This window comes from Paenibacillus arenosi (genome assembly GCF_014841135.1).
Taxonomy (GTDB): Bacteria; Bacillota; Bacilli; order Paenibacillales; family Paenibacillaceae; genus Paenibacillus_B; species Paenibacillus_B arenosi.
Map to the genome: position 1 here is coordinate 115,343 of NZ_JACYTN010000007.1, position 57,338 is coordinate 172,680.

55 protein-coding genes, 1 pseudogene and 1 other annotated feature are annotated in these 57,338 nt (G+C 43.7%); of the genes and pseudogenes, 50 read left to right on the top strand and 6 right to left on the bottom strand.

Annotation, left to right across the window (positions count from 1 at the left end; translation table 11 throughout):
- Positions 1-297: 297 nt before the first annotated feature.
- The 13 genes from IFO66_RS11950 (at position 298) to IFO66_RS12010 (ending at position 9,789) form a co-directional block, all read left to right on the top strand.
- Complete coding sequence (locus IFO66_RS11950; protein WP_192025366.1) at positions 298-540, top strand: exonuclease domain-containing protein; 243 nt, start codon at positions 298-300, stop codon at positions 538-540.
- 44 nt (positions 541-584) lie between these two features.
- Positions 585-1,109: a GNAT family N-acetyltransferase gene (locus IFO66_RS11955; RefSeq protein ID WP_192025367.1), complete on the top strand. Its 525-nt coding sequence runs from the start codon at positions 585-587 to the stop codon at positions 1,107-1,109.
- A 103-nt stretch (positions 1,110-1,212) separates the two neighbouring features.
- A complete protein-coding gene (locus IFO66_RS11960) occupies positions 1,213-1,764 on the top strand; it encodes a nucleotidyltransferase family protein (RefSeq protein ID WP_192025368.1) in 552 nt (183 codons plus the stop codon).
- A 49-nt stretch (positions 1,765-1,813) separates the two neighbouring features.
- A complete protein-coding gene (locus IFO66_RS11965) occupies positions 1,814-2,581 on the top strand; it encodes a CPBP family intramembrane glutamic endopeptidase (protein WP_337912947.1) in 768 nt (255 codons plus the stop codon).
- 121 nt (positions 2,582-2,702) lie between these two features.
- Positions 2,703-3,233 (top strand): AAA family ATPase, encoded by a 531-nt coding sequence (locus IFO66_RS11970; RefSeq protein ID WP_192025369.1) that lies wholly within the window; start codon positions 2,703-2,705, stop codon positions 3,231-3,233.
- Between the two features lie 82 nt (positions 3,234-3,315).
- A complete protein-coding gene (locus IFO66_RS11975) occupies positions 3,316-3,843 on the top strand; it encodes a GNAT family N-acetyltransferase (RefSeq protein ID WP_192025370.1) in 528 nt (175 codons plus the stop codon).
- Positions 3,844-3,970: 127 nt separating this feature from the next.
- The gene (locus IFO66_RS11980; protein WP_337912948.1) at positions 3,971-4,561 is read left to right on the top strand and encodes a DUF4269 domain-containing protein; all 591 of its coding nucleotides are present in this window, start codon (positions 3,971-3,973) and stop codon (positions 4,559-4,561) included.
- 28 nt (positions 4,562-4,589) lie between these two features.
- Complete coding sequence (locus tag IFO66_RS11985) at positions 4,590-4,898, top strand: class I SAM-dependent methyltransferase (protein WP_192025371.1); 309 nt, start codon at positions 4,590-4,592, stop codon at positions 4,896-4,898.
- On the top strand, positions 4,895-5,422 hold the full coding sequence (locus IFO66_RS11990) for a GNAT family N-acetyltransferase (RefSeq protein WP_225445696.1): 528 nt from the start codon (positions 4,895-4,897) through the stop codon (positions 5,420-5,422). Before IFO66_RS11985 ends, IFO66_RS11990 begins: the two co-directional genes overlap by 4 nt.
- 74 nt (positions 5,423-5,496) lie before the next feature.
- Complete coding sequence (locus IFO66_RS11995) at positions 5,497-5,856, top strand: VOC family protein (RefSeq protein ID WP_192025373.1); 360 nt, start codon at positions 5,497-5,499, stop codon at positions 5,854-5,856.
- A 182-nt stretch (positions 5,857-6,038) separates the two neighbouring features.
- Positions 6,039-7,733 (top strand): M3 family oligoendopeptidase, encoded by a 1,695-nt coding sequence (locus tag IFO66_RS12000; protein WP_192025374.1) that lies wholly within the window; start codon positions 6,039-6,041, stop codon positions 7,731-7,733.
- A gap of 227 nt (positions 7,734-7,960) precedes the next feature.
- Positions 7,961-8,317 (top strand): cupin domain-containing protein, encoded by a 357-nt coding sequence (locus IFO66_RS12005; RefSeq protein ID WP_192025375.1) that lies wholly within the window; start codon positions 7,961-7,963, stop codon positions 8,315-8,317.
- A 26-nt stretch (positions 8,318-8,343) separates the two neighbouring features.
- Positions 8,344-9,789, top strand: a complete 1,446-nt coding sequence (locus IFO66_RS12010) for a serine hydrolase (RefSeq protein WP_225445697.1) — start codon at positions 8,344-8,346, stop codon at positions 9,787-9,789.
- A gap of 679 nt (positions 9,790-10,468) precedes the next feature.
- Here the strand turns inward: IFO66_RS12010 and IFO66_RS12015 are convergent.
- The gene (locus tag IFO66_RS12015) at positions 10,469-11,203 is read right to left on the bottom strand and encodes an MBL fold metallo-hydrolase (RefSeq protein WP_192025423.1); all 735 of its coding nucleotides are present in this window, start codon (positions 11,201-11,203) and stop codon (positions 10,469-10,471) included.
- A 472-nt stretch (positions 11,204-11,675) separates the two neighbouring features.
- Between IFO66_RS12015 and IFO66_RS12020 the strand changes: the two genes are divergently transcribed.
- Complete coding sequence (locus tag IFO66_RS12020; RefSeq protein WP_192025376.1) at positions 11,676-14,144, top strand: EAL domain-containing protein; 2,469 nt, start codon at positions 11,676-11,678, stop codon at positions 14,142-14,144.
- 204 nt (positions 14,145-14,348) lie between these two features.
- Positions 14,349-15,395 carry a beta-propeller fold lactonase family protein gene (locus IFO66_RS12025; protein ID WP_192025377.1) on the top strand — a complete coding sequence of 349 codons (1,047 nt, stop codon included), beginning with the start codon at positions 14,349-14,351 and terminating at the stop codon, positions 15,393-15,395.
- 206 nt (positions 15,396-15,601) lie between these two features.
- Here IFO66_RS12025 and IFO66_RS12030 read toward each other — a convergent pair whose 3' ends face one another.
- On the bottom strand, positions 15,602-16,846 hold the full coding sequence (locus IFO66_RS12030; protein ID WP_337912952.1) for a chitinase: 1,245 nt from the start codon (positions 16,844-16,846) through the stop codon (positions 15,602-15,604).
- A 65-nt stretch (positions 16,847-16,911) separates the two neighbouring features.
- Here IFO66_RS12030 and IFO66_RS24095 point away from each other — a divergent pair, with 65 nt between their 5' ends.
- The 21 genes and pseudogenes from IFO66_RS24095 (at position 16,912) to leuS (ending at position 38,064) form a co-directional block, all read left to right on the top strand.
- Positions 16,912-17,046, top strand: coding sequence for a hypothetical protein (locus IFO66_RS24095; protein WP_273015336.1), 135 nt, complete (start codon positions 16,912-16,914; stop codon positions 17,044-17,046).
- 47 nt (positions 17,047-17,093) lie between these two features.
- Positions 17,094-17,792 (top strand): RNA polymerase sporulation sigma factor SigK, encoded by a 699-nt coding sequence (gene sigK / locus IFO66_RS12035; RefSeq protein ID WP_028595930.1) that lies wholly within the window; start codon positions 17,094-17,096, stop codon positions 17,790-17,792.
- A 769-nt stretch (positions 17,793-18,561) separates the two neighbouring features.
- Positions 18,562-19,287 carry a carbohydrate-binding family 9-like protein gene (locus IFO66_RS12040; protein ID WP_192025378.1) on the top strand — a complete coding sequence of 242 codons (726 nt, stop codon included), beginning with the start codon at positions 18,562-18,564 and terminating at the stop codon, positions 19,285-19,287.
- A gap of 141 nt (positions 19,288-19,428) precedes the next feature.
- Positions 19,429-19,566 (top strand): hypothetical protein, encoded by a 138-nt coding sequence (locus tag IFO66_RS12045; RefSeq protein WP_192025379.1) that lies wholly within the window; start codon positions 19,429-19,431, stop codon positions 19,564-19,566.
- Positions 19,567-19,739: 173 nt separating this feature from the next.
- Positions 19,740-20,237, top strand: coding sequence for a stage V sporulation protein AC (gene spoVAC, locus IFO66_RS12050; protein ID WP_028595928.1), 498 nt, complete (start codon positions 19,740-19,742; stop codon positions 20,235-20,237).
- 76 nt (positions 20,238-20,313) lie between these two features.
- The gene (spoVAD, locus tag IFO66_RS12055; protein ID WP_192025380.1) at positions 20,314-21,330 is read left to right on the top strand and encodes a stage V sporulation protein AD; all 1,017 of its coding nucleotides are present in this window, start codon (positions 20,314-20,316) and stop codon (positions 21,328-21,330) included.
- Positions 21,327-21,677: a stage V sporulation protein AE gene (gene spoVAE / locus IFO66_RS12060; protein WP_028595926.1), complete on the top strand. Its 351-nt coding sequence runs from the start codon at positions 21,327-21,329 to the stop codon at positions 21,675-21,677. The genes spoVAD and spoVAE overlap by 4 nt, the downstream gene beginning before the upstream one ends.
- Positions 21,678-22,043: 366 nt before the next feature.
- Positions 22,044-22,997: an AAA family ATPase gene (locus IFO66_RS12065; protein ID WP_192025381.1), complete on the top strand. Its 954-nt coding sequence runs from the start codon at positions 22,044-22,046 to the stop codon at positions 22,995-22,997.
- A 4-nt stretch (positions 22,998-23,001) separates the two neighbouring features.
- Complete coding sequence (locus IFO66_RS12070) at positions 23,002-24,282, top strand: DUF58 domain-containing protein (protein WP_192025382.1); 1,281 nt, start codon at positions 23,002-23,004, stop codon at positions 24,280-24,282.
- Positions 24,282-26,573, top strand: a complete 2,292-nt coding sequence (locus IFO66_RS12075; protein ID WP_192025383.1) for a transglutaminase TgpA family protein — start codon at positions 24,282-24,284, stop codon at positions 26,571-26,573. Before IFO66_RS12070 ends, IFO66_RS12075 begins: the two co-directional genes overlap by 1 nt.
- Before the next feature lie 117 nt (positions 26,574-26,690).
- The gene (locus IFO66_RS12080; protein ID WP_192025384.1) at positions 26,691-27,209 is read left to right on the top strand and encodes a YqeG family HAD IIIA-type phosphatase; all 519 of its coding nucleotides are present in this window, start codon (positions 26,691-26,693) and stop codon (positions 27,207-27,209) included.
- A 5-nt stretch (positions 27,210-27,214) separates the two neighbouring features.
- Complete coding sequence (gene yqeH / locus IFO66_RS12085) at positions 27,215-28,330, top strand: ribosome biogenesis GTPase YqeH (protein ID WP_192025385.1); 1,116 nt, start codon at positions 27,215-27,217, stop codon at positions 28,328-28,330.
- Positions 28,331-28,395: 65 nt separating this feature from the next.
- Positions 28,396-29,286 (top strand): shikimate dehydrogenase, encoded by an 891-nt coding sequence (gene aroE / locus IFO66_RS12090; RefSeq protein WP_192025386.1) that lies wholly within the window; start codon positions 28,396-28,398, stop codon positions 29,284-29,286.
- Between the two features lie 210 nt (positions 29,287-29,496).
- Positions 29,497-29,796, top strand: coding sequence for a ribosome assembly RNA-binding protein YhbY (yhbY, locus tag IFO66_RS12095; protein WP_028595919.1), 300 nt, complete (start codon positions 29,497-29,499; stop codon positions 29,794-29,796).
- 56 nt (positions 29,797-29,852) lie between these two features.
- Positions 29,853-30,464 carry a nicotinate-nucleotide adenylyltransferase gene (locus IFO66_RS12100; RefSeq protein ID WP_192025387.1) on the top strand — a complete coding sequence of 204 codons (612 nt, stop codon included), beginning with the start codon at positions 29,853-29,855 and terminating at the stop codon, positions 30,462-30,464.
- Positions 30,445-31,032, top strand: coding sequence for a bis(5'-nucleosyl)-tetraphosphatase (symmetrical) YqeK (yqeK, locus tag IFO66_RS12105; RefSeq protein ID WP_192025388.1), 588 nt, complete (start codon positions 30,445-30,447; stop codon positions 31,030-31,032). Before IFO66_RS12100 ends, yqeK begins: the two co-directional genes overlap by 20 nt.
- A gap of 101 nt (positions 31,033-31,133) precedes the next feature.
- Positions 31,134-31,481, top strand: a complete 348-nt coding sequence (rsfS, locus tag IFO66_RS12110; protein ID WP_192025389.1) for a ribosome silencing factor — start codon at positions 31,134-31,136, stop codon at positions 31,479-31,481.
- A pseudogene (locus IFO66_RS12115) lies at positions 31,478-32,347 on the top strand (CvfB family protein); the annotation flags it as partial. The gene rsfS and the pseudogene IFO66_RS12115, both read left to right, overlap by 4 nt.
- Before the next feature lie 379 nt (positions 32,348-32,726).
- Positions 32,727-33,485 (top strand): class I SAM-dependent DNA methyltransferase, encoded by a 759-nt coding sequence (locus IFO66_RS12120; protein WP_192025391.1) that lies wholly within the window; start codon positions 32,727-32,729, stop codon positions 33,483-33,485.
- Between the two features lie 398 nt (positions 33,486-33,883).
- Positions 33,884-35,155: a hypothetical protein gene (locus tag IFO66_RS12125; RefSeq protein WP_192025392.1), complete on the top strand. Its 1,272-nt coding sequence runs from the start codon at positions 33,884-33,886 to the stop codon at positions 35,153-35,155.
- 107 nt (positions 35,156-35,262) lie between these two features.
- Positions 35,263-35,519 (top strand) — a binding site (T-box leader).
- Positions 35,520-35,622: 103 nt separating this feature from the next.
- On the top strand, positions 35,623-38,064 hold the full coding sequence (gene leuS, locus IFO66_RS12130) for a leucine--tRNA ligase (RefSeq protein WP_192025393.1): 2,442 nt from the start codon (positions 35,623-35,625) through the stop codon (positions 38,062-38,064).
- 9 nt (positions 38,065-38,073) lie between these two features.
- Here the strand turns inward: leuS and comER are convergent, their stop codons facing one another.
- The gene (comER, locus tag IFO66_RS12135) at positions 38,074-38,898 is read right to left on the bottom strand and encodes a late competence protein ComER (RefSeq protein WP_192025394.1); all 825 of its coding nucleotides are present in this window, start codon (positions 38,896-38,898) and stop codon (positions 38,074-38,076) included.
- A gap of 113 nt (positions 38,899-39,011) precedes the next feature.
- On the opposite strand from comER, the gene IFO66_RS12140 reads away from it, so the two are divergent.
- From IFO66_RS12140 to holA, 8 genes are all read left to right on the top strand, one after another.
- On the top strand, positions 39,012-39,704 hold the full coding sequence (locus IFO66_RS12140) for a ComEA family DNA-binding protein (RefSeq protein WP_192025395.1): 693 nt from the start codon (positions 39,012-39,014) through the stop codon (positions 39,702-39,704).
- A gap of 145 nt (positions 39,705-39,849) precedes the next feature.
- Entirely contained in the window at positions 39,850-40,380 is a 531-nt protein-coding gene (locus tag IFO66_RS12145; protein WP_192025396.1) for a deoxycytidylate deaminase, read from the top strand.
- Between the two features lie 129 nt (positions 40,381-40,509).
- Positions 40,510-43,152 (top strand): DNA internalization-related competence protein ComEC/Rec2, encoded by a 2,643-nt coding sequence (locus IFO66_RS12150; protein WP_192025397.1) that lies wholly within the window; start codon positions 40,510-40,512, stop codon positions 43,150-43,152.
- Positions 43,153-43,327: 175 nt separating this feature from the next.
- Positions 43,328-43,879: an RNA polymerase sigma factor gene (locus IFO66_RS12155; RefSeq protein ID WP_028595909.1), complete on the top strand. Its 552-nt coding sequence runs from the start codon at positions 43,328-43,330 to the stop codon at positions 43,877-43,879.
- On the top strand, positions 43,876-45,294 hold the full coding sequence (locus IFO66_RS12160) for a hypothetical protein (RefSeq protein WP_192025398.1): 1,419 nt from the start codon (positions 43,876-43,878) through the stop codon (positions 45,292-45,294). The genes IFO66_RS12155 and IFO66_RS12160 overlap by 4 nt, the downstream gene beginning before the upstream one ends.
- A 179-nt stretch (positions 45,295-45,473) precedes the next feature.
- The gene (locus IFO66_RS12165; protein WP_192025399.1) at positions 45,474-45,800 is read left to right on the top strand and encodes a YbjQ family protein; all 327 of its coding nucleotides are present in this window, start codon (positions 45,474-45,476) and stop codon (positions 45,798-45,800) included.
- Positions 45,800-46,027, top strand: a complete 228-nt coding sequence (locus IFO66_RS12170) for a hypothetical protein (protein WP_192025400.1) — start codon at positions 45,800-45,802, stop codon at positions 46,025-46,027. The genes IFO66_RS12165 and IFO66_RS12170 overlap by 1 nt, the downstream gene beginning before the upstream one ends.
- 274 nt (positions 46,028-46,301) lie before the next feature.
- The gene (gene holA, locus IFO66_RS12175; RefSeq protein ID WP_192025401.1) at positions 46,302-47,342 is read left to right on the top strand and encodes a DNA polymerase III subunit delta; all 1,041 of its coding nucleotides are present in this window, start codon (positions 46,302-46,304) and stop codon (positions 47,340-47,342) included.
- Between the two features lie 206 nt (positions 47,343-47,548).
- On the opposite strand, the gene rpsT is transcribed toward holA, so the two are convergent.
- Entirely contained in the window at positions 47,549-47,821 is a 273-nt protein-coding gene (gene rpsT, locus IFO66_RS12180) for a 30S ribosomal protein S20 (RefSeq protein ID WP_192025402.1), read from the bottom strand.
- Positions 47,822-48,091: 270 nt separating this feature from the next.
- Between rpsT and gpr the strand changes: the two genes are divergently transcribed.
- Entirely contained in the window at positions 48,092-49,093 is a 1,002-nt protein-coding gene (gene gpr, locus IFO66_RS12185; RefSeq protein ID WP_192025403.1) for a GPR endopeptidase, read from the top strand.
- A 75-nt stretch (positions 49,094-49,168) separates the two neighbouring features.
- Here gpr and IFO66_RS12190 read toward each other — a convergent pair whose 3' ends face one another.
- Complete coding sequence (locus IFO66_RS12190; protein WP_192025404.1) at positions 49,169-50,263, bottom strand: M23 family metallopeptidase; 1,095 nt, start codon at positions 50,261-50,263, stop codon at positions 49,169-49,171.
- 347 nt (positions 50,264-50,610) lie between these two features.
- Here IFO66_RS12190 and IFO66_RS12195 point away from each other — a divergent pair, with 347 nt between their 5' ends.
- The 5 genes from IFO66_RS12195 to lepA all read left to right on the top strand — a co-directional run bounded on the left by IFO66_RS12195 (position 50,611) and on the right by lepA (position 57,144).
- Complete coding sequence (locus tag IFO66_RS12195) at positions 50,611-51,429, top strand: response regulator transcription factor (RefSeq protein ID WP_420488664.1); 819 nt, start codon at positions 50,611-50,613, stop codon at positions 51,427-51,429.
- A 2-nt stretch (positions 51,430-51,431) separates the two neighbouring features.
- On the top strand, positions 51,432-53,162 hold the full coding sequence (locus IFO66_RS24240; protein WP_192025405.1) for an ATP-binding protein: 1,731 nt from the start codon (positions 51,432-51,434) through the stop codon (positions 53,160-53,162).
- Positions 53,163-53,399: 237 nt separating this feature from the next.
- The gene (locus IFO66_RS12205) at positions 53,400-54,716 is read left to right on the top strand and encodes a stage II sporulation protein P (RefSeq protein ID WP_192025406.1); all 1,317 of its coding nucleotides are present in this window, start codon (positions 53,400-53,402) and stop codon (positions 54,714-54,716) included.
- Positions 54,717-54,787: 71 nt separating this feature from the next.
- Complete coding sequence (locus IFO66_RS12210; RefSeq protein ID WP_192025407.1) at positions 54,788-55,237, top strand: hypothetical protein; 450 nt, start codon at positions 54,788-54,790, stop codon at positions 55,235-55,237.
- A gap of 86 nt (positions 55,238-55,323) precedes the next feature.
- On the top strand, positions 55,324-57,144 hold the full coding sequence (gene lepA, locus IFO66_RS12215; RefSeq protein ID WP_192025408.1) for a translation elongation factor 4: 1,821 nt from the start codon (positions 55,324-55,326) through the stop codon (positions 57,142-57,144).
- On the opposite strand, the gene IFO66_RS23810 is transcribed toward lepA, so the two are convergent.
- On the bottom strand, positions 57,122-57,338 hold a 217-nt coding region (locus IFO66_RS23810), incomplete at its 5' end, for a hypothetical protein (RefSeq protein ID WP_225445700.1). The genes lepA and IFO66_RS23810 overlap by 23 nt on opposite strands.

Genomic DNA, 57,338 nt, shown 5'->3' on the forward strand with positions numbered 1-57,338 from the left:
CTGAATGATACTATGACAAGGAGGTGATATTATGATTATTACGCCATCTTATTGCAATTGTACTACGATTAAATGTATCGCAAAGGGATATAAAGTGTACAGAATTAGAGATTGCGGCACGTCGAGTACTTGCGACTGCTAGTGAATCTGAAACAGCTGGTTAGGAATGTTCCTAGCCAGCTGTTTTCCTGTTTACAGGTTATTTCTATGTAGCGGACTTTATTGAAGTGCTTGCTAGTTAAACTGTTGTAAAGATATGACAAAATTGATTTAATAAATAGTAGTGGAGGTGTGCATGTGGAAATCAACATGATCTCGGATACAGACTACACCGTGGCAGGTGTATCGATAATCAATTTCAGAGCACAGCGGTACTGTGTGTTTGATTTTGAAGCAACAGGTATTCATCATGAGACAGAATATATTACCCAAATTGGGGCTGTCATTATTGAAAATAATCAAATCTTACATAAAAAAACGTTCACCACATATGTGAAATCACCAAAGCCGATTTCAGATTATCCCTCTAGCATAGTTTAATTTGATTACAATCCATTCTAGCTTTATGAAAAGGAGTATTACATATGAATTCTTATAAAGAAAATGATAGAGTAATTGAGATTGTAGAAGTGCAGGAAGAGGAAAAATCAATTCTTAGACAATTGCTTGAGCTGTATGAGTATGATTTTAGTGAATTTAATGATCGGGATGTAAATAAGTTCGGTTTGTATGGATATACCTACTTCGACCATTATTGGACGGATGATGATCGAGATGCCTATTTCATTAAAGTCAACGGTAATTTAGCTGGTTTTATTATGATTAATGAGCATTGTTATCTATATCCAAATGAAACAGCCAAGTCGTTAGCGGAGTTTTTTGTTATGCGCAAATATCGAAAGTCGGGAGTTGGCATAGAGGCTGCAATGCATATTTTTGATAAGTATACAGGAAATTGGGAAGTACTGCAGCACGGAGAGAACGATGCATCCAAGTTATTTTGGGAAAAAGTTATTCATGCGTATACGGATGGAAAATTTGAGTTGAAAGATGTTGTTACGGAAAATTGGACGGGTCAAGGTATCGTATTTAATAATGCTGCTCGATAGTTATCGCGGCAGGGCAGGTAACCATAAGTAACAACATGCGTTGATCCAAGATGATGAACATTAACGTACCACTGTTTATCATTTTTTCCATTTTGATAAGGGGATGAGATTACTGCAAGAACAATTAATCACCATTATGCGAGCTAATAATTACTTGCTAAGAGACCTTAGCCTTATTAAACAGCTAAATTTACCCCATTGGTGCATTGCGGCAGGGTATGTCAGAAATGCGATATGGGATTACATGCATGGATACGCAGCTCCTACATTATTGAATGATGTGGATATTCTCTATTATGATCCAGATCATTTATGTGAGGATACAGAGAAGCAGTATGCGGCTGTATTAAGAGAACAGGTGGGGGACTATAATTGGTCGATCAAAAATCAAGCGAGAATGCATCTCAGAAATAACGCAATTCCTTATGTGTCCGTGGAGGACGCGATGAAAAGATGGCCCGAGACGGCAACAGCTACAGGCATCTACTTGGACGATGAGAATCAGATAAAGATTGTTGCGCCGCATGGTCTGGACGATTTGTTTGCCCTAGTAATTCGTCGGAGTCCTTATTTTCATGATAGAGACTATCTCCATACTAGAATAAATCAGAAAAAATGGCTTGGCACGTATCCGAAATTACGTGTTATAGAGTGAGGGGGAACGAGTCGTAGAGAAATTAAGAGAAAGGTTAGTACATAGCAAGGTGCTTATTGCGTTCGCATTTGTGCTGTCTGTTATTGTTGTACAGATTACTCCACTTTACGTAGGTGCATGCTTAGCATTACTGTTGCTTGTCGGTAGCATGCTCGCCACACATGATTATAAAATTATATGGTTAACATCGTTTGTGTATGTAGTGGGATATTGGCTATCTTTTTATTTAAAATACTATATTCTCGCTCTATTCGTTGGATCGAGTGAAGCCGAAATTGTATTGTCGCGACTAAGCCTATTAGGGTTTATTATTCCGTATTTTCTACTTTGGAAATGGTATAAGCCGCACACGAATTATTTATTTATCGGTAACTTTAGTAATACGATCCGTACTCCTTTCATTTGGCGTGGTATACAGGACCCGATTTGGAGATTTCTTTTGATTGCTACCACGATTATTTTGATTTCTTTTAGCTTTATTATCGATTATGGGCAGGAAGAGTTTTATCGAATACTTCTGTTTGGATGTTTGTTTGCCTTAGTTAATGCTGTGCTGGAAGAGATAGTGTGGCGTGGCTTGATTCTGCCTAGATTTGTTGATTTTGCAGGGGAAAAATTAGGGCTTGTCATTGCGAGTGTTGGATTTGGTTTTTATCATTATTCGATTGGTTTTCCTTGGGCAATTTGTGCTCTGTTTTCTTTGTTCGGCATGCTGATGGGAGGCGTTGCTATCCGTTCGCAAGGATTGCTTCCCGTCACCATTTTGCATTTTATTATGAACGTTTGTTTTGCCATGATCGGGGTTATTTTCAAGTGAGACACCTGTAATCTAAACAATGGAGGAACGCGGATTTTCCAGTAGGTAGTTAACCTTACTACTTAGAATATTAGAGTAAATCCAGTCAGCGGACACGGCAAATTGAAAGGGATGAACTAGCATGCAACGAACGGTGTATCTCGTTACAGGTCCCCCAGGAGTGGGCAAGACTACAACGTCGAAGAGACTTGTGGAGAGCTTGGAGCGAAGCGCTTATTTATCTGGAGATGCGATCAGCCATTATCCGTTAAACGGGCGTGGTAAGCCGTGGTTGTGTGAGGATACGTTGAACCTAACGTGGGACAATATCGTGTCATCCACTAAGAACTTGCTTCGATACGACTATGATGTCGTAGTAGACTATATTATACTGCCGGATCGGATGCAGTGGTTCGTAGAGCAGATGAAAGACGTTGATGTGAAAATGGTATATACAGCGCTTTTAGTAGATGAGATGACGATCGTTTATCGGGACCAACTGCGTGCTCCTGAATTTCAGATGGGAGAGCGAAGCCTGATTTTGCTGGAGGAATTTAAGTATTCTGGCGTAGATAGTCGCTATGTGATCGATACGAGCACTCACAAGTTAGACGAGCTGGATGCTGTAGTAGGTTGGATACGCACGAACTCTGATTTTATCGTGAAGCTATAATAAGTAACCCGAATGCCCACAACAGTATATTTCCACTTACTTGGATGGATCGTTCGGGTTCCAATGATTAAGGGGGAGAAAGATGTATACTTACCAACCGATGCAAGTGGAAGATGCACATCAGTTAGTACAGATTGATCGCTCAGAGCTAATTGATTATGTGTATGAAATGCAAAATGGCAAGTTGATCGAACGTAATGCGGGTCATGAATGTCCAAGCTGGGATGATACTTTGATAATTGAATTGCAGGAGCGATTCTTCTATGAGTTGAGTCATGGAGGAGCAGCTCTCGGGGCGTATGATGGAGACATACTTATCGGATTTGGTGTGCTTGGTCATCAATTTCGTGGTGAGCAGCAGGACCGACTCGTGATCGACTTGATGTATGTATCTAGAAATTATCGTAGGCAGGGAATAGGCACGAAGATTATGAATGAGCTTAGTGATGAGGCGCGCAAAAGAGGAGCGAAATATTTATATGTGTCATCGACGGAGACGCGGTCTGCCGTTTATTTTTATAAACATCAAGGCTGTGATCTAACGAATGACATTGATCAAGAGTTGTTCGCCAAAGAACCGCTCGACATCCATATGCTCAAACCATTATAATTGGCATAATATTGAAACGTAATGAATAGGAAGGGATGTTGCATTCCTTTCTATGATCTAGCCGAGTGTTTGCCGCACTCGGTTTCTTTAAGTAGTCTAAGGACAGAAGCAGGAGAGGCATGGGCTCGTGGCTTATTCAAATGAATGCGACTTTATACAAGTAGATTATTTACTGCAAGGTAATGAAACGCAGCGGGAGGTCTATTCCGTGTTGCGTCGTTTAAACATAATGGAACTACTTCGCTCCTATAATCCGATTCTGGTCGGCACGATTCCAATCGATATACATGTATCAAGCAGTGATCTGGATATTGTTTGTGAAGTATATGATTTTGACGCTTTCGTGGCGTATACGTCAGCTGCATTTCAATGCGAGGAACGATACCAGCACACGGTTCATTCCGATATGCTAAATCCTTATGCAGTAGTAAACTTTCGCTTTCAAGGTTGGGAGATTGAGATATTTGCTCAGCCAATACCAACAACACGGCAAAATGGGTACCGTCACATGATGGTGGAGCATCGAATTTTGCAGCTGTTGGGGAGCGATGGTTACGACGCAATTAGGCAGTTGAAGGAGAACGGATATAAGACGGAGCCGGCTTTCGCTGAGCTGCTGCAGCTTGAGGGAAATCCATATGAGGGACTGTTGGAGCTGGCAGACTGGGACGAGGAACAGTTGAGCCAATTCATTATACGGTTTCGGAGCTGCGACTGATCCTATGTAATTTGGGGTGATCATATGAGTGGTTTTAAGCAGGCGTGCAGCCGAAATCGAGTATCACGAACAGTTTTATAAACAGGCGGAATTGTTTGAGCCTGGCACTTGGCTGTCCAAGCCGGTACAAGTGGTGCTGGATTACTTGGATAAGCTGCTAAAAAATAATTCGCTAGAAGACCATTTGCAAAAGGGTGCTGCGTTTCGAGTATTGGATCTTGCTTGTGGGGTTGGCAGAAACAGTATTCCTATTGCCAAGCGAATTCGTGAGCAAGATGGCGTCGTAGTATGCGTGGTTGACGTTTGTTGCTTGGAAAAGGAAGACGAATTGAGATGAGTAACATCAGAAAAGTCATAGTAAACGATGCAGAGATGGAGAGGATACCTATGAGTACGATTCGATTGGAATATGTCACACCGCATCACCCTGATGTACAGCCTACTGTTGCTAGACTGGATGAAGATTTGCTGCGACGGTACCCGCCTGAAGATATTTTTGGGATGGACTTCAATGATCCGCATATTGATGAAGTTCAATTTGTATTAGCTTATGATGGTAGTGTTCCTGTTGGTTGCGGGGCCATTCGCCCATTAAATGAAGAAATGACGGAATTGAAACGGTTTTTCGTAGATGCGAACTATCGTCAGCAGGGAATCGCTGCAAAGATATTGATGAAGCTTGAGCTTCTGGCTAGAGATCAAAAGTATACAACGATTCGCTTGGAGACGGGAGACAAGCAGCCAGAATCTATTCATTTTTACAAAAAGTACGGTTTCTATGAAATTGAGCGATATGGTCCATATGCTGATAGTGACAGCAGCCTTTGTTTTGAAAAAATATTGTCAGACCAATTGTCATGATTGTCATGTTACATGTTCGTCCGGTATAATTGGCTTGAGTTAATTATTGTAAAAATATGCTGGGGGTCGATGATATGGGACGTGTTGTATTATTCGAGCTAAATAGTCAGCATCCAGAACAGGCAGCAGTATTTTATTCGAATGTGTTCGGTTGGAAAGTAACAGCCCAAGATTGGGGCTATCATTCCGTCGCGACAGGTGCGGATAATCATGTAGGGATAGATGGCGGCATCGTTGAAGGACCTGCCGATTATCCACACGGCACTCGGGTAACGATTGAAGTGGAATGTATTGATACGGCTATATCTCGCTCTGTGGAACAAGGTGCGAAAGTACTCCGGGATAAAATGGAGTTTGATGATTTTTATCTTTCTTATCTCGTTGATCCTACGGGAATAAGTTTTGGGCTTATCCAATATATGAGTAAAGGCTAAAATAAGTGATTGCATAATTGCATAGAAATATAACAAAATGGAGCAGCAGAACTGCTCTATTTTGTTATACCTATGCAAAAATAGAAGGATCATTTTTGACCTATATTCAAATTAGTATTGGAATAGAATAGCAATCGTTTAGTATAATAGTTGAGAGGATTGTAAAAGGGGAGGCTATGTCTATGAAATTCGCTGAGTTTCGCTATGAGCGACCGGATATGCAAGCTGTAGGAGAGCAATTTAAACAGTTGATTGGTGCTTTTCATGCCGCAAATAGTCTTGAAGAGCAAGAACAAGTAATTACAGAAATTAACAAACTTCGCAATGAAATTGGAACTCTTGGTCAATTGGCTGTCGTACGTCATTCGATTGATACAACAGATGAGTTTTATAAGGCAGAGCAAGACTTTGTTGATGAGGCGTTACCCATTTTTGAAGAATACATCAGTGAGTACTACAAGGCGCTTGTGCAATCCCCATTCCGTGCACAGTTAGAACAAAAGTGGGGGAGTCAGCTGTTTCAATTAGCTGAGTTGTCCGTGAAGACGTTCAGTCCAGAAATTATCGAAGATCTACAACTGGAGAACAAGCTGTCTACGGAATATGATCAGCTTATCGCATCCGCGAAAATACCGTTTGAAGGTGAAGAGCGTACGTTGGCACAGCTCGTCCCGTTTGAGATGTCCACAGATCGTGAACTTAGAAAGCGTGCTGCTGAAGCAAGATATCAATTTATGGCGGACAACGAAGCTGCGCTTGATCGTATTTATGATGACTTAGTCAAAGTACGTACGAAAATAGCGAAGAAGCTTGGTTTTGAGAATTTTGTCGAGCTAGGCTATGCACGCATGAGCCGTACTGACTATAATGCAGACATGGTTGCGAAATTCAGACAGCAGGTTGTAGATGGAATCGTTCCAGTAGCTTCTAAGCTTAAGGAGCGTCAGCGTAACCGCATTGGTGTAGAGCAGTTGAACTACTATGATGAAAACTTTACCTTTAAATCGGGTAATGCAACGCCGAAAGGAAATCCAGAGTGGATCGAGAACAACGGCGCGAAGATGTATGAGGAGCTTTCACCTGAAACGCATGAATTTTTCACATTTATGCAAGAGCACGACCTTATGGATCTCGTGAGCAAGAAAGGCAAACAAAGCGGCGGCTATTGTACATATTTTAACGATTACAAGGCTCCGTTTATTTTCTCCAACTTTAACGGTACATCGGATGATATCGATGTCCTTACGCATGAGGTTGGCCATGCTTTCCAAGTGTATGAAAGCCGACATTTTGAAGTGCCTGAATACATATGGCCAACGATGGAGTCTGCTGAGATCCACTCGATGAGCATGGAGTTCTTTGCATGGCCTTGGATGGACAAATTCTTTGAGGAAGATGCGGATAAGTATAAATTCAACCATCTTGCCTCCTCATTGAGCTTCATTCCATACGGCGTAGCTGTGGATGCCTTCCAACACTATGTATACAGCAAACCGGAAGCAACACCTGCTGAGCGTAAGCAAGCATGGCGCGACCTGGAGAAGAAGTACTTGCCGCATCGCAACTATGCAGGCAATGATTACTTAGAGCATGGTGGTTTCTGGCATAGACAGAGTCATATTTTCACGGCACCATTCTATTACATCGACTATACATTGGCTCAAATTTGCGCCTTCCAATTCTGGAAGCGTGCAAATGAAGATTGGAAGTCAGCTTGGGCTGACTACTTAAGCCTATGTAAAGAGGGTGGAAGCAAGTCCTTCACAGGCTTGGTGAAAGTTGCAGGACTGCTGTCTCCATTTGAAGATGGTTGTGTGGAGTCTGTAATTGGTAACATCGAAAGCTATTTGAATGGAATTGACGATACAGTATTGTAAAATGAACAAAAGTTATATAACTATGGAATAAAGGTAACGGAGCCATACGCTATGCGTGTGGCTCTTTTGTATGAAAATCTATTTTTTATGAGGAATAATATGGTATTATTAATATGGTTAACTTTTCCTAAATAAACCCCATGATTAGAAAAAGTGACTCGAAAATATGGTGATTTCTTGATAGAGGGAGGCACGCGACATGTGCAACTAAGAGGAGGTAACGACCAATGTGCAAGTATGAGCAGTTAGAAGTAATGAACTTGGATCAGATTAGCAACAGTATCCAAGATACGTACACAAACTTCGTGTTGAACAAAGTCAATGAAAGTTGTCTTCGAATCGCTGTCATTACAGGAGAATACCGATGGCACTATCATGAGACATGCGATGAAATGTTCATCGTGCTTGAAGGTGAGCTATTCATTGATTTTCAGGATAGACCAACCATTGCTTTGAAGCCGCATGATGTGATTACGATTCCTAAGGGAGTTGTTCATCGGACTCGTGCTTTACAGCGAGCCGTGAATCTATGTTTTGAACACTTGGACGGAGACACCGTATTCATAGACGAGTCAGCACTCTAATTCTTTGAATTCGTGGGGTGTTATAGATGAGCAATAAACAAACTAATATTCAAAAGCAAGGCATGATTAACAATTTAGATCTTATCATTAATGATTTTGTCATAAAAGAGTCGGTGCCAGGCTTAGCGATAGCCGTGGTCTACAATAAGGAAACCATTTATTCAAAAGGCTTTGGTGTTAAAAATGTGGATACGAAGGAGCCTGTGAATGAGCGCTCTTTATTCCATATGGCCTCGGTTTCGAAAACGTTTGTTTCGACTGGCATTATGCAGTTGGTAGAGCAAGGGAAGATAGTTCTGGATTCTAGTGTTATTGAATACCTTCCTTACTTTCAGCTGGAAGATGACCAATATAAGAGCATTACCATCAGGCAATTGTTAAGCCATGTATCAGGCATGCCGGATGAAGATGAGTTTAACTGGGATACGCCACTCTTCGATGAAGAAGCTCTAGAGCGTTATATTAAAAGCGTCGGTGATCGTTCATTGATGTGGGAACCTGGTTTGAAGTATGCTTACAGCAATATGGCGTATGAAGTTTTAGGAGATGTCATTCATAAAGTGTCCGGTAAGTCTTTCGAGCAGTATATGAAGGATCATATTCTTGATGTTCTTGGTATGGATGACAGTCATTTTTTAAAATCATCTGTATCGGAAGAGTTGCTTGTTACGCCGCATGTGCTAGGCATTGATGAAGGATACACATCCAAAGTCAGTGACGTATTCCCTTATAACCGTTCACATGGTCCAAGCTCTACCCTTATCTCTAATCCAATAGAGATGTGCCGATATGCATTGGCTCATCTGCATAATGGTAGTTGGAATGGAGCTCGTATTCTGGAAGCGGCAAGCTATGCTACGATGTGGCAGAGCCATGTTACGACAGGGATGGGTGGAATATTCAACGAGATGTGCCTAGGCTGGTATTTTGGAGAATATAAAGGTCATCGGGTGTTTACCCATAGCGGTCTGGATACAGGGTTTAGAAGCAACTTTATTGTAATGCCTGATCTTGGCGCTGCATTTGTTCTTATGATAAATTCGGATTATATTGGTACGCAAATTATGTGTACGAGTATTATGGATGTGCTAGTGGGTGAAGAAGTTCCATATACGAAGCAGTCCTTGGCTCGGTTGATCGCGAAGACGATTATCAACGATGGGATAGCAAAGGCGTGGGAGAGCTATCACGCGATCTGCTCGAAAGGGCTGGAGCCGTATTTGCTCATCGAAGGCGAATTCAACTATGTAGCGTATGAGCTTATGGAAGCAGGGCGGTTGAATGATGCGATCGATATGTTGAGCATCTCCCTTGCTCACTATCCAGCTTCCTCTAACTTGCATGACAGCATGGGAGAAATGCTCTTGATGCGAGGGAATAAGCAGCTTGCTTTAGAGCATTATAAGCACTCTGTTGAATTAGACCCTTCACATGAAGAAGGGGTTCGAATGATAGGAGAAGCTATTAAGTGAACGATAGTAAATAGTTATTATCTAATACCCTGTAAGGCGCGGGTGATGGGTATACCGTCATTGCTTGCCCCTTACAGGGCTTTGTTATATGGGGAAAAAGCAGCTGGATGAGTCTAGTATGCTTGAATGCTATCTGTTATCTATGAAAGGGGAGTGGTAGCATGTTTCATTCCATTTGTCTTGATTCCCATTGGGGGCAAGTAAAGCATACTCATTTACGGCAGGAAACAGGTTCTTCTACATTGGTCGTTCTATTTCCGGGCATGTAGTATTCCTGTGATCTTCCACTGCTGTATTATGCAGGGAAAACGGCTTTTTTTCATAACAATGATGTTCTTATGTTGGAGTATGGCTATCAGCGTGCGGCAGCACCATTTTCCAAGGAACAGCATCTAGATATCGTTATTGCGGAATGTGTGTGCCAGAGGCTCACATACCCTAGAAGTGGAGTCTGTCAGAGATTCATTGTTGCTTATGAATAATATTGTGGCTATATACGATAAATTCTTTCAAGAGTTTAAGCAGCATACGTAGCGTTCAAAGTACGATGTAAGAGTAGAAAGTGAAAGAAATCTGCTGCCCGATAGTTGGTTCGCATGCCAGCTATCGGGCAGTTGTGATTTTAGCAGCAGAATACTACTGAGATTAATATGATGATGAGGAGTTAATTGTAGGGCGTTTAAAGGGGCATTTCACGGGCAAGTTCTGCAATGCGTCGGTTTGCATCTCCTATATACTTGCCGCCATGATAACAGATAACAGTATCGATTTCATATTGCGCAAGTTGGTGTAGGGAATGGTAGGCTGTACGTAAATCTAGCGTATGCATCGCATCGGGACCTAATAATTGTCCCTCAGTTACAACCATTGCGTCACCTGCGATAAGTATTTTGCTAGGTTGGTGATATAAGCTAATATGTCCGGGTGTGTGTCCTGGGGTAGGTATAGCCGTAAGTCCTCCACAATAAGGCAATTGTTCACCAGCTTGCAAGGTGCGATGAACATGTGCGCGGGGAGGATTATTTAGCATGAATAGAAAGGCGGATCGCCATTGCTCAGGCAACTGCGGCGGGAGTGAGGCTTCGGCCTGTTTAATCGCTTCTGGTGTAAGTTTTAATAACGTCTTATCCCCTTGGATGTAAGGTTTCTCGAGGGGGCTCGATAGTATTTCTATGTCCTGATTGGACTCCCTAATGATATCTGGCAAACTGCCTACATGATCCAAGTCTTGGTGGGTAATGATGATATTTGTGATTTCCTTAGCAGACTTCCCTATTTTACGCAAAGCCTCTTCAAGTAGGGGGAATTGTCTAGGATATCCTGTATCCACGAGCAACAGATTCTTTTCATCCCACAGTAGTGTAGGGTAGATAGTTTCTACTTTACCCATCATAGAAGTGGAAAGAGTGAGCATTTCAATTTCAATGTTCTTTGCTAACTTCACGTTTATTCTATCCCCTTTCAAACATAGCTCTATGCAAGATGCTATTATACAAAAGAGGGGGGTTGTATGTAAACAAAAATAATTATTATAACATATAAACATTAAAAAGTCAATATGTATTTATTCTTATCTATTATTGATGATGAATATGCTGCTCATGTTCTGTATTGTAGTAAAGGATTGTGGTAATAAAGTATTTATTAAATTTTTGAAATATGTATATGTTCCTATTTTATATAGGACTTTAGGTTCTGTTTTTTTCTGTAAATTGTACAAAAAGGGTTATTCATTTTGTCGAAAATATGCGAGAATAAAAGGTGATGCTATTAAAGCTCGTACTATGAAAATAGTTGAACGGTGTGTAACGTTAAAATAAGTATGAATACATGCTCCTATGAAATTGTATGCATACCTGTACATTTGATAGAGAAGAGGGAAATGGATGGAACATCATCATATGCACGGCACCTATGACGTATTGCTTGTCATTTTATCATTGATAATCGCGGTGGCTGCTTCCTATACAACATTGGATTTAGCTGGCCGTGTCGCAATGACAAGTGGGAAGAATCGTACAAGATGGCTCATACTTGGTGCTGCTTCTATGGGGATGGGTATATGGTCAATGCATTTTGTCGGTATGTTGGCTTTTTCGCTTCCGGTGCCAGTTTCCTATGATTTATTCATTGTCATTCTTTCTGTTATTATTGCGGTCGCAGCTTCATTTGTTGCGCTGTATGTGGTTGGGCGCAAGCAGCTTAAGCTCAGACAATTATTAGTCGGCTCTTCCTTACTGGCTACTGGCATATCTTCGATGCATTATGTGGGTATGGAAGCGATGCTCATTGATATCACCTATGAACCAATCATGTTCTCGTTATCCATACTAATTGCAATCGCGGCCTCTATCGCGGCGTTATGGCTGGCTTTTTATTTCCGCAAAGAAAATGAAAAGTACGCTGTAAGTAAAAAGCTCGCCAGTGGAGTTATTATGGGTGCGGCTATTGTAGGTATGCACTATACGGGAATGGAAGCGGCGCAATTTCATATGGTCGATGAAAAGTTGACGGTTGCAGGAATGTCACTCGATCAGCGGCTGCTTGGGTATGTCATTACAGCGGGAACGATGCTGACATTAGGGTTATCGTTAATTGGTATATTTGTGGATAAGCGCTTGTCTCGCAAGGATTCACATATTAGGAAAAATGAAAAATGGTATCGATCTCTGTATGAAAACAATCGCGACGGCATCCTTTCTGTTAGTCTTAGCGGTCGAATTATAGGATTTAACCCTGCTGCTACTAAGATTACAGGCTTGGAAGAGGATTACTTTTATAACCGTTCGATTATAGATATAGCTCCTATTGTTGTGGAAGAAGAGCGAAAGCGTACGAAGCGACTGTTTCTGCGTTCGCTCCGCGGTAAGACGATTAGTTATGAGACAGCGATTATCCATCGAAATGGCAGCCTCGTTCATTTGAGTGTCATTAATGTGCCCGTTTATGTTGAAGGTAAAATTGTAGGTCATTATGTGATTGCCAAAGATATTACGAGAGAGAAGAAAGCAGAACAGAAAATTCGTCATATGGCATTTCATGATGAACTAACTGGACTGCCGAATCGCCGGAAATTTGATCAAGTGGTTGTACAAGCGATTGAAAAGTACAAAAGTTCTGATCATACCTTCTCTGTGATGGTAATGGACATCGACCGCTTTAAAATGATTAACGACTCTTTAGGCCACGCTTATGGGGATCGTCTGCTTCAAATGGTCACAAAACGTTTGCATGAAGCTATAAGTGGCTATGAGGCAACGATTGCGAGAATGGGGGGAGACGAGTTCACGGTGGTGTGCTTCGGCAGTAAATCACACATTGAATCTATCTCATCTGAGATTGCAAGCCGTATGTTGAAGGAGGCCCAGCTTCCGTATCATTTGAAAGATAATGATTTTTATATTAGCGCTTCTATCGGAATAGCTATTTATCCAGAGCATGGAACAGAGTCTGCTGAATTGATGAAAAATGCAGATACGGCCATGTACGAAGTGAAGAAAAATGGAAAGAACGGCTACCAATATTATTCTGAGCATTTAGATGCCCATTTGCTAGAACGAATTGAATTGGAGGCTGACCTTCGCAAAGCAATTCAGCGCAATGAATTAATCATTTATTATCAGCCCCAAATTCACGCCCAAAATAGTTCATTGATTGGCATCGAAGCGCTCCTTCGCTGGAATCATCCGACTAGAGGAATTGTTTCACCGTCCACCTTTATCCCTATCGCTGAGGAATCGGGACTTATTGTTGAAATTAGTGAATGGGTGATGCGACAAGCCTGTCTGCAAATGCGGAAATGGCAGCAGGAATGGGAATTGTATATTCCCGTATCTGTTAACTTATCTACGCAGCAGTTTCATCAGAACAATCTGGCTTACAAGGTAGAGCAGATTTTGTTGGAGGTTGGCTTGGAAGCGAAGTATTTAGAGTTGGAAATTACAGAAAGCATGATGATGGATATTTGCCGATCTACGTCCACGCTGCAGGAGCTTAAAGATCTTGGAGTGCGCATCAGTATGGATGACTTCGGAACAGGGTATAGTTCATTGAACTATTTGAAGATGTTCCCGATCGGTAAGCTTAAAATCGATCAATCTTTCATTCGAGATTTAACGAATAGTGAGAGCGATAAAGCGATTGTAGCGACGATTATTTCGATGGCTCATCATCTGAAAATGAACGTCATCGCTGAAGGTGTTGAGACAGCAGAACAGCTTGCCTTTTTGAAGGAGAGTGGCTGTGATGATATTCAAGGCTATTATTTCAGCCGCCCATTGCCTGCGAAAGAGCTGCAGCAGGTGTTTCTGGGTAAGTGTAAACAGGATGGGAAGGTCGGAGCTGCTGATTTTTAATGATTTATCTTAGCCATAAAAGAACTGAAGCTAACAGCTTCGTCGTTAAATCGTAAATACTGGACGTGAAGATAGCGCTCTTTTTCTGTTTGCTACAGGAAGAGGGTGCTTTTTGCTATAGGCAATAAGGAGTTGCAAAAAAAGAATCGCTGTACCTATAATTGGTAGGGGCGACCTGTTAAGAATTAGAAAGGAGCTGCTTTCGTGAGCGAATATTGGATTTTTACAGGTACTTACGGTTCGGCCGATCAGGAAGGAATTCATATCCTGTCTTTAAACAGCAAGACTGGCAATTGGGAGAAGATTGCGGGTGTGAAGGGCATCAATAGTCCATCTTTTCTAGCGATTGATGCGAAGCGTAATCTACTGTTTGCTGCTAGTGAAACGATGGATGGGGAAGTTGTTTCCTACCAAATTGATTCGCAACTGGTTACGCTGAAAGAGTTGAGCAGGCAGAAGACGAGCGGCGATCATCCTTGTCACATTAGCATGGATGCGACGGGCTGTTGGTTGTTAGCGGTGAACTACACGAGTGGGAATATATCTGTATTTCCCGTAGATGAGTATGGTGTTATAGGGGAGATGAGTGATCATCTTCAGCATGAAGGCAGCAGCGTTCGTAAAGATAGGCAAGAGGCACCGCATCCACATTCTATTTTTAATATGCCTAATACTCCATTCTGGGTTGTGCCCGACTTAGGCTGTGATCAGTTGTTTGTATATAAGCTGGACACCGTTAATGGCAAGCTGCAGCAGCAAACTATCGTATCAACGAGTCCAGGGGCTGGACCCCGCCATGCCGTATTCCATCCACATCAGCCATGGCTATACATTATTGAAGAATTAAGCTCGACGATTACAGCGTATCATTATGATTGTGAAAATGGCTCCTTGCGAGAAATTCAACGTGTTACGACGCTTCCTGAAGGATACGATCAAGTAACGATTAGTGCGGATATTCATATTGATGCTGCTGGGGCTTATTTATACGGTTCTAATCGTGGACATGATAGTTTGGCGGTATACCGGATTCAGCATGATGGAACATTGATTCAGGTGGGACTCGTTTCCGTGGAAGGAGCGATGCCGCGCAACTTTGTTATTACGCCGGATGATCGCTGGTTGCTGGTGGCGAATCAGGATTCGGACGCTGTGACTCTCTTTGAATTGAAAGATGGTATGCCTGTTTATACAGGCAAGAAGCTAGAATTGTACAAGCCGGTGTGTGTGAAGGTGTTAAAAGTGGAATAGTATGAATTAGTCTGAGTCCGTAGTTAACTGTATGTGAAAAAGCATCTCAACACTATCTTCACTAGATAGGAGTGTGAGATGCTTTTATTTGTTTGCATTCCAATCTACCATTGTAATCTATGTGTTTAGTTTGCTCTATCTACGTCTATACGTGTTATTTCAATCCATTCTTTATCGGTGTAGATTGGATCGTAATCAAGCTTTAACTAAAACGGCTTCATGCCCAGTGTATCTACTTTCTCAGCTGAAACATCAATCCTCATTCTGCTCGTTATATCCCGATAATGCCCTGCACGTCGCTTAATGGCGCCGTTTGTTTCATCTAGATCGGCTTCTAATCCATTGAGTACCATAATGCTGACGCCGAATCCAGCGGGAAGTAGTCCTTTTGCAATCTCATCAGCTGAAGGCTTCCATCTGCCGACCATGACGTCATGAGCAGAAGGCTTTGGCGCTTGCGGAGTCATCCAGAACAGAATCGCGGTTGCAAATCCAAGCTTGCCATCCGCTACGATAGATTCTGGGTTTTTCAGTAATACGTTTTTATCTCCATATATGATTGCGCTCATCAGTCCATAGTTAAAGTTCCAGCTTAGCATGATTGGGCCACGGCCGTAGTATCGCTTTTCTGGGAAGCCGGGGAACTCTTTGCTGCTAGCAGGGTCTACGAAGTTAGACTTGTTCTGTCCTGTTCTGCCTGCGATATTTTCATTCCAATATAGCCCCCAACGGAGCTCGCCACCTGGTGCTTTGTCCCAGCCGCCGCCTGTTTCATGAGAGAGATTGGCTAACAGCGCAGCTAAGTCGCGTTTGCGATCTTTTTCTAGCCCTTCATTTAAGAAACTGCCGAAGTCCACAATTTGAGAAACGATGGATTTGTTTTTATGTTCAACCGAATTGTAGTCAGCAGAACGAACGATGAGCGTCTCCGTTTTTCCTTTTTTATCGAGTCGAAATATTTCTTGTGCAGAGGGGTCTCCTTCACGATAGTTCACTTTATATTTAATGTTCGCTACTAGTCGTACGGCGCCGATTAGATTAGCATACGAATAGTAGTCGCCTTGTTGGTCATTGTAATCTTTCTTGTTTTTGTTGAAATGATGCCATCGTTCTGAGCCCAGTCGGTTAGGAAACAGCGTTTCATATTCCTTCTTAGGTAGTGCGGTTTCGACAGCATCCACTGCATTGGAGGGAGTGAAGTCATCGTCGATTCCTTCCCATAATATTTGTATTTGTTGCTTGTTCAAAATTCGGCTCTCCCCAACGGCTAGCTTACTGCTTAATGATTGTTCGTGTTGGAGAGCTTTCTCACTTGTGCAGATGCAGCTTCCTTGGGCAAATACTGTTGTTGCTCCGAATGGAACAGCGAAAAGGCTAGCGGCCAGTGCCAGCGTGACGACTTTTTGACAACCCTTTTTTGTAAGCGGATACACAATAGTGCGCATCATCATGTCCCCTTTATTAAATAACTAATGTTCCTCGTTGTTGTTCATTTATATGGAGGGGAAATTGAATTATGACAGGCAGCTTTTACGGCCTCCAAATATCATTTTCTAATCGTGAATCGAACCGTACATGCACGACTGGGCGACCGCCTACATACAATGTATCACTGCGCTGCGAACAGCAGGTTGTGAAAGGCCAGATGTAGCGCAACATGCAGAATACAACGTCGTCAGACTTCTGGAGGTGGCCGGCATGGCGGGCTTATTTACAGCAATTGCCCTCTTTATTAAGCAAATATCTATGCTCGTGTCCTATGTGAAGAACAATGCATTTCCCCAACCGTTGACCGAAGAGGATGAGATGAAGCATCTGTTGCAGATGGCCGAAGGCAATGCGCACTCACGCAATATGCTGATTGAACACAATCTCCGGCTGGTGGCGCATATCGTGAAGAAGTTCGATAATACGGGCGATGATTTGGAGGACCTGATTTCAATTGGTACGATTGGATTGATTAAGGCTATCGAGAGCTTCCAGCCGAACAAAGGGACGAAGCTCGCTACTTTCGCCGCTCGTTGCATCGAGAACGAAATTTTAATGCATTTACGCTCATTGAAGAAAACACGCAAAGATGTATCGTTGCATGATCCAATCGGAACGGATAAAGAAGGAAATGAAATTACTCTTATTGATATTCTCGGTACAGACGGAGACGATGTCGTTGACAAAGTACAGCTCAAGATAGAGAAGAGCAAAATTTATCGCAATCTTGATATTTTGGACGAACGGGAACAAGAAGTCATTCGCGGTAGATTTGGCTTGGATGGCGGAGGGGACGAACGGACACAACGGGAAATAGCTCGTGAACTGGGGATATCACGTAGCTATGTATCTCGAATCGAGAAGCGTGCTTTGATGAAGCTGTATCACGAATTTTATAAGAAAAAATAATACCAAACACACAAAGGCCGTACTTCCAATTGGAAATCGGTCTTTTCGTGTGAAGATATAAGGGATAACAGACCATCACGTACCTTTCCTCTCCTTCATATGTTGATCTAATCCAAAATCCATGCTTTACAGGTCCCAGTTTATCTCCGTGGGTTGATGTCGGTGAAGTATATTTATCTACTATTCGTCCAAATGTAGGTGATCAGTCTGCCTTTTTTGCTGTGCAGTCAGGAAGGTCAGCTTCTCTCAGTCAACGGGTTAACTTAGAAGCGCCAGGTACATTAGGGTATCGTTTAATTTACAGTATTTTAGCGGATCGGTATAACAACAGAGGGGTGTTTCAAGTTAGTTTTTTGAATACAGGCATAGGAAGGACGTTTCAATTGGCTGATGTTGGTTTCAGAAATTATCAAACCTTTCAAATTGACTTTACAAGTGCAGCTATAAACAATCGTTCTTTCGTTAACTTGGAGTTTCGAGTGAATGGTGCAGGTAATCGACCATCCTTTTTATTTCTTGATACGGTAGTTATAGTGCCAAGATCAAGTTAACGGATAAAAATCAATTTTTTAAATAGCGAAATGCCAGCCGGGTTATTAACGCCCGGTTTTTTCGTTATTTACTTGGTGGACAATATTCATTTAGTAATTGCAGGGATATCGTTGTAGGTGTAACCTGATTTTATGCGTCTCTGAATGCGTAGTTCTCATGCAATAGCATAACACCTTAATTTATCGTACATTTTATAGCAGAAATGGAGTTGTTAAATATGACTGTTATCGAATATCGCTCCGTGTCTAATGGATTTGGCAAACACGATGAAATTACAGCAAGTACGAGCACAGTACCAACTTATTTTTGTCGACATATCGCTCATGCGCCCGCAGACATGGACTGGCAGGAGATGCAGGTGATCCAATTAGTCGATGTAGCAACAGGGGAGCAGCCAAGACTCCAAACTACCGTTCAAGCCTGTTGGACGGATACAGCACTGCATATGAGGTTTACTTGCGAAGATGATTATATACATAGTCCTTACTATAACCGAGATGATCTGTTGTTTCATGGAGATGTAGTGGAATGGTTTATCGATGTAGATGGAAAGGGATTGCAGTATTATGAATTTAATTTGAGTCCTAACAACGTTGTGTTTGACGCGCTTATTTTGAATGAACCAGACAAGCAAAGAGAGTACTTATTGGAATGGAATGCAAATGGTCTCAGAACAAGCGTTACACAGCTGGAGTCAACTGCGTTTGATAAGCAACCTGCCCAGCAATCGATACAAGAACAGGTGCATGTTTACTCGTATAGTATTGAACTTCCCTTCACAGATTTGAACACGATTGCACAAGAGGGAAGTGAGTGGAGATTCAATTGTTATCGTATTGATGAGAACACAGATAAGGAGCGTTCTTACTGGGCTTGGTCACCTACAGGGGAAATAAATTTCCATGCGCCTGAACGATTTGGTCACCTGCGTTTTGTCCGATAAGCAGCAGTATAAATAATGTAATCGTATCCGAAACCTCCTCACCTCTACAAAAGTGGAGAGAAGGTTTTTTTGCTATGGGTAATGTCCAGACAGGCGAATGCCACATACAATGAAATATGCAGGTAAGGTAAAGGAGTGATAATGATGGTTTCTTCCGGTAACTATAAATCCAAATCAGTTGATTTAGACGCGGATCAACAACTGTATACGTTTTTGTTTGATGTGCTTGCACTGCTGCTGTTTGTGTTGCTTGTTTTTCTTCTATTGCAGGCAGCTTAAAGATAGATAAGCCACTATCCTCCTTATTGAATTATAAATCCTACTTCACTCATCTTCTCCATAATCTAACAATCATCTTTATTGTCATGGTTAACATATTCCCGCTTCATTGGACAAATACTGTAACAGACATCTGCCTGACAGATGCGATTAAGATGGCAGGAGGGTTGCCCGTGGCGACTTCGACGAAATCTAAATCCCCATTGTGGAAAGACGGCCAATGGAACATGTCCGATCAGCAATATCAGCAAATCGCAAAGAAGCGGGAGCCTGCTCGTTCGGTCTTCGCTAACTGTGTACGAGCATTTCTGGTCGGCGGCACCATTTGCGTGATTGGACAAGCGATTTCGCAAGCATTAGTAAAATGGGCGGATATGACAAAAGAAGAAGCGAGTGGTCCTACCATTTGCATATTAATTTTTATTTCCGTCGTTTTGACCAGCTTCGGTGTGTACGACAAATTAGCTCAATGGGCAGGGGCTGGTTCAGCGGTTCCGGTAACAGGATTTGCCAATTCCATGTCTTCAGCGGCGATGGAGCATCGTTCGGAAGGCTTGGTGCTTGGAGTAGGGGCTAATATGTTTAAGTTAGCTGGTTCGGTTATCGTATTTGGAACGGTGGCTGCCTTTTTTGTAGCGTTGGTGTATCTCATTTTTGGCTTGAAGCATTAGTGAGATGACTTTCTTTTATGTACACAATGATGTACACATTTTTAGAAGAACAACGTGAATGAAAGGAGGATGACGTATGCATATTGGCCGCCAAACGTGGCTGTTCAAGAACAAGCCGGTCATTATAAGTACGGGAACAGTGGTTGGCCCAGATGAAGGTGAAGGGCCGCTTGCATCGACCTTTGATTTTGTCCACGATGATTTGGACATGCAGGAGAAAAGTTGGGAGAAGGCAGAGCGTAAGCTTCTGGAACAAGCAACAGAACTTGCTGTGCTGAATGCCAAGCTGAAAGACGAGGATATTAACTACTTTGTTGGTGGGGACTTATTAAACCAAATTATTAGTAGCAGCTTTGCTGCACGCAAGCTCGGGATACCGTATTTGGGCGTGTTCGGCGCCTGTTCTACAGCAATGGAATCATTAGCTGTTGCTTCTCTGCTTGTAGATACGGGCAATGCGAAGTATGCAATGGCTGGAACATGCAGTCATAACTGCACAGCGGAGAAACAATTCCGGTATCCAACGGAATACGGCTCACAGAAACCGCCCACTGCACAATATACCGTAACAGGTGCAGGTGCAGCCGTAGTAGCTCAGCAAGGAGACGGTCCGCGAGTCATTGCGGCCACCATTGGTAAAGTCATCGATTTTGGCATTACCGATCCGTTTAATATGGGAGCAGCGATGGCTCCTGCTGCTGTGGATACGATCCAGACGCACATTGAAGATTTGAAGCGCAAAGCTTCAGATTATGATCTTATCGTTACAGGTGACTTGGCAAAGGTTGGACATGCTATTGCAAAAGATTTATTTGCACAGAACAATTTTTCATTGGAAGGTACTGTGTTCAATGATTGCGGTCTAATGGTATATGACACCGATAAACAGAAGGTGCAGGCTGGCGGGAGCGGCTGTGGTTGTACGGCTGTTGTGACGTATGGGCATATATTGCAGCGTATGAAAAAAGGAGAGCTAAAGCGGGTGCTGATCGCTGCGACGGGTGCTTTGTTGTCGCCGTTATCGTACCAGCAAGGAGAGACGATTCCGAGTGTTTCACATGCCGTCACGCTCGAAATGGAGGATGCACCATGACCTTTGTATGGGCTTTTATTGTAGGTGGATTAATATGTGTAATTGGACAGCTTATGTTTGACATCGCGAAACTTACACCAGCACATACGATGGCCATTCTCGTTGTGGCTGGCGCCGTTATCGATGGTATCGGATGGTACGATCCACTCATTGAGTTTGCAGGTGCAGGAGCAACAGTCCCAATTACAAGCTTCGGCAACTCGCTTGTCCATGGAGCTTTGACTCAGCTTGATAAGGATGGCTGGGTTGGTGCAGTGAGTGGTATTTTTAAGACGACAAGCGCGGGAATTTCAGCAGCGATTGTGTTCTCATTTTTAGCAGCGTTGTTCGTCCGACCGAAGGGCTAGAAAGTCCGAATGTGACGCTTGTGATACAAACGTTAACGCAGGATCAGTCACGCTAGAAGAAACCGTTTCTTATAAAATGGGATTCCAAACCATTTATAAAGAGACGGTTTTTTGTCTGTTTTTTTATAAAAGCCCCAATCTATTAATGTGATCAATGTGAGATATTAAAAAATAATATTTGGGTCAAATGAGCTGGTTAATTAAGCAAAGGAAGGTGATTCGACATAAATGGGTGTGATTAATATAAATAGTCGTTGTTTTTGGTACGTGTACGTTCGTTCGCTTATAGTGTAAAATAATAGGATGTAATCTTGATTATACAATTTTATACATCTATATTCATAAGTTGCCTGAGGAGGTTTCAGCATGAACACATCCCCACTGCACGCTAGTATGTTGCATCTTCAATCTACATTGGAAAAATACATATTAGGGAAACATCAAGAAATTGAACTACTATTAACAGCGGTTATCGCTGGCGGACATATTCTCATTGAAGATGTACCAGGTACAGGGAAGACACAGCTCATTAAGTCGCTCGCGCGATCATTGGAGGGGCAGTTTCGCAGGGTGCAGTGCAACCCGGATCTGCTGCCGACAGATATAACGGGTATGTTTATTTTTCATCCGAAAGATCAAGCATTCATATTCCGCCAAGGCCCGATCATGACGAATTTTTTACTCGTAGATGAAATAAACCGAGCTACGACGAAGACGCAATCGGCTTTGCTTGAAGCGATGGAAGAGCATCGAGTGACGATTGACGGTCAAACATTTGATCTACCGCAGCCATTTGTCATGTTCGCTACGCAAAATCCGATAGAGTTTGAAGGTACTTATGCGCTGCCTGAGGCGCAGCTTGATCGTTTTATGATGAAGATTCATTTAGGCTACCCAGATGAGGCAACAGAGAAGTTAATGTTGTTCCGACATGTATACGGTCAGCCGTCTGAGCGAGTAGAGACAATTGCCAATATTGAACTCATACATAAAGTACAAGAAGAAGCGAAGCATGTGCATGCTGATGATGCGATTGGTGGTTATATTATCGATATTGTTCGTGCGACACGCAAGCATCGTCATATTTTGCTGGGAGCGAGCCCGCGTGCATCGCTTGCGCTTATGCAAGCTTCCAAGGCGTACGCATGGTTGAAAGGTCGCTCTTATGTTACACCAGATGATATTAAAGAAATAGCTCCACATGTGCTGTGCCATCGCCTGATGATAAGTATGGACGCTAAAATAGAAGGCGTTAGTGCTAAGTCTATTTTGGATCAAATTCTTACACAGGTGCCAGTGCCAATTCGATTGGAGATGTAAAGTGATGACAGAGCACCAGCCGTTATTTTTACGTCGTCGCAATCGTTATGTGCCTGTGTACGCAGCTTGTCTCATTTATGCTTCATTGATTTTATATTTTTTATTTCAAGGTGGAAAAACTTCTTTCATGCTGCTCGTGATGGCAACCATTCTTGGTTGCTACTGGTTACTTGGAGCTAGAAATGGTATTAGAAAAGTGACAGGTGCTCGTACATTTGGGAGTGGGGCTGGCCAATCTTTTTCTGTAGGTTCTTCTATCCCCGTACACATAGAAATCCGTGTTCCAGGTTGGTTCCCAATTCCATATATCGTGGTAAAAGACGGTGTCAGCCGTTTTGGCAAACCGATACGAATACACGAGACAGTCGTTTCCTTAGATACGAAGCGACGAGCTGTCGTTTCCTTAGATACGAAGCGACGAGCTGTCGTTGAATATCGAATTGCTTTGCACAAGAGAGGCAGTTATCAATTTATGGAGACTAGCTGTCAGACAAGAGATCTGTTTGGGCTATTTATGCAGGAAGGACGTTTTCTAGAGAAACAAGAGATTCATGTGCTTCCGCAAACGATAACGATAGCATCCTGGCCAACGTCTCCTTATTGGCGCAATATGCATCATCATGATCAAATAAAAGCGAGACATCGCAGAGAATCGACTCAGCTAAGCGGTATACGAGAATATGTACCGGGAGATCGCTTATCAAGAATTCATTGGAATGCTACCGCTAGAACAGGAGAATTAAAATCCAAACAGTACGAGTTTGAAGGCATTCCCCGTCTTATCATTGTGTTGGATTGTGATGCGGAGGCGTATGTTTCTGAGGAGCAATTCGAATTAGCTGTTTCGGTCGCTGCTTCTCTGGCAGAATACGGACGAAAAAATAAACGCCAAGTAAATGTCGTCGGTATTCATTCTGGATTGACGATATGGTCATCGGATGCCGTACGTGGGGAGACTAAATCTTACCGTGAGTGGCTGGCTTCGGTGCATCTTGATTCCTTGGGAAATAAGCTTGATGGATCTGCTTGGATAAGCAGTTGGATGAGTCATTCCGAGCTTCAGCGGGGCGGGATGGTAGCTTGGGTAGGCGGGGAAGACAACCCGCGTCAGCTGTCGGCAGCAACCGTGCTTAGTCAATACGGTTTGTTCGGCAGTTGTTTTGGAATTGGTCATCAATCTGGTCAAGGAACCAATAACCAAGCTCAATTAGCGCGTCTAGGATTTGATTATATTTTTGTTCCAGAGCTGAATCAGCTCCCGGTTCGATTGGGGGGACAGAAGTAATGGGACTTGCTCGTTCAAAGGAAAACCGCGAGAGCTTCGATCGCAGGCAGCAGCAGGCGCATGATCATAACGCTGAACGATCAAAAAGATGGAAATATGCTTTTTTTGGTCTTCACTGGGAGAAGCGTCTTATTGCCGTATGTATATACTTGATTATGTCTCAATGGACGACGGCTCTTGTCCCTTATTGGTATGAAGAGACGATTGAAATGACGAGAACTATGCTGGATGGGGTACTCATCTTGACCCTTCTGCTTCCAGCTGTGCCTTGGGTGAGATTATTAGCAGGCATATTCATTGTCATATGGTCCGTAAGAGCAGGTGGACATGCCTATGAAATATGGGGTTCTACGGCAAGCTACGAAGGCATCCGAATTTCTTTTTCGGACTACCATCCTTATATTTGGTTAGTTGGCCTTATTTGGTGCACCTATGAAATTTTTAATCAAACAGTCCGCTGGACATGGCATGTTATGTTATTGCTCGTTATTCAGTTTATCGTATTTGGTGCGCTCGATTCCTTTACATCAGACGAGTTGTGGGATCAGGTTGCATGGTTGACAGGAGCATCGTTAGTATGGTTGATTGCCCTTCACTTCAGCTCGATCAATCGTCGGTTCCCCACTATGTGGCGAGGCTCTGCACGTTATCCGATTCAGATGTTGATCAGCGCTGTTGTATTAGTCTCGCTCATTGTTACTTCGGGTGTTAGTATGCCGACGGTGCAGCCTATATTGCAAGATCCTTATACCACTTGGGTAAATGGAGGATATGGTGGTATCGGGGGCGGTACATCACAAGCTAATACAACTTCGGGATACAGTCGCACGGATCAAGATTTGGGCGGAGGCTTCAACCTTGATTTTTCGCCTGTTATGGATGTAACTTCGGATGTGCGCGGCTACTGGCGAGGTGAATCAAAGTATTCTTATGATGGTACTGGTTGGAAAGATTCGGTTTCGCAACTAGATGAGACATTACCGAATGAACAGCTTCGGCTTCCTATGGATACACGACCTGATGAATCTATACCGAAACGTAAAATAGAGCAGAAAATTGAAATGCTGAATGATGAAGCGTATCCGGTGTTGTTCGGTATGGGGATGATAGCTTCCTATGATATTAGCTCGACTGAACAGCAAGGCACGGTACGATGGGGGGCTAGAGATGCGGAGCTATGGTATTATTCCAAGCCAGAATCGTATCCGAAATCGTATCGTATTGTATCTGAAGTTGTCATTTTGGAGCCGCATTTGGCTGCTAAATCTACAAAGGATGGCAGTACCCCAGAGTATGGTCTAGACGAAAATTGGGATCCTTATTTGCAGCTGCCGGATACTGTGCCTGCAAGGGTAAAAAATTTAGCCTATGATATTACTCGTGATGTGGATAACGATTATGAGCGTGCGGTTCTCATTGAGGAGTATTTGCGAGAGAAGTATTTTTATACGACGAAGCCTGATTTAAGCAAAAAGGAGAGTGAGGATTTCGTCGATTCTTTCCTGTTTGAAATACGGGAAGGATATTGTGACTACTATTCTTCTTCTATGGCGGTTATGCTTCGTTCCTTAGGGGTACCAACGCGTTGGGTTAAAGGGTATGCTCCTGGTACGAACACGTATATGATGGACGGGGGCCGTCCTGATCAAATGAATAGCCCTGCGAATGATCTTGGTAGTGCAACGTATCGCGTGACCAATGCGGATGCTCATTCTTGGGTAGAGGTATGGTTAGACGAGTATGGTTGGGTTGCATTCGAGCCAACACCAGGCTTCAATTTACCGATCATTTCTGAAGACACAGCTGCCGAGAAAGAAAAGGCTCCAGAGCCTGAAGTGAAGCAGGAAGAAAACAAGCCAGTAGCAGAGAAAGAAGAATCCGAGGTTTCCTTGCCTACTTGGGTAGGTATTGCAGCTCAAGTTATTGTTATGCTAAGTGCCGCAGCTGCGCTAGCCTATGTGCTGTTCCGGTGGTCACAGGTTGGATTCTCCTTACGCTGGTTCCGCCTTCTTAGTAACAATCTTTCCATGCGCGAGCGCATTATTCTCGAAACTGAAATGTGGCTCAGCTATTGCCGGATGAAGGGCTGGCGGCGTGCGGAAGGCGAGACGGTGCGTGAAATGGTCGCCCGTTCATTCATGCACGACGATAACCGCAAAGTTGCAGCTGAGCAAATTGTAGCGGCTTTTGAAGAGGCGAAATACAGTGGGCGTGAACTTGACGAAGAGGATTGGCAACAATTGAAAAATGCGGTTCGCCGATTTAAACACCCTCGTTCGACGGTTTTATGATAAGATGAACAAAGATAGCCGTATTCGGTACGTGAGCTAAGCGACGAATACGGCATTTTTTTGCATGAAAAACGAACAATATGGTATAGTTTTTCGTATGAAAAAGAGGTGACAGCGTTGTTAGAGGGGCTTATTCCACGTTTGCGTGTAGGTACGGTTTATGATATCGACTTGGACTTGCTTCAAGATAAAGGATATAAAGGCATTATTACAGATTTGGACAATACGCTAGTTGGGGCCAAAGACCCTCTCGCGAACCCGAAGCTGGAAGCTTGGTTGGAAGAAGTGAAACGCAGAGGCTTCAAGTTGGTTATCGTGTCTAACAATAACGAGCATCGCGTGGCGCATTTTGCGACTCCATTGGATATTCAATATGTGCATGCGGCACGTAAACCAGCGCTAAAGGCGTTTCATAAGGCACTCCGACTTATGGAATTGAAGCCAGAAGAAACGATTGTAATCGGTGATCAGATGCTGACTGATGTACTGGGCGGCAATCGGATGGGAATGTTTACGATTCTCGTACAGCCGATTGCGATTCATGATGAAGGCTGGACAACACGGATTAATAGAAGAATAGAACGGATTGTCACTGCTCGTTTACGGAGAACAGGCAAGTGGCATGAGGAGGACTAACATCAATGGGTAACGAAACGATACAGCAGTGCAGCGGTTGTGGGGTTAAGCTGCAAACGGACAAGCCAGCAGAGCTCGGCTATTTGCCGCAGCAAGCATTGGAGCGGACGCCAGTTATTTGCCAGCGCTGTTTCCGTATCAAAAACTATAATGAAGCAATGAGCGTAACGATGAACAATGATGATTTCCTTCGTATGCTGAGCCGAATTGGGCAAGAGGATGCAGTTGTCATTCACATCGTTGATTTGTTCGATTTCGATGGAAGCTTAATTTCGGGTTTGCAGCGTTTCGTAGGGAATAATCCTGTGCTGCTCGTTGTTAACAAAATTGATTTGCTGCCGAAGTCAACGAACTGGAACCGTTTGACGAACTGGGTACAGCGTCAAGCAAAAGAGCATGGCATTCGTATTGTGGACGTTATTTTAGTAAGTGCGAAGCGCAATCTAGGTTTCGAACGCTTGTTGGATCAGGTGGGTAACTATCGGGGCAATCGTGACGTGTATGTGGTTGGTGCAACGAATGTAGGTAAGTCTACACTTATTAACCGCCTTATTAACGATTACAGCGATATGGAACGAGAATTGACTACGTCCCGTTATCCAGGGACAACGTTGGATATGGTGAACATCCCATTGGATGATGGCAAGCATATCGTGGATACACCAGGTATCGTTTATTCGCACCGTTTGACAGAGCTAGTGGCTAGAGAAGACCTTGGAACGTTGCTGCCGGACAAGGAGCTTAAGCCGAAAGTGTATCAATTGAATGATGGCCAAACGTTATTCTTCGGTGCTTTTGCTCGCATGGACTTTGTGGAAGGGGAACGTCAATCCTTCACGTGCTACGTATCCAATGCAATGCCAATCCATCGTACAAAGCTGGATCGTGCAGATGAATTGTACGAGCAGCACGCGGGTGATATGCTTGCTCCGCCAACGAAGGAACGTCTTGCTGATATTCCGGCATGGACGAAGCACCAGCTTCGAATTAATCGTGGCAGTGCGACAGATGTATTTGTATCTGGCTTAGGCTGGATTCGCTGTAACGGCAAAGAAGGTGCGATTATAAACATCCACGTACCTAAAGGAGTTAAGGTCATTACACGACCTGCACTAATCTAAAATAGCACTCCCGATATCGCAACCAGACACACGATTCAATTCGGGTGAAGGAGTTGGAGATAAAGATGGTAACGCCGACTGTGGTGAGTACTGTTAGCACATTCCTTATATCGAGCAACACGCAGCTGCTTGCCGTTATAGGAGATCCGATAAGACAGTCCAAATCACCGCTTATGCACAACGCTGCTTTGCAGGCTTGCCATTGGGATGGTGTATACACTGCTTTTCAAGTGCCTTCGGAGCAATTGGAGCAAGCCATTGCCGGTATGCGCGCTTTAGGAATCAAGGGAATGAACGTTACGATTCCTCATAAAGAGCAAGTCATACACTATCTGGACCAACTGGATGAGAGTGCAAGCGCAAGCGGAGCGGTTAATACAATTGTGAATGACAACGGGACATTAATCGGTTACAATACGGACGGACTTGGATATGTGCGATCGTTAAAGGAAGAGTCTGGTGTTGATGTATCTTCTGCCTCGATCCTTATTATCGGTGCAGGGGGAGCGGCACGCGGAATCGCCTATGCGCTGTTGAGAGAAGGCTGTCACAAGTTGTATGTAGCTAATCGAACGCAGGATCGAGCGATTCAGCTTGCTGAGGACTTAGCGAAGTTTGGGACCGTGTTCCCCATTGGCATCGACGAAGGGATTCCAGATTTACATCCAGACGAAGTAAATGTGGTCATTCAGACAACTTCAGTTGGTATGCATCCGAATGTGGATGAATCCCCCGTTGCAGGCTCATGGCTTAGACAGCATATGGTTGTGAGTGACATTATTTACAATCCGCTTCGCACCAAGTTGCTTCAATCAGCAGAACAGCTAGGAGCAACGGTTCATGAAGGCTTAGGTATGTTTGTGTATCAGGGAGCCATTGCATTTGAGCTGTGGACGCAGCAGCCAGCTCCGACGGCATTGATGAGACAGACCGTCTATGATACGCTGGGCAAATGATTTGACTCGTATCTAAATATGGTATAAAGATGAAGGTTGTCCCATTTAGGACAGCCTTCTTACAGTGAGTATACGAAATATAGCTTGCTGTTCAACGTTTTCATTTCGTAAAGAGTGGATAATCACGTGCGGAATGAAGGCATAGCTTATCCTAGTTTGTAGGATAAGGAGTATATTAGGCAGTGACAACAGGAAGGATGAATAACATTCATGTTAACAGGTAAACAAAAGCGCTATTTGCGTTCTCTAGCTCATAATCTACAACCTATTTTTCAAGTTGGTAAAGGCGGCGTAAACGATCAGCTTATTCGCCATATTGAAGAAGCAATTGAAACGCGTGAACTTATTAAAATTTCGATCTTAAATAACTGCTTGGAAGATCGCTTCGAGATTGGTGACGAGTTGTCCAAACAATCTGGTGCAGAACTTGTACAAGTTATCGGCAAGACGATTGTATTGTACAAGGAGTCTAAGGATAAGAAGCAAATTGAATTGCCTAAGTCCAAATAATTAGACAAAACACGTTAATTGTGTGAAATAGAATGGAAAAGCTAGGGGGCTTGGTGATGCAGGTTGCCGCAAAGCGTATTGGAATTATGGGAGGAACATTTGACCCGATTCATCTCGGTCATTTGCTTGCAGCGGAAGCAGCCTACGAGGCAGCGGGGCTGGATGAAGTATGGTTTATGCCGACGCATGTTCCACCTCACAAGACGAGGCAGCCTGAAGCAAGCCAAGAGTATCGTTTGCAGATGGTCGAGCTCGCTGTCGCCTCTGTCGATCATTTTCATGCTAGTACATGGGAATTAGAACAAGGCGGCGTTTCGTATACATGGGATACGGTGCAAGGGCTACAGGCCCAATATCCAAATGTGAACTGGTACTGGATCATCGGCGGCGATATGGTGGATTATTTGCCTAGATGGCATGCCATTGAGGAATTGATGAGTACGATCCACTTCATTGGCCTACAAAGGCCTGGATCATCATGGACGATTGAAGCGCTACCGCCAGCATGGCAGCAGCGAATCATTGAAGTGGCTATGCCTCAACTTGATATTTCCTCAACGAATATTCGTAAGCGTCGCAAAGAAGGAAGGTCCATTCGCTTCCTCGTACCGGATACGGTGGAGCAATACGTGAAGAGGTGGGAATTGTATGAAACTGACTCGCGATGAGCTGATGGAAGCGGTTCGTTCCCAGATGCCGGCTTCTAGGTGGAATCATACAGCTGGAGTGATGACAACCGCTGTACAGCTTGCTGAACAATACGGAGTAGATCCGGTTAAGGCGGACTTGGCAGCACTGCTGCATGATGTAGCCAAATACTGGCCCACGTCCAAAATGGAACAGGTTATTCGTGAGCAGCAGCAGCCGAGCGATCTCCTTCATCATGATAAAGTATTGTGGCATGCTCCGGTGGGAGCGGTTGTTGCGGAGCGTGATTACGGTGTGGCCGATGTGGAAATATTGGATGCCATCCGATACCATACTTCTGGACGTGTGCAGATGACGATGTTGGATAAAGTGATTTGTCTAGCTGACTACATGGAACCAGGACGTAATTTTCCAGGTGTGGATCGGATTCGTGAGCTGTCGAAGCAGAGCTTGGAGAAGGCGCTGCTTGCTGGATTGGACAGCACGATTTCGTTCCTGCTCGAGAAGGGAGCGCGTATTTATCCGCTAACGATAGATGCACGCAATGCCTTAATAGAAGAAATTCAAGCAGGCGCTGCCGTGAACTAATGGTGTAATGCCTCAAGGTATGAGCCGCAGAGGACGCGCCAACGGGGAATAGCGTTTGTACAAAAAATATAGAATGAAAGTAATTACCAGGAGGCTAACTAATGAATTTGACAATTGAACAATTGCTTGAAAAAACAGTACATGCTGCAGAAGATAAGAAAGCGATGGATATCGTCGCGCTAGATTTGAAAGGAATTTCTTTGATCGCGGATTATTTCGTAATTTGTCATGGTAATTCCGATACACAAGTACAAGCGATTACGAACGAAATTCGTAAAACGGCACATGAAGCAGGAGTAGCTGTTCGTGGTACAGAAGGGCTTAATTCTGCTCGCTGGGTACTTGTGGATCTTGGAGATATTGTTGTACACGTATTCCATCGTGAGGAACGCGAATTCTACAACTTGGAGAAGTTGTGGTCTGATGCGAAAGTTGTGGAGCTAGCATGACATTAACAGCTGGTACGATTCAACGATTGCGTGTGGCACGAGAAGTGTCCCCATTCGGTTATTTTTTAACGGATGAAGAGCATGACGTTATTTTGCACTATACTGAATTAACGCGCGAGATTCATATTGAAGAAGAGCTGGATGTGTTCCTTTTCTTCGATACTGAAGATCGTCTTGCATCAACGATGAAGCGCCCTGCGTTAACTTTAAACGAAGTTGGCTTGGTGAAAGTGGCTGATCATACTCGTTATGGATATTTCCTTGAGATCGGCATCGGTAGACAATTGTTGCTGCCGAAGTTTGAGCTTCCTGATTTTGAGCCGCTTTATCCTGAAGTGGGCGATTCGGTTTATGTGAAGATGATTCATGATAAATATGGCCGCTTAATGGCTAAGCTTGCTACTGAGGAAGATTTGGCACCATTGGTGTTCCATGCGCCTACAACTTGGATGAATACGTGGCAAGATGCGATTGTGTATCGTGCTTTGAAAATGGGAACATTTTTCGTCATTCAAGGTGGATTGCTTGGATTCGGTGCGATCGGACTTCTCCATCAATCTCAACGTCCAACGGCGCTTCGAATTGGCGAACGTGTTCGCGTCCGTATTTCTCATGTGCGTGAGGACGGTCGTGTAAATGTAACGTTGGCGGAGCGCAAAGAAGTTGGCATGGATCAAGATGCAGAGAAGCTGTACAAGCTGATCAAAGAACGTTCCAATGGGGCAATGCCTTATTCTGACGAGACTCCAGCAGATGTCGTTAAGCAGCGTTTCAACACGAGTAAGTCATCCTTCAAGCGTGCAATGGGTCGTTTGATGAAGGCTGGACTTATCGTGCAAGAAGGCAGCTGGACGAAGCTGACAGAGAGCGGAGAAGCTACGAGCATTGAAGACGCGATGCATATGCTAAGCATGATGCCATCGCAGCCTAAGCGCCCTGCTCCTGCTTCGCAAGCTCCTCGTGGCAAGGCAGGTCAAGGTGGCGCTCCACGTAAGCCGTTTGCTTCTGATCGAGCGCAGCAAGGCGAGCGTGGTCAACGCAGTGGCAGTACGAAGCCAAGCGACAGGCAGCATCGTGCAGGAGCTGGCACAGGACACGGAGCGAATTCTTCCTTCGGTCAACAGCGTTCTGCATCAAGACCTTCTCCGTCTACCAATCGTTCGGCATGGGCGGATCAAAATAAGCCTAAGTCAGATCGTTAAGCGCGAGGCTAGCGCTAACCGCTAACGATTGGAGGGGAGCAGCATGAACGCTTACGAATCATTTGCACTTGTCTACGATCGGCTGATGGCCGATATGCCGTATGACGAGTGGCAGCGAATGGCGAAGGAAGCGCTTGAGCGCTATCAGATACGTCCCACACGAATCGTAGATCTAGGTTGTGGTACAGGCTCACTTACTCTTCCGCTTGCCAAAGAGGCGGCTGAGGTCATCGGAATCGATCTTTCAGAGACGATGTTAACGATGGCTCGTGAAAAGTCGGATGCACACGGACGTGTGGGGGATAAGATTCAATGGGTATGTCAAGATATGCGTTCGTGGTCTATTCCTGAGCCTGCCGATGCTGTTTTTTCTTTTTGCGACTGCATCAACTACATCACAGAGCTCGATGATGTAAGGTCAGTATTTGAGCATACAGCGAGAAATTTGCGTTCTGGCGGGTTGTTCATGTTCGATATGCACCATGCACGTCAATTTGAACAATATGAGCAGGAACAGCCGTTTACACTCGATGAGCAGGACATAGCTTATATGTGGCACTGTGACTATGATAGGGAGCAGCAACTCATTGAGCATGACCTAGCTATTTTCGTTCAGGATGAGGGTAGTGACCGTTATCATCGAATTGATGAGGTTCACGTTCAACGCGCCTATGACACAGAGACAGTGATCGAAATGCTAAAGGATGCAGGCTTCGGTCAAATTGAAGTGTTTGCAGACTTCGCGTGGCAATCGGCTAATGAAGAGAGCATGAGGTTGTTCTTTACAGCTGTGCGTCTGTAAGTAACGGCTATTAGAAACCGTCAATATGGTTTCTTTTCTTTAATTGTTGCAGATTTTCTTTTGGTGTAGTGTAATAAGGTAAAAGCCCGGCTCAGATGCCGGGCTTTTTTGCATAGCTAATAGTACCATTGAATTATAACAACTAGAACGTTTGCTCAATTTCACAGATTTCATAAATCTATTCCATTGTAGTGATAAGGTGTTCAGGTGTAAACAAAGGAGTATCTTTCCAAAGATCGAATAGGTTAAGTGATGAAACTAAGCCAAGTCAAGTGGGACGAGGTGCGCTGCCCAGTGATATTTATACGACATGAGCGTCCATTTTCTTGTGAGGTCTAATCACTCAGATAGCAAGGTTGTAAATGTTCTTAACGTAAACAAACAGAGGTGACGAGGCAGTGGACAAAAAAATACAAGAACTAATTGATTTAACAAATGAGAAATTTGGATTAGGGAACTATCGTTTAGAACGATATAGCCTTTATCGAAAAGTAAATATGTTCAACGATACCGTATACACATTAAGCATGGAATGGTTTCCTAAACATGTTACTAAACAAGAGGATGATGATTCCAACCCGGAAGGTACAGCAGTTATTGAGATAAATGTTCATGATCGTAAGGTTTTGAGTGCCATTTTTGTCAGAGGGAAGACCTACGCAACAGATGGGGTTATGTTCGATGATGTGAGTTGCAATACTATTATTAAATGGATTGAAGATGAAACAGGGCTAGTGTATGGGGAACAATTTCAATTGCATAAAGAAGAAGAATTGGATTTCCACTTCAAAGAATGTATCCATGGCGTTGCTGTTTCCCCATCGGGGTCGATTCAAGTAACATGTAACGAGGAAGGAAAACTAGTCTTTTTCTCTGTGCACGGGCAATTTCCTCCTAAAGCAATGATTAGAGAAGAGTCGTATACCCTTTCACTTGATAAAATAAAGCATTTGGCAATGGAACAATTGAAATTGATTGAATTTCCCTCTATAACAGAGGAAACATTAGTTCCTGTTTATGCGATAGAAGAGATTTTTGTCCAGAATGATGGAAAGACAACGATTCCATTTGAAGTTTTTTCGGATACAAGGTCTTATTTGAAAATAGACAAGACTTTGTGCTGGGATGATCCGATTGATACACCATTTGAGAGGCAAGAAGTTAGTTGGATGGAAGAAGTAACATGGGAACAAGCATTATTAAGTGAACCAAGTCCTGATTCATTTCCAATCACAGCAGAAGAGCAGGCGAAATGTTTAGTGGCAGTAAAGGACTTATTACGACAGCAATATCCAAATGATTCAGAACAATGGATGGTCAAAACGTTGCATCGTGATCAAGGGCATATCTATGCAATTTTAAAAATGAATAATCAGGTGAAGCGTGTATTTCAAAGGAAATTAATGATTATAATTGATTCACAGAGCTATCGAGCGGTAAATTACATGGATAACGAACCGATGCTAGACATTTTCGGCCAATTTAAAGTAGCTAATAAAGTATCGATCACAAAAGAAGAAGCATTTACTAACATATTAGAATGGTTTGAACTTACACCTTGCTATGTCTATGACTTTGAACAAAAACAATATATCTTATATGCAAAATTAGACTGTCAATACGCCGTGAATGCTGGTAGCGGGGAAGTCGTTTCATTAGATGCTTTGTAGGCGAGAGGTAGAGTAACGGCAGCCTAATCGTGTCATACATTGACAATGTTCGCTTTTTTTCATATGATAAATTTAATTATCGAACAACGGCTGAACAATGGAATACATGGATGACGGTGAAGAGGAATAGTAGCTAGCTGAGAGTACTTCAGAGAGCCGGCGGAAGGTGCGAGCCGGTGTGCACAGTAGGGAACTCACCTCGGAGTCATGCGACTAACGAATTGACCTGTTCTGCATTTGCAGAGCTGGCAGCTAGGTCGCAGCGTGATGCTCGCGTTAAGAGCATACAAGTGAGCAGCAGACAAAGCATGTCTGACGCTAACTAGGGTGGTACCGCGGGAATATATAACCTCTCGTCCCTAGCGATTGACGCTAGGGATGGGAGGTTTTTTTGCTGGTTTGAGCAATGATCCGGCCGCTTCATTCATGTGAAACCTTACAAGACCGTTGGAGGAGGCAAAGTATCAATGAGTACAGAACAACAGAAGGTTGGTTATCAACCACAGCAACTTGAGCCGAAGTGGCAGAAATACTGGGACGAGCATAAGACTTTCGCTACATCGGATAACGATGATTTGCCGAAGTTTTATGCACTAGACATGTTCCCATACCCTTCCGGTTCGGGCCTCCATGTAGGTCATCCAGAAGGCTACACGGCTACAGATATTATTTCCCGCTTTAAGCGTATGCGCGGATACAATGTTCTTCATCCGATGGGATGGGATGCATTCGGTCTTCCTGCGGAGCAGCATGCTCTGGACACAGGTGAGCATCCACGTGATATAACGGTAAAGAACATTAACAATTTCCGTCGTCAAATTAAGTCTCTTGGCTTCTCTTACGATTGGGATCGTGAGATTAGCACAACAGATCCAGAATACTACAAGTGGACACAGTGGATTTTTATCCAATTGTATAATAAAGGTCTTGCTTACGTAGACGAAGTGGCAGTTAACTGGTGTCCTGCATTGGGCACGGTACTTGCGAATGAGGAAGTTATCGATGGCTTGTCTGAGCGTGGTAACCACCCGGTTGTTCGTAAACCGATGCGTCAATGGGTTTTGAAAATTACCGAGTATGCAGAGCGTTTGCTTGAAGATTTGGAAGAGTTGGATTGGCCAGAAAGCATCAAAGATATGCAGCGTCACTGGGTAGGTAAGTCAACAGGTGCGGAAGTTCGCTTCGCGATTGACGGGCACCAGGATGAAGCGCTTGTTGTGTTTACAACTCGTCCTGATACATTGTTCGGTGCGACATACTGCGTATTGGCTCCAGAGCATGCATTGGTGGAGAAGCTTACGACAGACGCACAGCGTGAAGCTGTGAAAGCTTATCAAGAACAAGCTGCTCGTAAGAGCGACCTTGAGCGTACAGACTTGGCAAAAGAAAAGTCCGGCGTATTTACAGGTGCATATGCGATTAACCCTGTAAACGGAGCTCAAGCACCGATTTGGATTGCTGACTATGTATTGGCTGGCTATGGTACAGGTGCAATTATGGCTGTTCCAGGTCACGATGAGCGTGATTGGGAATTCGCGAAGCAATTCGAGCTACCGATTATCGAAGTTGTATCCGGTGGCGATGTGACGAAGGAAGCATACGCAGGTGACGGAGCTCATGTTAACTCTGACTTCTTGAACGGTCTTGAGAACGAAGCGGCAATCGCACGTATGATCGAATGGTTGCAAGAAAAAGGCGTAGGTCAAGGTAAAGTAACGTACCGTCTGCGTGACTGGTTGTTTAGCCGTCAGCGTTATTGGGGAGAGCCAATTCCGATCATCCATCTAGAAGATGGCACAATGAAGACAGTTCCTGAATCGGAGCTTCCGCTTATGCTGCCGGATGTAGATCAAATTCGTCCTTCTGGTACAGGCGAGTCACCACTTGCAAATGTAACCGATTGGGTAGAGACGATTGATCCTGAGACAGGCATGAAAGCACGTCGTGAGACAAATACGATGCCGCAATGGGCAGGCAGCTGCTGGTACTACCTACGCTTCATTGATCCGAAGAACAATGATGAGATTTGTTCCAAAGAAAAACAAAGCAAATGGTTGCCTGTAGACTTGTACATTGGTGGAGCTGAGCATGCGGTACTTCACTTGCTCTATGCTCGCTTCTGGCACAAAGTATTGTACGATATCGGTGTAGTTGAAACGAAGGAGCCATTCTACAAGCTCGTTAACCAAGGTATGATTCTTGGTACGAACGGTGAGAAGATGTCCAAGTCTCGCGGAAATGTCATCAATCCTGATGAAATTGTGAACGAGTATGGTGCAGATACACTTCGTATGTATGAAATGTTCATGGGTCCTTTGGAAGCAACAAAGCCTTGGAATACAAATGGTGTTGAAGGTATGTACCGCTTCTTGAGCCGTATTTGGCGCTTGTTCATTACGGAGGACAATCAATTGAATCCGAAAATTGTAGATGAGCAAGGTGACGATGCATTCGTTCGCGTATGGCACAAAACAGTTAAAAAAGTAACAGAAGACACAGAGGCATTGCGTTTCAATACAGCAATTAGCCAAATGATGATCTTCATCAATGATGCTTATAAGCAAGAAACATTGCCACGCAAAGCAATGGAGAACTTTATTCAATTGTTGTCTCCTTTGGCACCGCATATCGCGGAAGAGCTATGGGAGCGTATGGGCTTCAATGGTACGATCTCGTATGTGGCATGGCCGACGTATGATGAGCGTCTTACGGTTGATGCAGAAGTTGAGATCGTTGTTCAAGTGAACGGCAAGATCGTTGAGCGTCTAAAAGTAGCTGCAGACGCGGATGAAGCCACTACACAAGAAACAGCGATGCAGTCTGCGAATGTCCAAGCCGCAATTGCGGGCAAGACAGTACGCAAAGTGATCGCTGTTAAAGGTCGCCTAGTTAATATCGTAGTTGGCTAATGTTAAGTGTTAGGTCTCTGACCATGACGTTTTTACTTTTTCCAAGTCCTCTTGGAATTTGCCATGTGTAACATCAATAAGTTGATGGAATACACCATCTAACTTATGCTGTAGCAAGTGCAGTGCTTCGGCGGTTATGCCGCCGGGTACTGCAACTCGCTGCTGCAGCTGTTCAGGCGTCAATTTCCCTTCGGTTAAAAGCTTGCCGGTACCAAGTACCATTTCGCAAGCCAACCTCGTAGCCTCAGAATAATCAATTCCTGTACGTTCTACCGCTGCATCAATCCATTTCTGTACAAATAACGCTAAAAATGCGGGTCCACAACTGCAAATATCACTTGTAATTCGTGTGTGCTGCTCCGATATGACAATCGGCTGGCTAATCGATATCATCAACTGCTCCAGCAGCAACCGATCTTCTGTCCCAATACGGGAACCATACATACAGATGGAAGCACCACTCTGTACATAATTTGCAATACTCGGAATAATTTTTGCTACTTTGCAAGACAGGCTGCTCTCTAACTGCTCGATCAGTATCGGGCTAGTGATGGAAACAACGAGTTGATCCGGTGTGACAACTTTGGCAATCTCGTTCACCACATTTTTGAACTCAAGCGGCTTCACACATATAAATACGATATGACTAAGTCGCGTCGTTTCTGCTACATTTGCAGTAGCATGCAGTCCCGGATACTTTTCGGCTAAACGCTGTGCCTTCGCGATTGTGCGATTTGTTACGACAACTTGCTTTGACTCCAATACGCCCGATTGTATAAAGGCTTCGATTAATATAGAGCCCATGCTGCCCGTTCCTATGAATCCGACCTTCACGTGGACGTCCTCCCTTCTTTCGACCGTACACGGGCCGTTATGCAACGCTTTAAATCACTATATGAACGACTAGTTGACCACTATACCGCATCAATAATATTGGGGGAATGTTTATGTCTGCTAATCGCAAGCAGGCTTCACTTGTATCTTGGATGATTGTCGTAATGGTTGGTGTTATTGGTATCGTCTTATTTGCTTTTATGTGGCTTCGTCCTCAGCTTGGAGGTGCGACAGAGGGATGGAAACCCATCAATAATCAAGTGTCTCAACTGCTGGAGACTGAGAGCAGTACTTCGTCTGACCGTGAACCTAACAAAAGAGAAGTTAATCTTCCTACTAGCGATCCGAATAAAGCTGCGCAAGTAAATGAGAACAGAAACAGCAGCTCGAAGGGGGTGGGAGGGGATCGGCAGCAAGGAGATAAACGCAATGAACAAACAGACACGAATAATCAAGCTCAAGTAACGAATTCGCACACAACGAAGCAACCGCACAATCAGCATGAAGCAAGTGAAGGCCTTACTAAAGAAAATAAAAAAATAGCTGCAGCAGCATCGAATACGAACAATGTTCCTACTAATGCGACTGAGATAGCAGCAGAACAGCAGAGCCAGCTTATTTCTTTAAATCGTGCAAATGAGCAGCAGCTTGACGAGCTGCCAGGCGTTGGTCCCTCCAAAGCTAAAGCAATTGTTGCTTATCGCGAGCAGCATGGAAAGTTTAACTCAATTGAAGAGGTAATGAAGGTTAAAGGTATTGGTCCTAAAATGTTTAAGAAGATGAAAGACAAGCTTACAGTGGACTAAATTGTGTGTTGCGAGAAGTTGCGGGTTGACTGTAAACGCTGCAAATCCATTTCTTTTATATGACAGAAGAGGTTGCATCTCTTAATCCGCCATTTTAAAATAGGATGTAATTCAAACATAGTGTGGGTAGAGAAGGGGTAACATCATGACGGCAACGAAACGCAAAGATTGGGATACGTATTTTATGGATATCGCATATATGGTTTCTACACGGTCTCGCTGCCCGCGCAGACATGTTGGTGCAGTGCTTGTCCAAGGCAAGAAATTGCTTGGGACGGCTTATAATGGGGCACCTATGGGGGTGCCAGATTGCAGTGAGGAAGGGTGTATGATTGTAGAGCAGTATGAGGTTGTGCATCAAGCGGATGGCAGTGAGGAAATGGTGAAGAAGCAGCGCTGTATTCGTACGATTCACGCGGAGCAAAATTTGCTATTGTTTACTGACCGTATCGACCGTGAAGGCTCTACTGTCTATGTAACGGATCAACCTTGCTGGACATGTGCGAATATGCTAACGAATAGTGGTGTGACGGAGATTGTGTTCCATCGCCCTTATTTAAAGGACACCGAGAAAGTTTCACGGATGATGGAGCAAAGAGGAATTGTATTCCGTCAGCTGTTGCAGTATGATCCCCCGCAGCAAGCGGTTGAGGAAATACAAAAAGAACATATGTAGGTTATGTTAAGGAAGAACCTTGCGGCCATTCGTAAATCGTTACATTTACGTAGTTGGCAGCAAGGTTTTTTTGTTTTCGCAAATCGTGATGAAGTTATTGAATTTGTACGGAAGGGAAGAGAAGGGGAGATGACTATCGAACGGCGACCTATCGTTACGGCTGCTTGCTGCTGGGTGTTTGGCATATATTTTGCGATTACGATGGCTTTTATGGATATCGTATGGAGTTTAATTGGGTTAGGTCTGTTGCTGCCGCTGCTGGACCGTTTCAGATGGCTGAGCTGGAGAATTGGCTGCTTATGTCTATTGGTTATGTTAGTATCAGCCAGCTATTATTGTTGGTATGACAATAGGCAGCTTTCGGAACTTCCGATGTTAGTGGATAGCCTGCATGATGATCGGCAGAGGGTAGAAGAAGCATGGAGTGGAACGATGAAAGGTACAATTGCTTCAGAAGTTGTGAGAGACGGAGATCGTGTACAATTTCGACTAAGAGTACGTTCTTTTAGCCATAATCAGAACCGGATAGAGCCTGCTTCTGAGCTCGTATTCGTGCAAATTAAGCTTTTAGAAGAGGTTGAATTGCAGAATTCTACTCTATGGAAGCGGGGCGCAAATATAAGCGTAGAAGGTGAGTTGAAGCTGCCTTCAGACGCAGACAACTTTGGGGTGTTTGAATATAGGAACTATTTGAGGCATCAGCATATTTATGGAGTTTTTCATGTTAAAGGAGCGCAGTCTGTACAAATAAATAATTCAGCAGACACGATGGACTGGGAGTGGTGGATGGGTGCCGTTGAACAGCTGCGACTGCACAGTGCTTCTCAGTTCGACGCATTGTTTCCTGTGGAACAGAGCAGTTATATGCAAGGACTAATATTAGGATTACGCAGTGATCTTGATCTGGAGTTGGAGCGTTCATTTTCTCAACTAGGATTAACTCACGTTCTAGCGATATCAGGTTTGCATGTTGCCGTATTTGTTGGCGGATGCTTGTATTTGCTTCGTTGGTTGAGATTGCCTAGGGAGTCGGCATTAACGGTAGTTATTGGTCTTATTCCTCTTTATGTTTTGTTCACAGGGGCTTCTCCATCTATTCTTCGTGCAGGCTTTATGTCCATACTTGTTCTCATTGGGCTTCGTCAAGGTTGGCTGCGTGATGGGCTTCATATTTTGTCTGCGGTATTGCTAATGATGCTGTTGTGGAATCCTTATTATGCGGTGGATGTGAGTTTTCAGCTATCCTTTGCTGTAACTGCTGGTCTTATCATTGGTGTACCCTTATTTACGAGACTCCTTCCTGCTAGCTGGCCAGCATGGCTGACTTCTTCTTTAGGCGTGTCCATTGTAGCTCAGGCCGTATCTTTCCCCTTAACCATTTATTATTTCAATCAAGTGTCGCTTCTATCGCTAGGCGTGAATGTAGTGCTGGTTCCATTCATAAGCTTGGTGATTCTTCCACTTGGTACAATCGTTTTGTTGGTGAGCTATTTGTACATGCCGTTAGCGGAGGGGCTTGCTGCTATAGTGCGAATCGGGAATGACTGGACATTTGCGCTGGTTCATTATTTGGCACAGTGGGAGGGGACGAGTGTTATTTGGCCGAAGCTCTCTGCAGCTTGGATAGTTGGATATTATGTATTATTATTTGTGCTGCTGAAGCTAGGTGCAAGTCTAAGACAAAGCCACACATACTGCAATGATTCTGCCCAACATAGGCTAGTAGAAAACGAAAATTTAATACCCGATACGATGCCGTTAGCGAACTTTATTGTTTTACAACCTGTTTCTCGGCGACCAATCTATGTTGGGCTTGTGTGTAGTATAAGTTTACTTTCTTCTTTACTTTATACTGGGTACCACGCAGGAAGGCCTGAGGAGACCGTAGTATCTTTTCTTAATGTGGGGCAAGGGGATAGCATTTTGTTACGCACAGCTTCTGGCCGCAATATCCTCATCGATGGAGGTGGAGAAATAAAGTTTGGTAAGGCAAAGGAAGCTTGGAAGCAGCGACGTGATCCGTATGAGGTAGGTGAGAAGCGGATTGTTCCTCTGTTGAAGCAGCGGGGAGTTCGGCATTTGGATGCGGTTGTTGTTACACACGGAGATGCTGACCATGCAGGTGGTTTGCGAGCGGTTCTTAAGCATATACCAGCAGATCGGCTAGTTATGAATGGAACGTGGAAATCTTCTTCCGTTATGCGTGAATTGTATAGTATTGCACTTGAGCGTCATATATCTATAATTGGATGGAAAACGGGAACAAGCTGGCAAGTGGATCGGGATACCCGAATTGATGTATGGCATCCATCTTCTTCAGACACGGCATCCAGTACGCAGCTTGACGTTGAAGAGGAGCAAAATGAATTCTCGTTAGTGCTGCTGCTGACATTAGGTGAAGGGAAGAGTAAGAGTACTTTCTTGCTTACTGGTGATATCGGGGCTGATGAAGAAATGATTTTACTAATGAATGATAAGGAGAGGGAACAGCAGGGGAGCCCATATCCCGAACGGATCGATGTGTTAAAGGTCGCGCATCATGGCAGTCGTTCCTCTACGATTCCAGAATGGGTAGATCGATGGAAGCCTAGAACATCTGTGATATCAGCAGGGAAAAACAATCTGTACGGTCATCCTCATCCGCAGGTGTTAAGAGAACTAGCGCGTGTAGACAGTGTTATATTTCGTACTGATCTTCATGGTGAGGTTCAATATAAGTCTACCAAGGAAGGTTTGAAGATGAGAATGAAACGTGATAGGATTGCACAGTAGAGACATTCATTTACAATAGAAGCTTGGCGGACTCATACATAATGGTAACTGTTATTTTCTATTTATTCCTGCTGCTTCTATTCAGGCCCAGTTATTGGGTAACAAAAAATAAAATCTGACTGCAACCATTTACGCTTACGCTGCGTCAATGGATATGCAAGAGAGGGGGGGCAAAGTGATAGAGCAAGGTCTCATACGAGCCGCTCAATCCGGTGATCGCGAGGCTCTAATCACCCTTTTGCGAGAAATAGAACCGTATGTGTATCGAACGGCTTATTACGTATTGAATCACAACGAGCAAGATGCCATGGACGCGTCCCAAGAGGCATTGATTCGTATATACTCTAAGATTAACTCTTATGAGGAGAAAGCTCAATTTAAGACATGGGTACAACGAATTGTAACGAATATTTGTATTGATAAATTCCGGCGTGCCCGTCCCACGGTCTCCATTGATGAGCATAATTTGGTGTTTCTCGGGGATCAAAGTGTGGAGAAAGAAGTGTTATCCGCCTATGCGGCTCAAGATATACGTGAGGCCATCGACCGCCTACCTGAGCACCATAGAACAGTCGTCGTTTTGCGGTACCTACAAGACTTCTCTTACAACGAGATTGCGGATAGTTTAGACATCCCATTGAATACCGTGAAGTCTTATCTATTCCGTGCGCGTCAACAATTGCAAACGATGCTACAAGATTATGAGAAAGGTGGTGTGCGAGGGTGAACTGTTCAGAGGTGATGGAAATGATGCAATTAAAGCTGGATGAGATGGAATACGACCATAGCCTGCTGACAGAACATATGCGCCGTTGTCCCGCCTGTGCCGAGATGTTTGAACGCTTGTCACGTCTACATCAACAATTAGTAGAGCTTCCCAAAGTGCAACCAGCTTACAGCTTGGTTGATGCTATATTGCCTCAACTAGATGAACTTGATCGAGTAACAGCACCTCAAGCCGAAGAAGATACGATAATAGCAGCAACTGTGCCGTTTATGCAATCGAATTCGCAGGAGGAAACATTAAGCAGGCCTAAGAACGTACATGGAAGTACAGCTCCAACCGTACGTACGAACAAGTGGTTCAAATGGAAAGCAATTAGCGGCGTTATTGCAGCAGGATTAGTAGTAGGACTGTTTGTTATTAATTATCAGCCCGTTTCGCAAGAGAGCGCAGACTTCAATGAACTTTCTCTTCACAAAAAAGAAGAAAAGGTTGCGAACTCGACTGATCCTTCCTCAGAGCAAGGATCGACAGAGGTTGGTGGTGAAGCTGCTGCTAATGAATCTAATCAAACGGACCCAAACCAAAATGGTAATGGAGATAGTCCGGGTCAAATCGACGCACAAGATGCAGTTGATCAAGAGCAGGAGAGCGGTGAATCTAATCGTGAGCAGATAGAGCAGCCTGGGACAAATGAAGATTCGTCGAAGCCGCTAACTACGAGCAGAATAAGTCCCGTTAAGCCAAAAGACAATGGAAGTGAACAGCCTTCTAGTAAGAACGACGGAAATAAAGGGAACCAGCCAAAGCCGAATCCCAAAACTGTGAAACCTGCAATCACTGAGACGCCAGATACGAAGCCTCAAGGTGATAAAGATAAACAACAGCCTCCAAAAGGAGGTCATGGGATTACAGATGGTGCAGGTGAGTCCGAAGGAAGGGATAAAAAAAGCATCGTCCCTGACGGTAAAGAAGCCTCTTTGTTTAGTGCATCGATTGACTCTCATTCGCCAGATAAAAGTTATACCGTACGTTGGATCAACGGGCAGCTTATGCTGTATCGATATGAGAACGAGAGTCCGGTGATTGTTCAGATTTTGGATTTTGCTGATACGCCTGAGCAGATAAAATGGAGTGAGGATAACAAGCAGATCACTGTTACAGCTTGGGTGCTTGATGGAAAGACCAAGGACGTTGTGTATCAAGTAGATAATAAAGGTCTTCATAAAGTTGATGCTCCAGCTAAGCCAAGTGAGGATCATGCTAAATCACCAACTTTGCCTCCAGTGGAGACAGAGCCAGAAGCTCCAACTCATGAGAGCCCTTCACCAGTGAATGGAGACACTCCAGCGACGGAGCCAGGTGGAGATCCGGCAGTTACCCCAGACCCTAATGCAGGTGCGGGTTCCAATCCGTAAATAGTTTCATTCATTGTCTTTCAATGATTGCTAAGAAGCAGCCTATCTAATTACAGTAGGCTGCTTTCTTGTCATTAGACATTTGTGTATGCGGCATTTCATTTATTTCAGATAGAAGTTGAAACATATTTATCGCTTTTCCGTATGAAATGATAAATCAATGGATGAGGGGCGATAGTATGTTAATCGTAACAACTGAACGCGTTCCAAATTATGAGGTGAAGGAAGTAATTGGTCCTGTATTTGGCTTAACTGTGCGTGCACGAGGGCTCGGTAAAGATATTATGGCAGCCTTCAAAGGACTTGTTGGTGGAGAGATTACACAATATACTGAAATGCTGGAAGACGCTCGTAAGCAGGCAATGGATCGTATGGTGAAGAATGCTCAAGCTATGGGTGCGAATGCGATTGTAATGGTTCGCTTTGATTCTGGTGAAGCAGGCAACAACATGACGGAAATTGTAGCTTATGGCACCGCCGTTGTCGTAGAGAAAGTTAAAGCATAATGGACAAATTTCTGTGGATTTATTTTGGTGTTCAGGCATTGATACTCCTTGTGTTACTTATTGTTGCACGATTCAAAGATCGCAGATATCGAAATGAATCAGATACGGACGACGTGCCAAATGGATATGAACGTACATCTGAAGTAAGTATTGATCCACGAACAGGGCAAAAGGTAAGAGTGTATTATAATCCTCGTACAGGAGAGCGTTTTTATAAAGCTGAATGAGTCCATAGAGAAAGTTAAAGTTCAAAATAAAATAATACGAGATGCTGCACACTTGAGGCGCGACTTGCGTATAGTGTTAGCAGAAAGAAACAACACATAACTAGTAACGGACCCGTCGTCGTGTAACCGTCTGCGAGGAGGACCTAGGCCTTCTACAAACAGACGTTTATCATAGATGTTGGGGACAAAGGGATTGATCGGGTTGCCGTTCAATCCCTTTGTTTTTCTTCTTAAGTCTGATATGATCGGTACAGATGTTAAGGAGGAATGGTACGTGGATTTGAAGACGGCTGTGAAGCAAATTAAGAAGGGCCAAGCACAACCGTTCTATGTGTTATATGGTTCAGAAAAATATCGAATGGATGAATTCGTTCAGTTTATGTTGTCGCAGCTCGTGCCTGAAGATAATCGTGAATTGGCGATTACGAAGATGGATACATCTGAAATGCCGGTTGAGCTGGTTGTAGAAGAAGCGGAAACACCGCCGTTTCTCGTTGAGCGCAAAGTGATTCTTGTGAAGGACCAGTCGATTTTTGGTACGGGCAAGGACGGGAAGATGGAGCATCGTACCGATCGTTTGTTGCAATATATGGCGGAACCGATGGACACCACGATTATTATTTTTATGGTGCAGGGGGAAAAGCTTGACGAGCGCAAGAAGACGACAAAGGCTGCCAAATCGGCTGATGCTATACTAGCGTTTAATCCATTCAGTGCGGAAGAACTGGTGCAATGGGTAATCAAGCAGGCTGAGCAGCGCCAGTGTATCATTGAGGAGCAAGCGGTAGATGTGCTGATTAGAAGTGCAGGAACGAAGCTGCAAGCTCTATCGAGTGAAATGGAAAAGCTGTGTCTGTATGTAGGTCAAAGTCAGCATATAGATGTTCATGCAGTTGAAAGCCTTGTTCCTAAAAATACAGAAGAAAATGTGTTTCAGCTTGTTGAAGATATAATTGGGAAACGTACGGATCGTGCTCTTTCTACCCTACATGAATTGCTGAAGCAGAAGGAAGAACCTATCAAAATCGTTGCCCTTATTGTTCGCCAACTTCGTATCATGCTGCAAGTGAAAGAACTGACTGGCCAAAGCTTTAGTCAGCAGCAGGTAGCATCGCAATTAGGGTTGCATCCCTATGCGGTTAAGATGGCAGCAGAGCAGGCGCGCTCACATCCAGCAAGTGCGCTGGCAGCATGGCTCACAGAGGCGGCTGAGTTGGATTATGAAATGAAGAGCGGACGTGTGGAAAAGACGTTAGGGCTGGAGCTGTTCATCATGAGACTTAGCAGCGGCGTGCCTCGTCATAAGCTGCACTAGATCCGTATTTCTATAACATGCTAAGTGACGAGAAGGAAGATGTAGAGATTACTGAGAGGTTGGATTGAGTCTATTAGATAAGACTAGAGAAGATTTCTCTAATATATTCCCAGTGATAGGAAAATGAATAGTAAGTATACAAATAAAAAAAGCTGTCCAGTAGGACAGCCTTTTTTGCGCTTTAAGCTAAGTATGAAAGGCTTTGATTATGCTTGTGCAGTCAAAGCGTTCAATTTTTGTGCTAAGCGAGATTTTTTGCGGGCAGCCGCATTTTTGTGGATCAAACCTTTAGTCACAGCTTTGTCCAATTTCTTGGAAGCCAAAGCTACAGCTGCTTTAGCTGTTTCCACTTCAGTAGTTGTCAAAGAGACATCAGCAGCTTTAACTGCTGTACGAAGTGCGGATTTTTGGGAAGCGTTCAACATGCGACGTTTGTCGTTTGTTTTTACGCGTTTAACAGCGGATTTAATGTTTGGCATTGCTTTCACCTCCGTTGCATCGTAGTGCGACAATAGAATCAATTCCACAGATTGAGGTCTGAATGAAATGATTCACAACTTAAAGTATTCTATCATGATGTATAGTAAAAAGCAACACACAACCCATACTGGCAGCACCTCCCATTAGGTGGAAATCCCGCGATTTGACGCACGTTTATCATCGAAGAATTTACGTAAGCTTACGCATAATGGAACGAACAATTTGCGCATAATAGCGAGAGTACGCGATGATTTGACGGGAGGAAGACAATGACGGCAGATTTAAACAAGTATTCGGTACGAACGGACTTAGCACTTGAAGCTCGTGAAATGGCGCAGCCTGATATCCATGTGCCACTGCCTGGCGTGGAGGAGCATGTAGAGAATGCGGCGGGAATTAAAGTAACAAACTTAAATGTATATAATGAAGAAGGTTCTCGTGCAATGGGGCGCGTACAAGGGCGGTATTTGACATTAGAAGTGCCTGCATTGCGTAAAAAAGACTCTGACTTGCAAGATCGAGTCGCGACGAAGTTTGCTCAACTATTTGAAAAATATTTAATAGATGCAGGAGTAAAGTCGACTGACAAAGTATTAATCGTTGGATTGGGTAACTCGAATGTAACGCCGGATGCGCTTGGCCCGATGGTTGTAGAAAATATATTAGTAACAAGGCATTATTTTGAACTCGTTCCTGAGCAAGTAAGCCCAGGTTATAGGCAAGTTAGTGCTGTAGCTCCTGGTGTACTCGGAACAACGGGTATCGAATCTAGTGAAATTGTGCATGCCATCGTGGAGAAAACGCGTCCTGATGTTATTATTGCAATCGATGCGTTAGCATCAAAGGCTTTGGAAAGAGTCAATACAACGATACAAGTTGCTGATATCGGTATTCATCCAGGTTCTGGGATTGGTAACAAGCGCAAAGGATTGACGCAAGAAATACTCGGTATTCCTTGTATTGCAATTGGCGTGCCAACTGTATGCTATGCTTCAACGATTGTAAATAATGCAATTGAGCTGATGAAAGAGCATTTTAAGCATGAAAATGTAAAATCAAGAGACGTTATTGGGCTTTTAGATGAAGTATCGGAGCAGGAACGTTTGCAGCTTGTAAAAGAAGTGCTGGAACCGTTGGGACACGATGTCATTGTAACACCTAAAGAGGTCGATGAATTTATTGAGGATATGGCGAATATTATTGCCAGCGGCTTAAATGCTGCACTTCATGAAGCGGTAGATACGAATAATGTAGCTGCTTATACGCATTAATGAAAAACCTTTCCTGGTGAGTAGAGAGACATTAGCAATCTTTCACTTACAGGAAAGGTTTTTCGTGTAGAGCATTTATTTATTTGTTTGTTTATTTGTTGGCGACTGACCTTTCAGTATTTGACCTTGTACAGGGAAAATTCCTTTTGCGAAACGTGGAGGCAATGAACGACCATGTTCCAAGCTTGGTTTGTCACTTACTTGATAGTGAATGTGCGCCTCACTGGAGTTGCCTGAATTGCCGCAGTCCCCCAGATAGTCACCCGTTTTGACCTTATCACCTTTCTTGACTTTAATCGTATTCTGTTTGAAATGTGCTAAAAAGCTATATTCGTTGTTGCCATGATCAATAATGACATAGTTGCCAGCAGTTTGATCGGGGTTCATCTTACCTGGCACATTATCTGGAATATCAGTTACCACATCAACGATGGTTCCGCCTGCAGGGGACAACACTTTTTTACCGAATGCGTAATAATCCTCATTTTTCTTGCCATTGCCTTTAAAGCTTTTTCCGTTCTTCGTTACGACAAGGTCAAGTGCATAGCGCTGTGTATCATAAGCGTAGTGATAATTTTCGATTACATTATGACCACCCCAGGCTACGAACCATTCGCCATCAAATGGAAGCTGGAACGTCGTTTTTGTTTGATAGGAGTCTGTCTCTGGAAACTTTAGAGGCGGTGGCATGAGTAAATACGAAATTTTCCCATTTTTAATGATTGCTAAAATAAGTTTGCTTTTATCTTTGTTTGTCCAGGATTCAACAATGAAACCTTCGGGTGAAAATCGCTGCCCTACATAACGAGGTTTCTCTCCTTTTGTCCAGAAAGATTCTAAAAGCTGTTGAATATCTTTTTGGCTGACATCTTTTTGAAAACTTGCTACTAATGCTGCGTGCAGGGAACGACCATCATGTGCGGATACCCATTTTTCGAAATTTTCTTTTGTTGCTGTGATCGGTTTCTTTTTTTCCGCAGTCAAAGTCCCCTTATTTGCTTTCGTTACATGTTGCGTAGCTGCCTCCGCTTCTTTATCGACACATCCGCCTATCAATAGAGAAGAAAAAAGTAGAGTTGCAAGCAAGGCTGCTGTTGAACGTGATAGCGATTTTTTATTTTTACTTGTAAGGTTTGAATGGTTTGTAACGTCTACGCTCTTTTTCATCATGTAATCTCCTTTGTGATTGGATCGTTTTTGTTTGTTTTCGTTTCTCTAATATGAATAATAAAGGTTTACTTTTACGTGCAGCGAAACGGGATATAAATCATTTATGTAAGATTTTGGTTTAACAATGAGGTTGTTAAGGTTCCGTTAAGAAACCGTTAGAGGAAAGGTAAGCATAGCGTGGTATGGTGTAGCCTATAGCGCCCCTAGTTTACAGGTTTGGGCCGTATGATATGATGATTTTACTTATTTGGAACATGTTAATTATTAGTAGAGTTTTATTGCTGTAAACAAGTAAGCGTAACGTGATTGGAGAGAACGGCGTACGAATATATAAGGGGGAATACATAATGAACGATTTGCAGCAAGCACATATCCTTATCGTTGAAGATGAGTTAGCTTTGCAGAAGCTCGTCCTGACCGTACTAAATAAAGAAGGATTTACAAATGTACATACCGCTTCAAATGCAGAAGAAGCTCTACTCATAAATGAACAAATTCCACTGGACTGCATCATATTAGATGTAATGCTGCCCGGAAGAAGTGGATTCGAGATCGCTCCTCTTCTTAGACTGAAAACAGAAGCGCCTATTTTGTTTGTGACCGCCCGCACGACGGATTTGGATAAGTTAACTGGCTTCGCACTTGGAGGAGACGACTATATGACGAAGCCGTTCAACCCTCTAGAGCTAGCTGCAAGAGTAAAGGTGCAGTTGAAGCGACATTTATCTTATCAGCAAGCCATTCAGCATGCTCAAGGGAGAGTAGATTCGTTATCGAAGCATGATAGAGCGACTTTAGAATCTATAAATGAAGAGCGAACTTCATATGCGTCGCAATCTACTAGAGACATATATGATTACGGTAGATTCCAAGTTGATGAGCAAGCTGGCGAATTAATTGTTGCTGGACAATCTATAGATTGTCCAGCGATGGTGTTCCAACTGCTGCTGTATTTGTGCAAGCATCCGAATCGGATTTTTTCCAAAGGCGAACTGTATGAACAAGTATGGGGCTTGGATGCTGTCAAAGACGACAACACGGTCATGGTACATATTCATCGAATTAGGGAACGGATTGAGGAAATGCCGAGTGAACCATCCTACCTCGTTACGGTACGCGGAATGGGCTATAAGCTGCTCTCCCGTCCAAAACGCAAGGAGGGTTAATTGTGAAGGCGACTCAAAGACTCGCATGGCATTATATTCGACAGTGGTTGTTTATTTCGATCGCGTTGCTTCTTAGTGTTGTCATCGCATTTTCATGGATTGTAGATCGTACGATGGCTCTAAATATGAACCGGAATTTTGCGAATCATGGATTTGACAACTTGGTTGATTCAATTTCGGTTATAAATGGACAGCTTCAATGGGATGAGCAGTTGATACAACAAGTGAAGGTTAGCGGTGGATGGCTTCAGATTGCAGATTCAAGCGGAGCTGTTTTGCATGAATTTTTTGTTCCTGACGATGTGCCCAAAAAGTATAAGGTGGGAGAACTTGTCTCTTTTATGCATCGGAAGGTTCCTTTTCCATATGACGTATATGCTTATTTGAGAGCTATAGGTGATTATGAAATCATGCTCATTTATGGTGAGAAATCAGAAAAGGAGCATTTGCTGGACGCGTGGTTAAAAGATCCCGAAAAGGCAAAGCCGATGATCAAACAAGCTGGAGCATGGGTGCAGTCGATAAATGCAGAGGGAGATGATTTAGAGAGTTGGAATAAGCCAAAGAGCATAGAAAGTAAGATCAGCCCGTATGAGTTGGTTCTACGTGCTGGATATGAGGAACATTATGGCGAGCGAGTTGCTTTTCAATATGATTCGAATTCAGGGAATACGTGGGTTCTTCGTATGCCTTATTCATCGTTAGATGCAGAGCCTTTTGTGATCATGGCAGGCCTGCACTTATATAGCGAAACGCAAATATGGATGGTCGGCATCGGGGCTGTGGTGCTCTCAATGCTGATTCTGTTTGCCATCATGGCATGGTGGGAAAGCAGTCGAATTGGTCGTCCACTTACTCATTTTATGAGATGGGCAGAAGCAATGTCCAATCATCAATACGAGGAGCCGCGGAACATATCTGGAAAGTATCTTTCGCTTAATGGCAAGGGTAGATTGAAACGAAACTATCGAATTTATAGTGACGTTTGGCAGGCGCTGAGTACGCTCTCTGAGAGATTACAGCAGTCTGAAAGTGATCGAGAACAGCATGAACGGCTGCGGGAGCAATGGTTGACGGGGTTGACGCATGACCTAAAGACCCCATTGGCTTCCATTATTGGCTATGCTCACCTACTGAATGCTAACCAGTATGACTGGAGTGAAGCAGAGAGAATGGAATTTAGCATGCTGATTCAACAGAAAGCCGAGCGTATGGATGAGCTTATACAAAATTTGAATTTAACCTATCAATTAAAAAGCAATGCGTTACCGATGGATCGAGTGGAGACGGAAATGAATGATTGGATGTCTAGTATCGTCCATGAACTGCTGCCAGTACCGGCTGATACAGAAGCGAAAATCATTTTTAACCCTTCGCCACAACCGATTATGTTGAATATTGATGTTCGGTATTTTGTACGGGCAGTTGAAAATGTGTGTATGAATGCTTGGATTCATAACGAGTCAGGAACGATAGTGACGGTATCTATCGAGCAAGATGAAGCGGGAACGACCCTTTTATTTATGGATGATGGGCGCGGTATGGATGAGCAGGCCCTGCAAAACTTGTTCCAAAGATATTACCGTGGTACATCTACAGATACGACGGATCGAGGCAGCGGTCTTGGTATGGCTATTACGAAACAATTAATAGAAGCGCATGATGGTGAAATTTCTGTACAGAGCCAGATAGGGAAAGGAACGACTATTCGTTTTTATTTCCCGAGAAATTAGGTTTTAGTTCTAGTATTTTGTTTGTCCTCATAGAGTCTACTAATAGCAATCTTTCATTCCTCGCACTTGCTTACAAAGCCTATGAAATATTGAGAGATTACGAGAATGTATGTGGGATACGAAACGATGCTTTAATCATTCGCCCTTCATTTTCGCAGCTACTCAACAAAGGTTTCTCGCAAGCTTGTGTGATCCGAATGAAAGACAGTGACAGCAGGCAAGGAGGCGAACAAATAGATGGAATGGAATGATGAAAATAATAAAAATCGTTGGAATAAGCAGAATTTGAAGAAGTGGGAACCGATCATTTTATCCGGGCGGATGTTTATGTTGATGGCAGTTGCTTCAGCTGCTTTTTTCATCGTAATTGGCATAGGGGTTATTGCTGAGCAGAAGGCGCAGTCTACTCCTTTGGCTGGTATGAAAGGCATTGCAGCTCAACTGCCTGCGCAACTATTTATGAACGCGATTGCGATGGAGATGCCGGGCGTACCTGATTCTGCACAGCAATTGCAATGGAATAGCAAGGATGCAGCAAGACTATTGGTTCGTTTGATGACGAATATGAATCCGCTTGATCCGAAAACATTGCTAGCAGGAGAATTACCGCGGGCCAATCGTGAACAGACTGTTCCACTGCGGCTTCCAGAGGGGAATCAGTACGCGAAAGGCCCTGCTGATTATATGCCTTTGCCTAATCAACTTACGCAAGGTGAAGACGATCCTCAGTCATCACAGGATAATAGGATCAAGCCATTGCCAGGGAGTTCGGGTAAAGATTCCGCAGGCACGAAACAGCCTTCTTCACAGATGAGCAATAAAGTTGTGTTCATTTACCACTCACATAATCGAGAATCGTGGAATCCGGTATTAAAAAGTAAAAGTTCCAATCCAAACGATGCTGAATTGAACATTACACTTGTTGGTAAACGACTTCAGGATCAATTAGAGAAGCGAGGAGTAGGAGCTGCGCATTCCGATAAAGATTATGCATCCAGTGTCGAAGGATACAAGTGGAATCAGTCTTATAAATATTCACATGGCACAATTAAAGAAGCGATGTCGCAGCATCAAGATTTACAGTTCTTTTTTGATATTCATCGCGATGCGCTTCGCCGGGAAGATTCAACCGTGACGATTAATAATAAATCATATGCCCAAGTATACTTTATTATTGGACATCGCAATCCGAACTGGAAGAAGAACGAGAAATTTGCCTCAGAAATTCATAGCAGGTTGGAAAAAGATTATCCCGGCATCTCCCGCGGCATTTGGGGCAAGTCTGCTGCCCAAGGTAATGGTGAGTACAATCAATCTCTATCTCCAAACAGTGTCATTGTTGAAATAGGCGGTATCGACAATACGTTGGAGGAGAGCTACCGGACGGTGGATTTATTAGCAGATTTAATCGCTGATATCGTGCATGAACAGCAGGGAGATAAGCCAGTAACGAAACCAGTGAATGCTGATAGCAACAAAGGGAAAAAGGCCTATTCAGCTTACTCTCCAGAAAAATCGCGTGACGATACGAGTGCTGCTACCTCTATTGGTTAGGTTAAGACAGCTCATTTTGGGATACACCTTCTATTGTACTTTCGATACCTAATGAACCGGAGGTTTAGGAGATGAAACGTATTGTTCCGCGCATTACGGTTTTGCTTCTGTTTACTATTATTGGCGTGTTAGTTGGTATGGAATGGACGCGCCTAGGTATCGATAGGGTGTATGGCCCTATGCCGCAAACGGCTGTCACGGAGGCTTCATCTAAACTGCCTGACAGTGGACAGCAAGCTTTAGAGAAGCAGCAGTGGAATGTTCAAACAGGTTCAACCGAACCAACTACAAGTTGGGAATCAGAATGGAATCGGCAGCTAAAGTCTGTATCTGAAGTGAATCTTCGTAATGAGCAGCAGGCAACTGAAGAATGGGAGAAGCAAATGCCTGAGCATATGGGATTGCCTCCAATTGAGAAACCTCCAGTCAACAAATTAGCGGATAAAACAGCGGGTTTTTTATCTCGATTGTCTGAGGCAGGGATTCAAGCGGTTGTAGGAATATTCGACGGATTGTTCTAAATGTTACTGCGCCATTGATGCCGGCGGTGTTATTCGGTATAATAAAACAATTGAAACTTGGCACAGTGGTGGGGGTATTAGATCGAATGACGGAATTGCTGTCACGACAGAAGAAAATTCGCAATTTTTGTATTATTGCACATATTGACCACGGAAAGTCCACGCTTGCCGATCGCATTCTGGAATATACGGGAGCACTAACTTCCCGTGAAATGCAAGCACAGGTGCTTGACCAGATGGATCTGGAGCGCGAACGTGGTATTACAATTAAATTGCAAGCGGTTCGTCTTACTTATAAGGCGGACGATGGAGAAGAATACATTTTGAACCTGATCGATACGCCAGGACACGTCGACTTCACGTATGAAGTTTCCCGTAGTTTGGCAGCTTGTGAAGGGGCATTGCTAGTTGTCGATGCTGCGCAAGGTATTGAAGCACAGACCCTGGCTAACGTATATTTGGCACTTGATAATAACTTGGAGATTATACCGGTTATCAACAAGATTGACTTGCCAAGTGCAGATCCTGAGCGCGTAAAGCAAGAAGTAGAAGAGGTAATCGGTCTAGATTGCTCTGATGCTGTTCATGCTTCTGCCAAAGCAGGTATCGGTATTCGTGAAATTTTGGAGCAAGTTGTTACGAAGATTCCAGCTCCTACAGGTGACCCGGAAGAGCCGTTGAAGGCGCTTATTTTCGACTCCCATTATGATCCGTACAAAGGTGTAATTGTCTATGTTCGTGTTGTCAATGGAGCAATTCGCGCCGGCAGTAAAATCAAAATGATGGCAACGGGCAAGACGTTCGAAGTTATTGAAGTAGGCGCATTCAAGCCGCGCATGACAAGTGTGGATGAGTTGAATGTAGGTGACGTAGGTTTCGTTGTTGCTGGTATTAAAAATGTTGGCGATACGCGTGTCGGTGATACAATTACGGAAATGAAAAATCCTACAGCAGAGGCATTGCCAGGTTACCGTAAAATTAACCCAATGGTATTCTGTGGATTGTACCCGATCGAGACTACGGACTATAACGACCTGCGCGAGGCGTTGGAGAAGTTGCAGTTGAATGATGCGTCTTTGACGTTCGAGCCTGAAACATCCACAGCTCTAGGGTTTGGTTTCCGTTGTGGATTCTTGGGACTATTGCATATGGAAATTATCCAAGAGCGTATTGAGCGTGAGTTCAACATTCCGTTGATTACAACAGCACCAAGCGTTATTTATAGTGTCACGTTGACAGATGGTGAAGTACTTCGTATTGATAATCCATCCAACTATCCGGATCAACAAAAGATCGACTTTGTTGAAGAACCATTCGTCAAAGCTTCGATTATCGTTCCTAACGATTATGTTGGAGCGATTATGGAGCTTTGCCAAGGTAAGCGTGGAGAGTTCGTCGATATGCAATACTTAGACACGACTCGTGTTACCATTACGTATCACATTCCGTTGTCTGAGGTTGTGTATGACTTCTTCGACCAGTTGAAATCCAACACAAGAGGTTATGCATCATTCGATTATGAGCTATCTGGCTACCGTCGTTCTAATCTCGTGAAAATGGATATTATGCTTAATGGTGAGCAAGTGGATGCTTTGTCCATCATTGTTCACAAAGATCGTGCTTACTCACGTGGTAAAGTCGTTTGTGAGAAGATGCGCGAATTGATTCCTCGCCAAATGTTCGAGGTGCCGATTCAAGCTTCGATCGGGACGAAGGTTATTGCTCGTGAAACGGTTAAAGCAATGCGTAAAAACGTATTGGCGAAATGTTACGGTGGTGACATCTCCCGTAAACGTAAGTTGCTGGAGAAGCAGAAGGAAGGTAAGAAGCGTATGAAGCAGGTCGGTTCCGTTGAGGTTCCGCAAGAGGCATTCATGGCGGTTCTTAAGATTGACGACAGCAAGTAAGCAACTCGCATACTTGTCTAGATATAAGTGCTTTTAACAAAGAACCGTGCCCTAATAGGCGCGGTTCTTTGTGTTGTACGCCCAGCATGGGCGTCATCTCTAGGGTGAAAGTCCCGAACGGGGGCTGGCGAACGCCTACCGTTAGCCAAGAGCAAGGGTGTCTGTCGTGAGGCAGAATCTGAAGGAAGCTGGAG

What these genes read in the sequence shown, in the direction of transcription:
- spoVAE (WP_028595926.1), top strand. Translation starts at nt 21,327, where the DNA reads ATGACCTTTGTATGGGCTTTTATTGTAGGTGGATTAATATGTGTAATT.
- leuS (WP_192025393.1), top strand. Translation starts at nt 35,623, where the DNA reads ATGAGTACAGAACAACAGAAGGTTGGTTATCAACCACAGCAACTTGAG.
- IFO66_RS12195 (WP_420488664.1), top strand. Translation starts at nt 50,611, where the DNA reads ATGAACGATTTGCAGCAAGCACATATCCTTATCGTTGAAGATGAGTTA.
- IFO66_RS12030 (WP_337912952.1), bottom strand. Translation starts at nt 16,846, where the DNA reads ATGATGATGCGCACTATTGTGTATCCGCTTACAAAAAAGGGTTGTCAA.
- IFO66_RS12100 (WP_192025387.1), top strand. Translation starts at nt 29,853, where the DNA reads ATGCAGGTTGCCGCAAAGCGTATTGGAATTATGGGAGGAACATTTGAC.
- IFO66_RS11995 (WP_192025373.1), top strand. Translation starts at nt 5,497, where the DNA reads ATGGGACGTGTTGTATTATTCGAGCTAAATAGTCAGCATCCAGAACAG.
- lepA (WP_192025408.1), top strand. Translation starts at nt 55,324, where the DNA reads ATGACGGAATTGCTGTCACGACAGAAGAAAATTCGCAATTTTTGTATT.
- IFO66_RS12210 (WP_192025407.1), top strand. Translation starts at nt 54,788, where the DNA reads ATGAAACGTATTGTTCCGCGCATTACGGTTTTGCTTCTGTTTACTATT.
- rpsT (WP_192025402.1), bottom strand. Translation starts at nt 47,821, where the DNA reads ATGCCAAACATTAAATCCGCTGTTAAACGCGTAAAAACAAACGACAAA.
- IFO66_RS12075 (WP_192025383.1), top strand. Translation starts at nt 24,282, where the DNA reads ATGGGACTTGCTCGTTCAAAGGAAAACCGCGAGAGCTTCGATCGCAGG.
- IFO66_RS12190 (WP_192025404.1), bottom strand. Translation starts at nt 50,263, where the DNA reads ATGATGAAAAAGAGCGTAGACGTTACAAACCATTCAAACCTTACAAGT.
- sigK (WP_028595930.1), top strand. Translation starts at nt 17,094, where the DNA reads ATGGCGGGCTTATTTACAGCAATTGCCCTCTTTATTAAGCAAATATCT.
- IFO66_RS12020 (WP_192025376.1), top strand. Translation starts at nt 11,676, where the DNA reads ATGGAACATCATCATATGCACGGCACCTATGACGTATTGCTTGTCATT.
- IFO66_RS12170 (WP_192025400.1), top strand. Translation starts at nt 45,800, where the DNA reads ATGGACAAATTTCTGTGGATTTATTTTGGTGTTCAGGCATTGATACTC.
- yqeH (WP_192025385.1), top strand. Translation starts at nt 27,215, where the DNA reads ATGGGTAACGAAACGATACAGCAGTGCAGCGGTTGTGGGGTTAAGCTG.
- yqeK (WP_192025388.1), top strand. Translation starts at nt 30,445, where the DNA reads ATGAAACTGACTCGCGATGAGCTGATGGAAGCGGTTCGTTCCCAGATG.
- aroE (WP_192025386.1), top strand. Translation starts at nt 28,396, where the DNA reads ATGGTAACGCCGACTGTGGTGAGTACTGTTAGCACATTCCTTATATCG.
- IFO66_RS11975 (WP_192025370.1), top strand. Translation starts at nt 3,316, where the DNA reads ATGTATACTTACCAACCGATGCAAGTGGAAGATGCACATCAGTTAGTA.
- IFO66_RS12000 (WP_192025374.1), top strand. Translation starts at nt 6,039, where the DNA reads ATGAAATTCGCTGAGTTTCGCTATGAGCGACCGGATATGCAAGCTGTA.
- IFO66_RS12065 (WP_192025381.1), top strand. Translation starts at nt 22,044, where the DNA reads ATGAACACATCCCCACTGCACGCTAGTATGTTGCATCTTCAATCTACA.
- IFO66_RS12150 (WP_192025397.1), top strand. Translation starts at nt 40,510, where the DNA reads ATGACTATCGAACGGCGACCTATCGTTACGGCTGCTTGCTGCTGGGTG.
- IFO66_RS12070 (WP_192025382.1), top strand. Translation starts at nt 23,002, where the DNA reads ATGACAGAGCACCAGCCGTTATTTTTACGTCGTCGCAATCGTTATGTG.
- spoVAD (WP_192025380.1), top strand. Translation starts at nt 20,314, where the DNA reads ATGCATATTGGCCGCCAAACGTGGCTGTTCAAGAACAAGCCGGTCATT.
- rsfS (WP_192025389.1), top strand. Translation starts at nt 31,134, where the DNA reads ATGAATTTGACAATTGAACAATTGCTTGAAAAAACAGTACATGCTGCA.
- IFO66_RS12015 (WP_192025423.1), bottom strand. Translation starts at nt 11,203, where the DNA reads ATGCTCACTCTTTCCACTTCTATGATGGGTAAAGTAGAAACTATCTAC.
- IFO66_RS12205 (WP_192025406.1), top strand. Translation starts at nt 53,400, where the DNA reads ATGGAATGGAATGATGAAAATAATAAAAATCGTTGGAATAAGCAGAAT.
- IFO66_RS11990 (WP_225445696.1), top strand. Translation starts at nt 4,895, where the DNA reads ATGAGTAACATCAGAAAAGTCATAGTAAACGATGCAGAGATGGAGAGG.
- IFO66_RS12145 (WP_192025396.1), top strand. Translation starts at nt 39,850, where the DNA reads ATGACGGCAACGAAACGCAAAGATTGGGATACGTATTTTATGGATATC.
- IFO66_RS12005 (WP_192025375.1), top strand. Translation starts at nt 7,961, where the DNA reads ATGTGCAAGTATGAGCAGTTAGAAGTAATGAACTTGGATCAGATTAGC.
- IFO66_RS12040 (WP_192025378.1), top strand. Translation starts at nt 18,562, where the DNA reads ATGACTGTTATCGAATATCGCTCCGTGTCTAATGGATTTGGCAAACAC.
- IFO66_RS12165 (WP_192025399.1), top strand. Translation starts at nt 45,474, where the DNA reads ATGTTAATCGTAACAACTGAACGCGTTCCAAATTATGAGGTGAAGGAA.
- IFO66_RS12010 (WP_225445697.1), top strand. Translation starts at nt 8,344, where the DNA reads ATGAGCAATAAACAAACTAATATTCAAAAGCAAGGCATGATTAACAAT.
- IFO66_RS12140 (WP_192025395.1), top strand. Translation starts at nt 39,012, where the DNA reads ATGTCTGCTAATCGCAAGCAGGCTTCACTTGTATCTTGGATGATTGTC.
- IFO66_RS11960 (WP_192025368.1), top strand. Translation starts at nt 1,213, where the DNA reads ATGAGATTACTGCAAGAACAATTAATCACCATTATGCGAGCTAATAAT.
- yhbY (WP_028595919.1), top strand. Translation starts at nt 29,497, where the DNA reads ATGTTAACAGGTAAACAAAAGCGCTATTTGCGTTCTCTAGCTCATAAT.
- IFO66_RS24095 (WP_273015336.1), top strand. Translation starts at nt 16,912, where the DNA reads ATGACAGGCAGCTTTTACGGCCTCCAAATATCATTTTCTAATCGTGAA.
- IFO66_RS12120 (WP_192025391.1), top strand. Translation starts at nt 32,727, where the DNA reads ATGAACGCTTACGAATCATTTGCACTTGTCTACGATCGGCTGATGGCC.
- IFO66_RS12045 (WP_192025379.1), top strand. Translation starts at nt 19,429, where the DNA reads ATGATGGTTTCTTCCGGTAACTATAAATCCAAATCAGTTGATTTAGAC.
- gpr (WP_192025403.1), top strand. Translation starts at nt 48,092, where the DNA reads ATGACGGCAGATTTAAACAAGTATTCGGTACGAACGGACTTAGCACTT.
- IFO66_RS11970 (WP_192025369.1), top strand. Translation starts at nt 2,703, where the DNA reads ATGCAACGAACGGTGTATCTCGTTACAGGTCCCCCAGGAGTGGGCAAG.
- IFO66_RS11955 (WP_192025367.1), top strand. Translation starts at nt 585, where the DNA reads ATGAATTCTTATAAAGAAAATGATAGAGTAATTGAGATTGTAGAAGTG.